Origin of the sequence: Amycolatopsis jejuensis, assembly GCF_000717335.1 — a bacterium.
Taxonomy (GTDB): domain Bacteria; phylum Actinomycetota; class Actinomycetes; order Mycobacteriales; family Pseudonocardiaceae; genus Amycolatopsis; species Amycolatopsis jejuensis.
In genome coordinates this window covers 1-57,050 of sequence record NZ_JNYZ01000042.1, presented here as the reverse complement: position 1 = coordinate 57,050, position 57,050 = coordinate 1, and the positions used below count along the sequence as shown (strand labels likewise).

The window sequence follows — 57,050 nt, the reverse complement described above, 5'->3', positions numbered from 1 at the left end:
GCCCCTCGCTTCTCGATCGGTCAAGCGAGTCTGAACCGTATCAGTCGGCGGCCGGGTGCACAGCCACCGTCGCGGCCTTGATCGAGAGCGTGACCGCCGACCCCGGCTCCAGCCCGAGGTCCGCAACAGCCGCCGGCGTGAGGTCCGCGGCCAGCCCACGCGCCCACGGCGGACCACCGGCCGCGCGCAGCCGGATCACCGGACCGTGCGGTTCGAGTGCGGCCACTGTGGTCTCGACCGTGTTGCGCGGACTGCCGTGATGCTCGCCGTCGTGCGGGTACACCGCGACCGCGTTGGGCTCGAACACCGCGACCGCCGCCTCGCCCACCACCGTGTCCGGCGTCAGCAATCCCGCGACGACCTCGCCCGAATGCGTGCGCAACCCGTCGGCGACCGCCACTCCCGACACCAGGTTCAGCCCGGCAATCCGAGCGGTGAACGCGGTGCGCGGCGCGGCAAGGACGTCCCGCGTCGGCCCGCGTTCCACGATCCGGCCCTCGGCCATCACGGCCACGTGGTCGGCCAATGCGAGCGCGTCGAGCGGATCGTGCGTGACCAGGACGGTGGTCGGCCCGTCTCGCAACACTCGGCGCAGCAGGCCGCGGATCGCCGGTGCCGAATCGACGTCCAGCGCGGCAAACGGTTCGTCCAGCAGCAAAAGCGACGGCTCCGACGCCAATGCCCTGGCAATCGCGACCCGTTGCTGCTGCCCACCCGACAGCTGGGTCGGCCGCCGGTCCGCGAACTCCGCAGCGTCCACTTCGGACAGCCAGCGCTCGGCGATTTCCCGCGCGGGCAAGCGTCCGGCGCCCTTCGACCGCGGGGCGAACGCGACATTGTCCACTGCGGACAGATGGGGGAACAGCAAGGCGTCCTGGGACAGCAAGCCGATCCGCCGTTCGTGTGGCGGAAGGTCGACGCCGTCCCCGGCCAATCGGCGTTCGGCGAGCACGATGTCGGCAGACGACACCGGCAGCAGACCGGCGAGCCCACCGAGCACAGTGGACTTTCCGGACCCGTTCGGCCCCAGCAACGCCAGCACGCTGCCGCCGGGCACGGTGAAATCGACGTCGAGCGAGAACTCGCCACGGGTGAGCGCCAGCCGCGCGGAAAGTGTCATCGCAGGTCGCCTTCCCACGACCGCGGCCGCGCGACCGCGATGACCAGGATCGCGACCACGATGAGCAATAACGCCAGCGCGACCGCACTGTCGATGTCCACCTCGGCCTGGGTGTAGACCTCGAGCGGCAACGTCCGCGTGACGCCCTCCAGGCTGCCCGCGAACGTGATCGTCGCACCGAATTCCCCCAGCGCACGGGCAAAACTGAGCACGACACCGGAACCGAGCGCCGGCAGCAGCAGGGGCACCGTGACGCGGCGGAACACCGTCCACGGGCGCGCGCCGAGCGTCGAGGCCACCTGCTCGTACCGGTCACCGGCTCCGCGCAGCGCCCCTTCCAGGCTGACGACGAGGAACGGCATCGCGACGAACGTCTGTGCAATCACCACCGCGGTGGTGGTGAACGGCACCTGCTCGCCGGACAGCCAGGTCACGAACATGCCGAGAAAACCCTTGCGTCCCAGCAGGTACAGCAACGCCAGTCCACCGACGACAGGCGGCAATACCAGCGGCAGCAGGACGATCGAGCGCAACAGCCGCGCCCCGCGTACCCGCGAACGGGCGAGCACGACCGCCAGTGGTACCCCGAGCAGTACACAGGCCACAGTGGACAGTGCCGCGGTGACCAGCGACAGCCGGAGCGCGTTCAACGACGACGACGTGACCAGCAGCGACGGCAGCCGCGTGAGGTCGGACCGGACGAGAAGGCCGACGACCGGCAGCACCACGAGCGCCAGCGCGGCGACGGCGGGGAACCAGAGGACGAGGGGCACCCGGGCGTGCGGCGGCCGGACCGCGGCCGCCGCCCCCGAGCGCGCCCTACTTGCCCGGGCCAAACCCGATCTTGGCCAGCTCGGCCTTGCCATCGGCACCGAGGATGAACTCGGTGAACTGCTTGGCCAGCGCAGCCTGCGGGGCGTTCTTCACCACCGCGATCGGGTACTGGTTGACCGCCCCCGAAGACTCCGGGAAGTCGACCTTGTCCACCTTGCCCGCCGCCGACGTCGCGTCGGTGACGTACACCAGCCCCGCGTCGGCGTCGCCCGACTGCACCTTCGCCAGCACCTGCTTGACGTTCGTCTCCTCGCTCACCGGCTTGAGCGTGGTACCCGTGCTCTTCTCCACCTTCTCGGTGGCCGACCCGCACGGCACCTGCTGCGCGCACACGACGACGTTCAACCCGGGCTTGACCAGGTCCGCGAAGGTCTTGATGCCCTTCGGATTGCCCTTGGCCACCGCGATCGCCAGCTTGTTGGTGGCGAACACGGCAGGCTGGCCGTCGATCACCCCGTCCTGCACTGCCTTGTCCATGTTCTTCTGGTCCGCCGAGGCGAACACGTCGGCCTTCGCGCCGTTGTCCAGCTTCTGCACGAGCGCGGAGGACCCCTCGTAGTCGAAGGTGACCTTGACGCCCGGGTGCGCGGCCTCGAACTGCTTGCCAAGCGCGTTGAAGGACTCGGTGAGCGACGCCGCGGCGAACACCGTGAGAGTGCCGCCTGCCGCAGCCGGGCTCGAACTGGCGGCGGTGCTTGGCTGGTCGCTGGAGCTGCAGGCACCGGCGAACATCGCGATCGCCGCGGTTCCGGCGACGAGGGCGAGCTTCTTCATCTGGATCCTTCCGGGGTTTCCACGACGACGGTGGTCGCCTTCACCACGGCCACCGCGAGCACGCCGGGGCGCAGCCCGAGCTCACGGACGGCTTCGGTGCTCATCAGTGACACCACTCGGTGCGCCCCGCACTGCAGCTCGACCTGCGCCATCACCTTGTCGGCGATGACCTCGGTGACCAGCCCGACGAAGCGGTTGCGGGCGGAGCGGCCGACCGCCGACGGATCGTCCTGCACCGCGGCCTGCGCACGTGCGAACCCGGCGAGCTGGGCACCGTCGACGACTTTCCGGCCGGCGGCGTCGTCCGTTGCGGTCAGCTGCCCCGCGCGGACCCACCGGCGAACTGTGTCGTCACTGACGCCGAGGAGCCGGGCGGCCTCGGACAACCGAAATTGCGGCATGGCCGAAACATTATCTCCGCAGATGCGGAAAAGCTATGCGGGGTGCGCATTTTCGCGTAACGCTTCGAGCATTGCGTTCTGATAACGCTCGAGCACATTCCGCTCGGCCGGAGAGAACTCCGCGAGCACGCGGGCGAGGTCCCCGGCGGCGCTGCGCGCAATCCCGGCAAGCCGCTCGCGACCCGCCTCGGTGACCGCCACGAGCACCTTCCGCCGGTCGATCCGGTCGCGTTCGCGGCGCACCAGACCGGCCTTCTCGAGCCGGTCCAGCACCCCGGTCACAGCTCCGGTGGACAGTCCGGTGAGCGCCCCGATCCGGCCTGGCGTAAGGGAATCCGCAGTTTGTCCGACGAGTTCGAGGGCTTGCCGCTCGGTCGCCGAGAGCCCTTCGCGAGCGGCGTCGCGGGCATGCCGCACCACGGTGTGCGTGCCGACCTCGGCAGCCAGCCGGGAAAAGTGAGCCAGCTCACCTTGGGACAAGGGATAGGTCGTCTCGCCGGTACTCACCGAGTGCCTCCAGTCGTGGACCGAGAGTTGTTTTCCCGCTCGCGCGCAAGTCTGCTTTTCCGGCCCGCTCCGGCTATCCTGACCCTAATGACGGCAGTACCTCTCGGGTTTCCTCGTGTCCCCGGCAATCGAGGTTCCTCAAGCACGCCCAGACCTGATCATCCCGGCCTGCTCGACACGTTCGGCCGCGTTGCCACCGACCTGCGGGTGTCGCTCACCGACCGGTGCAATCTGCGCTGTACGTACTGCATGCCTGCCGAAGGCCTCGACTGGATGCCGAGCGAGCAGGTGCTCACCGACGACGAGCTGATCCGGCTCATGCGCATCGCGGTGGAGATGCTCGGGGTCACCGACATCCGCCTCACCGGCGGGGAACCGCTGCTACGCCCCGGCCTGGAGCACATCATCGAGCGGGTCACCGCGCTCGAGCCGCGGCCGCGGGTGTCCATGACCACCAACGGGATCGGGCTCGCGAAACGCGCACCCGGCCTGGTCGCGGCGGGCCTCGACCGGATCAACGTGTCCCTCGACACCATCGACCGCGAGCGGTTCGCCGAGCTGACCCGCCGCGACCGCCTGCCGCACGTGCTGGCCGGGCTGGCCGCCGCGCGCGACGCCGGGCTGGCGCCGGTGAAGGTCAACTCCGTGCTGATGCGCGGGCACAACGAGCACGAGGCCGTGCCGCTGCTGCGGTTCTGCCTCGACGAGGGCTACCACCTGCGGTTCATCGAGCAGATGCCGCTGGACGCGCAGCACGGCTGGAACCGCCGCGACATGATCACCGCCGAGGGCATCCTGGCGATGCTCGGCGAGGCGTTCACGCTCACGCCGTTCCCGGCCCCGCGCGGCGGCGCGCCCGCGGAGCGCTGGCTGGTCGACGGCGGACCGGGCGACGTCGGCGTCATCGCGTCGGTCACCCGGCCGTTCTGCTCGGCGTGCGAGCGCACCCGGCTCACCGCCGACGGCGCCGTCCGCTCGTGCCTCTTCTCGAACGACGAGACGGACCTGCGTTCCCTCGTGCGCGCGGGCGCGCGCGATGAGGAGGTGGCGGACGCGTGGCGCACCACGATGTGGGGCAAGCTCGCGGGCCACGAGATCAACGAGGCCGGCTTCGCGCAGCCGATCCGGCCGATGAGCGCGATCGGCGGTTGACCATGACCTCTCCCGGCCTGCCACAGCTGACCGTCGTCGTCCGGTACTTCGCCTCGGCCCGCGCCGCGGCGGGTACCGACGAGGAGAAGGTGGAGCTGACGCCGGGCGCGACGGTGGCCGACGCGGTGCAGGCGCTGCGCGAGCTGCACCCGGGTCAGCTGTCCCGGGTTCTCGACGCGGCGAGCTTCCTGGTGAACGAGGTGGCCGTACGTGATCGCAGCCGTGCGCTCAGTGACGGCGCACACCTCGACGTTCTTCCGCCGTTCGCCGGCGGATGACCTCCCGGAAACCCTCCGTCCGCCCCGCTGAGTGCCACCCAGACCGCCGGAGCGCCCTTGCCGGGCATTTGGTCCGAACCACGATGAATGGCGCCGCCGGCGCGGTGAGCGGTCAATACTCTTTATCCCTACTCTCCGAAGTGTTTCGCTCACGGCGTATTCGGGTTCCCGAAAGAACACTCGACTTGCACTGGCGAGCTGCTCTGCCAGTGGTTTAGAGTGCGCCGCCTTATCCGCTACGAATGGCCCCTTGACGCCTTATCGACGTGACCCAAGCCTCACGATCTGTGAAATATCTCGGACAGAAAACGAGCAGATAACGACGCTCTGACCAGGGCAAACAATGGAATCGCAAGGGGTTGCGTGCTGTTACTGTGACGTAGGTCACACACTGAATAATTTCCGATCACGCCGCGGATTACGTACCGTCGCTTTTCGGTTGGCCCCGACCGACCATGCAACACCGGGAATCCGTAGCGCCCAGCCCTGTCCGACGGATACCCGGACCCATACCCCGAGCGAAAGCATTTCCGGACAGGGACGAGGGGACGAAGACGGCGCGTCGTGCGGCGTCCGCGTCTGCCGCCTGGCAACAGGCGGACGGGCTCCCAACCCGACCCACAGCAGCAAGCTCGCAGGCGCGGGAAAAGAGAAGTTTCAGATGTCTTACCGAGGCAAGCACCGCAAGATGTCCGCTGCCACCCGCACCATCGCCCGTGTCGCAGTCGCGGGTATCGCGGTCGGCGCCCCCTTTGCGATCGCCGCGACCCCCGCGTCGGCGACCAACTGGGACGCGATCGCGCAGTGCGAGAGCGGCGGCAACTGGAGCACCAGCACCGGAAACGGCTACTACGGTGGCCTCCAGTTCTCGCAGAGCACCTGGAAGGCCTACGGCGGCAGCGGCAGCGCTTCGGGCGCGTCGCGTGAGCAGCAGATCGCCGTCGCCGAGCGCGTTCTGCAGGGCCAGGGCATCGGCGCCTGGCCGGTGTGCGGCAAGAAGGGCGGCAGCTCCGCTTCCGCGCACAAGGCGACCCCCCAGAAGAGCACCAAGCCGGCCGCCAAGAAGCAGGTGACCACGCCGAAGAAGCAGGTCACCCCGCAGGTCACCAAGCCGGCCGCCGCGGTCGCGAGCTCGAACCCGAACGGTGACTACACCGTCGTGGCGGGCGACACGCTGTCGAAGATCGCCAAGGACCACAACGTCCAGGGCGGCTACCAGAAGCTGCAGGACCTGAACAAGCAGTACGTGCCGAACGCCGACTTCATCGTCGTCGGCCAGAAGCTCGCCACCAAGTGATCGAAGCCTCCTCGCGAGGCTGATCCCGGCGCAGCTGCTGCTGTGAGCTGAAAGCAAGGGCCCCACCGCAATCCCCTGGCGGTGGGGCCCTTTGCCGTGATCAGGGGGAATTGACCCACTCATCGGTGCCGTCGGTGAAATGCTGGTGCTTCCACACCGGAAGCCGCGCCTTCACCTCGTCCACCAACTCCGCACATGCGGCAAACGCCTGACCACGGTGCTCGGCCGCGACCGCACAAGCGAGCGCCACGTCACCGATCGCGAGCGCACCCACGCGATGGCTCACCGCCACCGCCCGCACGCCCTTCCAGCGCGCCGACAGGTCGGTGACCACCTCGGTCAGCACGTCACGGGCCGTCGGATGGCCCTCGTAGGTCAGATCGCGCACGCCCTTGCCGCCGTCGTGGTCGCGGACGACGCCGGAGAACGTGACGACGGCGCCTGCCGCCTCGTCCTCCACCAGCCGGGCGTGTTCCTCCACGGACAGCGGCTGGTCGCTCACGTCGGCCCGCAGAATGCGCACCGGCGGCCCGGACGGCGCGGCCTCGCGTAGATGGTCGCCACCGGCGAGCTGGTCGACCGCGTGGTCGAGGATGTCCGTCAGCACGCGCAAGCCGTCCTTCACGCCGCCGCTCGACCCCGGCAGATTCACCACCAGCGTCCGCCCGGCCACCCCGGCCACGCCGCGCGAGAGCACCGCCGTGGGTACCTTCGGCAGCCCGGCCGCGCGGATCGCGTCCGCGACGCCGGGCAGCTCGTAGTCGAGGACCGCGCGGGTGACGTCCGGGGTCCGGTCGGTCGGCGAGATGCCGGTACCGCCCGTGGTGAGCACCACCGCCACGCCGTCGGCCACCGCGGCCCGCAGCGCGCCGCCCACCGGGTCGCCGTCCTCGACCACCACCGGCGGCGGAACGGTGTACCCGCGCCCGGCGAGCCAGCCGACGAGCACCGGGCCGGTCTTGTCCTCGTACACGCCCCTGGCGGCCCGGTTGGAGGCCACGATGACGCGAGCCGCTTTCGAGGGGGTCGTCATGGCCGCTCCCAGGTCCCGGTCTTGCCGCCGTCCTTGCGGATGAGCCGGACGTTGTCGAGCGTCGCGGCGGGGTCGACGGCCTTGATCATGTCGTGCAACGTGAGCCCGGCGACCGCGACGGCGGTGAGGGCCTCCATCTCGACGCCGGTGACGTCGGTGGTCTTGGCGGTCGCGGAGATGTGCACCGCGGAGCCGTCCAGCTCGAACTCCACCTTGACCCCGGACAGCGCGATCTGATGGCACAACGGGATCAGCTCGGGTACCCGCTTGGCACCCATGATCCCGGCGATCCGCGCGGTCGCCAGCGCGTCGCCCTTCGGCAGCCCGTTGGCGGACAGCAGCCCGACCACCTCGGCGGTGGTGTGCACGGTCCCGCCGGCCAGCGCAGTGCGCCGGGACGCCGTCTTGCCGGAGACGTCGACCATCCGGGCAGCGCCGGATTCGTCGACGTGGCTGAGTTCACTCACCCCGCGAGGCTACTGCCCCCGCTCCGCCGTCGTCCGTGAAGGGAACCATCACGGAATCAGATTCCCTGATGGTTCCCTTCACGGACTTGGTCAGCCTGCGCGCTCGGCACGGACGGCGTTGCGCACTGCTTCCGCGACCGCGGGCGCCACCGCGCTGTCGAACACGCTCGGCACGATGAACGACGCGTTGAGCTTGCCGTTGTCCACCACGTTCGCGATGGCGTCGGCGGCGGCCAGCAGCATGTTGTCGTCGATGTTGTTCGCCGCGGCGTCCAGCAGGCCACGGAAGACGCCGGGGAACGCGAGGACGTTGTTGATCTGGTTGGGGAAATCGCTGCGGCCGGTGGCGACCACGGCGGCGTGCTTCTGCGCCTCCAGCGGGTCGATCTCCGGGTCCGGGTTGGCCAGCGCGAACACGACCGCGTCCGGGTTCATCGTGGCCACCTGCTCGGCCCCGAACAGGTTCGGGGCCGAGACGCCGATGAAGACGTCCGCGCCGACGAGCGCGTCGTGCAGGGTGCCGGACTGGCGGTTCTTGTTGGTGTGCCCGGCAATCCAGGCCAGGTTGTCGTCCAGGTTGCCGCGGTCGGGGTGCACGATGCCATCGATGTCGGCGGCCACGATGTCGCCCGGGCCGCGGCGGAGCAGCAGCCGGATGATGGCCGAACCGGCCGCGCCGACCCCGCTCACCACGATCTTGCAGTCCGCCAGGCTCTTGCCGACCACGCGCAATGCGTTGCGCAGCGCGGCGACCACCACGATCGCGGTGCCGTGCTGGTCGTCGTGGAACACCGGGATGTCCAGCTGCTCCCGCAGCCGCTTCTCGATCTCGAAGCAGCGCGGCGCGGCGATGTCCTCGAGGTTGATGCCCGCGTACACCGGCGCCAGCGCCTTCGCGATCATGATGATCTCTTCGGTGTCCTGGGTGTCCAAGCACACCGGCCATGCATCGACGCCGGCGAACTTCTTGAACAGCGCGGCCTTGCCCTCCATCACCGGCAGCGCGGCGGCCGGGCCGATGTTGCCGAGGCCGAGCACTGCGGACCCATCGGTGAGCACGGCCACCGTGTTGCGCTTGATGGTGAGCCGGCGGGCATCCTCGGGATTCGCCGCGATCGCCTGGCACACGCGGGCGACGCCGGGCGTGTACGCGCGGGAGAGGTCGTCACGGTTGCGGAGCGCGACCTTGGGGGTGACCTCGATCTTGCCGCCGAGGTGGATGAGGAACGTCCGGTCGGACACCTTGCGCACGCTGACGCCGGGCAGCGAGTCGAGCGTCTGCGTGATGTCCTGCGCGTGGTTCTCCGACAGCGCGTTGGCGCTGATGTCGACCACGATCGTGTCGGCGTGCGACTCGACGACGTCGAACGCCGTCAGCACGCCGCCGACGCGGCCGACCGCGGTGGTGAGGTCACCCGCGGCCGTTGACGAAGCCGGGGCCTCGACCCGGACGGTGATCGAATACCCGGGACCGGGAACCGGCATGACACGTACTCCCCGCTGGTGGAAAGGGTTCGGGACGGACCGAATCTAGTCCCGTGATCGCGGCCACCCTGCCTCAACCGGGTGACTGACCGGTAACTTCGACCGGTCCGTCCGGATCAGCGGTTGATCTCGGTCTCCGGGTGCACGTACGGCACCGTGTCGAGCGGGAACGTCACGTCACCGAACGGCGACAGGGCTCCCTGCCGGTCGGCGGACAGCTCGGTGACCGGGTGCTCACCCGGCTCGCCCGGCCACGTCGGGTCGATGCCCTTGTTCTGCTTGTCGCCCTTCGCCACTGCTTCCTCCGAGGCCCTCGTCCGGCAAACTCGCTCACAGTCTGCCCGAACACCGGTCAGGCGCGCGCACCCGCCCGGTATCCTGGTCGTCTATGCCCGCGACCTCTCTGGCGGACTGGCTGCGTGCGGAGTCCGACGACGCACTCGCCGCACTGCTGCGCACGCGTCGCGACCTGTCCACGCCACCACCGTCCGACACCACCGTGCTCGCCACCCGCGCCGGCACGCCGGGGTCGGTCGCGCGCGCCTGCGAAGACCTCGACACGTTCACCCTCGCGGTGCTCGACGCGCTGCTGGTCGCCGGTGCCGACGGCACGCCGATGCCGGTGTCCGCGGTAGCCGCGCTGGTCGGCCGCGAGGTCGCCGAACCGCTCGCTCGGCTGCGGGCGCGCGCGCTCGTGTGGGGTACGGACGACGAGCTGCGGGTGCCGCCCGCAGCCCGCGACGCGCTCGGACCGTTCCCGGCCGGGCTCGGCTCGCCGTCGCCCGCACTGGCCGCCACCGACGTCGCCGCCCGGCTCGCGGAGGTCAGCGAAGACGAGCGGGCCGTGCTTACTGCCCTCGCTGCCGGGCCGCCGATCGGGCGGACCCGAGATGCGAGCTTCGACGTCGCGCTGTCCGACGCGGCCACTCCGGTACAGAAGCTCCTCGCGCGCGGCCTGCTGCTCCGCCGGGACGACCAGACTGTGGAACTCCCCCGCGAACTCGGCCTGCTGCTGCGCGGCGGCGTCGCCTTCGACCCGGCGACGCTCGTCGAGCCGGAGCTGCCCGTCAATCCACATCGGACGGACACTGTGGACGAGACGGCAGCGGGCGAGGCAATGGAGTTGTTGCGGCAGATGGAATCCATGCTGCGGGCCTGGTCGGACGCGCCACCGCCGGTACTCAAGTCGGGCGGCCTCGGGGTGCGGGAGGTCAAGAAGCTGGCCAAAGACCTCGAAGCGGACGAGATCCGCGCGACCCTGCTGGCGGAGCTGGCCGTGGGCGCAGGTTTGGTGGGCGACAGCGAAAACAGTGCGCCGGAATGGGTACCCACCACGCTCACCGACAGCTGGCTGGCGTCGCCGTCGGTGCAACGCTGGATGACGCTCGCGCAGGCCTGGCTCGAACTGCCGCGGTTACCCGGGCTGGCAGGCGGCCGCGACGCCAAGGACAAACCGATCGCACCGCTGTCGGAAGAACTGCGGCGACCACTCGCCCCAGTCACCCGGCGGCGGGTACTCACCGCACTCGCCGCCCTGAATCCGGGCGCGGGCGTGAAAAGCCCCGACGAACTGGTAGCGGTGCTGGCTTGGCGCGCCCCACGACGAGGCGGTCGGCTGCGCGACGAAACCGTACGCTGGACCATGGCCGAGGCGACCGCACTGGGCCTGGTCGGACTAGGCGGTCTCACTTCGGCCACCAGGCTCCTGCTGGAAGACGACCGCCCAGGCGCAGTGGAGGCAATGCACGACGCCCTGCCCGCGCCGGTAGGACAGGTACTCCTGCAAGCCGACCTGACGGTGGTCGCGCCGGGCCCGCTGGAGCCGGAGCTGGCGGCGGATATGGCCGCGGTCGCCAACGTCGAATCTGCCGGACATGCAACGGTTTACCGGATCACCGAGGCGTCCGTCCGGCGCGCACTGGACACCGGCCGTACTGCCGACGAGCTGCACGCCTTGTTCCGCAACAAGTCGGCGACCCCGGTACCACAGGGTTTGACGTACCTGATCGACGACGTGGCCCGCCGCCACGGCCGCCTCCGCGGCGGAGTAGCCGGGTCGTTCCTGCGCTGCGACGACGAGGCGCTGCTCGCCGAGGTACTCGCGCATCCGGTGGCCGCCGAGTACGACTTACGCCTGATCGCCCCGACCGTGGTAATCAGCACGGCACCCTTGGCAGAAGTACTGGAAGCCTTACGCAGCGCAGGTTTCGCCCCCGCCGCCGAAGGCCCGGACGGCCGCGTAGTAGACCTACGCCCCACCGGCCGACGACTGCCCGCCCGCACGAGAGCAGCCCGCGCACGCCCGGGCGAACAAGCAATACTGACCGACGACCAGGCCGCCAAAATCGTGTCGAACCTACGCGCAGGCGACCAAGCCTCCGCAAGACGGCGAGGCTCGACAGTCCGCGCCCCAGGCGGCGGAGGCGCAGACACCACGGCCACCCTGGACCTGCTTTCCCGCGCCACACTGGAACAACGCGAGGTATGGATCGGCTTCGTAGACTCCCGCGGCACCGCAAGCCAGCGAGTAGTACGCCCCCGACGCGTAGGAGGCGGCGTCCTGGAAGGCGACAACCACGAGCGCTACCCACTACACCGCATCACCTCCGCCGCCTTGGTGGAAGACTGACCAACGGCCGTGAAGGGAACCTTCACGGAATCAGATTCCCTCATGGTTCCCTTCACAGCCCTGCACATTCCGTGAAGGTTCCCTTCACAGCCTTGAGACCACCACCCCAGCCGCATCCCGCGCACCCGCGCACCCGCGCACCCGCGCACCCGACGAAACCCCAGCAGCCACCCACCCCAACCGCAGCCGACGCACCCCACGAGACCCAGCAGCCCAGACCCGGCCCTGCACCCCGATCCGAAGCCCCCACACGGTCGGAGGGGCTTGTCAAGGCATCTTTCCCGCCTTGACAAGCCCCTCCGACCGTAGTGACACTCAAACTTCGGGGTGCCCCCACGCAACAGTTCCGGCCAACACAGAACCCCACCGCAACAGTCCCGGCCAACACCGCGCAGTTCAGAGGTTCCGCAACCCCCGCAACACCCGCTCCATGAACTCCCGCGAAGACCGATCCCCCAGCACCAGCTCGGTCTGGTGCAACAAAACCAACCCGATGTCAGCCATATCCCCGACCAGCACCTTCACCACCCCCAACGGCAGATGGAGATGCGCGGCGATCTCGGCAACAGACCGGGTGTCCAAGCAAAGATCGCAAATCCGCCGATGCTCGATCGACCGGACCCCGCGGTACCGGCGCCCCTCATCGCTGGTCGACACCAGCGCTTCCAGCGCCAGGTTGTGGTCCGACCGAGTCCGCCCCCGAGTCCGCGCATACGGACGCACCCGGGATTTCACCGGAGGCGCAGGCGAAACCGGCTGGGACGGCTCTCCGCCGGACCAGAACTGATCCAGCTCGGAAACACCGGAATCCGCAGCCGGAGCCGGATACCGATCCGTCGGATAATCCTCCGCCGGATACCGGGACCGAGGCGGCTCCACCAGCGCATGCCTGCTCCGAGCCCCTTCCTCCACCGGCTGCCGCTGATACGCCGACCCCTCCGGCACCACCCGGTCACCCATCCCGGGCGACCCGGCGTACTCGTCGAACGAAAACGGATCCGCTGCAGCAGGCTGGGGTTCCTCCCAATACCCGGACTCCCCGTCCTCGACCCACTCGTACCCGTCGTCCTCCCAAACCTCGTCCACCAGCTCAGGCTGCGAAGGGTGCGGAGGCTGCGGCGGCGCCGGAGGGGGAGGCGGCGGCGGGGAAGGACGAGGCTGCCGATGCGGCAACCGCATGCTCAACGTGCTCAGCTCGTAATGACTGGGCGAATCGAACGGCTCGCGCTCATTCCCCTTGTGCAACGCGTCCCAGGCACCCGTGTCCTGGTCACCGAAACCCGAGATCTTCATCGGCTACCCACGCACCCCGCCGCCCTGCAGCTGTGCGCGCAGTTCCGGGGTGATCTGCTCGCCGACCCGTTCGACCAGCAGGGTCATCTCGTATGCCACCGTCCCGATGTCGCACGTGGGCGCGGCCAGCACGGCCAGCGACGACCCGTCGGCGACCGACATCAGGAACAGGTACCCGAGCTCCATCTCGACCACGGTCTGGTTGACGCCGCCCGCCTCGAAGCAGCGGGCCGCCCCCTGGGTGAGGCTGATCAGCCCGGACGCGACCGCCGACAGCTGCTCGGCGCGGTCCTGCGGCAAGCCCTCCGACGGCGCGAGCAGCAGGCCGTCGGCCGACACCAGCACCGCGTGCGCAGCACCCGGCACCCGGCGCACGAAGTCCGAGATCAGCCAGTTGAACGTGCTGCCGGTGTCGGTCACTGCCCCTCCTAGCTGTCGGGCTAGCTGTCGAACTAGCTCTCGAACACTGCCGGACATCCAACACGGTGCCGGCGGTTCATGATCGTCCGGCCGTGGTGAAGTCGCCGTTCCAGCGTATTCACGCGCCCGGTTGTGTCGAGCGTGCGCCCGGGCACCGTACGTGCGCGCCCGGCACTGCGTCGCGCGAACGCATGCACAACCACGCATTCGCGGGTCACCCGGTGGTGGCGATGGCCACGCTGCGCAGCGGGGTATCCGCGCAGGTCACCACCGTTCCGGCGGCTCGATCGAGCCCGACCGGCCCCGGCCGCAGCAGTCAGGGACCACTCATCCTGCCCCGGTCGGAGGCACCACTCCCCGAAGCGGGTGAAGCCCGTGGAGTTCACTCCAACGGCCGCACCCGGACCGGGGGTGTGCGGGAAATCTGGGTCGGCGGGGTCCCTCCTTCTCCGGCGGCGGCGAGTACGACGGCAGAGATCTCGGACGGCGCTAACCCGCCCGCAACGCCGAATCGTGCGCGATCGCGTGCTGCACGACGGAGATCAGCACCTGCTTCGCCGACTCCCGCTCGCGTGCGTCGCAGGCCATGATCGGCACCGACGGCGAGATGGTGAGCGCGTGCCGCACGTCCTCGATCTGGTGGTGCAGCAGCCGGTCGAAGCAGTTGATCGCCACGACGTACGGCAGCTTCCGGTTCTCGAAGAAGTCGATCGACGGGAACGCGTCGGCCAGCCGCCGCGTGTCCACCAGCACGACCGCGCCGATCGCGCCGACCGCCAGGTCGTCCCACATGAACCAGAACCGGTGCTGGCCCGGCGTGCCGAACACGTACAGCACCAGGTCGGAGTCGAGCGAGATCCGGCCGAAGTCCATGGCGACCGTGGTGGTCGTCTTGTTCGGCGTGGCCGTGACGTCGTCGTGCCCGACACTCGCCTCGGTCATCATGGCCTCGGTGGTCAGTGGATCGATCTCGGAGATCGCCCCGACCAGAGTCGTCTTACCCGAACCGAACCCACCCGCGACCACGATCTTGGCCGACGAGGTCGGACCCGCAGGCGGCGTGTTCGCGTCGGAGTCAAATTCTCCGAAGCCCACTGAGCACCCTTTCCATGAACTCGATACTGGGGCGGTCACCCGCGTTCGTACTGCTGCTCGTGTGCACGAGCACCAGGCCGAGGCCCGCCACATCACCAATCAGCACCCGCACCACGCCGAGCGGCAGCCGCAGCAGCGCGGCGACCTCGGCGACCGACCGGGTGTCGAGGCACAGGTCGCAGATCGACCGGTGCTCCGGCACGCGGACGCGGTCGAGCACGCGGCCCTGCTCGCTGGTGGACACCAGCGCCTCGATCGCGAGGTCGTAGGTCGGCCTCGTGCGTCCGCGGGTGCGGAAGTAAGGCCGGACGAGCCCGGAGGTCTCGACCTCGGCCACCGGCGGCTCGTCCACGTACTCACCGGCTGCCTGTGCCGGCAGCGCCGCCGCCAGCTCGTCGGACGACGGTCCCGGCGACCGGTCGCGGTCCGCGCTGAAGGCGGCGAACTCGGCCGAGTCGTACAGCGGTCCGCTGGCTCCGCCGAAGAGCTCGGAACCGGGGCCGCCGAGCAGCCGCTCGCGGTACCCGGGCACGGCGGTGATGCCCGGCTGCTGTCCCGCGTTGGAGTCGGTGAGCCAGTTCGGTGGCTCCCGCACCGGTTCGGAGTCCGCGGTCTGGACGTCTCTCGAACGCCATTCACGGTCGACCCGTTCCCGGAAGGACTTCCAGTCCTCCCGATCAGCCCAGCCTCCGGTGAAGTCGTCACCCAGCCGGCCATCGCCCCGCAAGCGCCCGTCGTCCACGGTCTACTCCTGAAGTCCCTTGCCCGCCTAGCGGCGGACCGCAGCGCCCTGAAGTTGTGCCCGCATCTCCGGCGTGAGCTGCTGCCCGACCCGTTCGACGAGCAGTGTCATCTCGTACACCACCAAGCCGATGTCGCTCTCCGGCGAGCCGAGCACCGCGAGGCACGAGCCGTCGGACACCGACATCAGGAAGAGGAATCCGTTCGCCATCTCGACCACGGTCTGCGCGACCGGGCCGCCTTCGAACACCTTCGCCGCGCCGCGGGCAAGGCTGGTCAGCCCCGAGGCGACGGCCGCCAGCTGGTCCGCCCGGTCCTTCGGCAGCCCGCGCGAAGACGCGAGCAGCAGACCGTCGGCCGAGACGACCACCGCGTGCGCCGCACCGGGCACCCGGTGGACGAAGTCCGTGATCAGCCACGCGAAGCTGCCCGCCGCGCTGCCGCCGGCCGCCCGGCCGTTCGGCTGCACCGAGCCGCCTCCCGGCTGCACTCCCGCCCGTGTCACTCTCGCTCCTCACTGCTGTCGCTCACATACCCGGCCCCGGTGACGCGAACGCCGTCCTCGTCGAGCCGGGCATCCGGTGGCCGCTCCTTCAACGCGTGCCGACCGGAGGTGTACCCACGCTGGAAGCTTGCCATCCGGCTGCGGGCCGCGGACGCCGAGCGGGTGATCGCACCCGTTCCGGGCAGCCCGGCGGTCGCATCGGTGAACGAGTTCTGCTGCTGTGCCTGCTCACCCGCACCGCCGATCGAGCCGGGGACCAGATACGCGTTGGGAATGCGCTTCGGCAGCCCGGCGGACGTGATTTCCTCGTTCTTGGACTCGAGCAACGACTGCGCTGCCTGCCAGCCCTCGTCGGAGACACTGTGCCAGCTGTCGTCGTCCGGCCCGTCGGACCCGGGGTAGAGCGGCGTGGCTTCGATCGGCTCCTCCTTGACCTGGGGGGCCGCCGGGGGCACCGGGGCCGCCGAGGTAACAGAAACCGCAGGCGTCGCCGGGACCTCGGCGTGGTCCGGCTCCGGCACGACGCTCTCGCCGGGCTCCGGGAGGCCGAGATCGGGTTCCGAGTCCTCGCCGTCGCTGCCCTCGCTGAACCAGCGCGACAGCACCGACTGGTAGATCGGCAGCCGCCGGGTGGGCACGTCGTCCTCGAGCGCCGACGCGCCGTCGGTCTCCGCGGGCTCGGGCTTCTTCGGCTCCTCCGGGGCAACGTACTTCGGCTCGCGCTTCGGCAGCACCAGCGGCGGGAACTCGGTCTGCGCAAGGCTGGCGCCGTCGCCGTTGGAGTCGCGGGTCAGCGGGGCGAGGTCGTCGGCGGTCGGCCACGCGGGGGCTTCCACCGACGGCGCCTCGGGGCTCAGGAACGGACCCGCCGCGCGGTTGCCCGCGACCAGGTCGTCGAGGCTGATCGGCTGGTCGAGCGGGACGAGGCCGCCGTTGTCCGCGGCCGCAGGCGCCGCCGGGACCGCGGGCGGCGGGGTGACCGGCGGCATCGAGAACGGCTCCGGCTCGCGGTTGAGCGGCGGGAGGCTCGGGTGCGACACCTCGTTGCGGCCCGGCGGCGGGGTGAGCCGCGGCGCCGGTGCGGCCTGCCGGACCGCGGTGAGCAGCTCGGCGGGCACCACGACGCGGGCGATCACGCCGCCTTCGATGTCCTCGTTCTCGCGCAGCCGCACCTCGATGCCGTGGCGCTGGGCCAGCCGCGCGACCACGTACAGGCCCATCCGCCGGGTCACCGACACGTCAAGGTCCGGCGGGTCGGCGAGGCGTTCGTTGACCTCGGCGAGGCGTTCGTCGCTCATTCCCACGCCGTGGTCGGTGACCTGGATGGCGAGCGCCTTCTTGCGCGTGACCACCGCGCGGACGGTCACCTTGGTCTCCGGCTCGGAGAAGTACGTCGCGTTGTCGAGCAGTTCGGCGAGCACGTGCACGAGGTCGTGGATCGCGAGGCCCTGCACCGCGATGTCCGGCACGATGCCGACCTCGATGCGGGCGTACTGCTCGATCTCCGACACCGCCGCGCCGATCACGTCGGCCGCAGGCACCGGCTTCGGCACCGATTTCGCCAGCCCCGCACCGGAAAGCACCAGCAGCGACTCGCCGTTGCGGCGCAACCGGGTGGCCAGGTGGTCGAGCTCGAACAGGCTCGCGAGGTGGTCCGGGTCCTGCTCGTCGGCCTCGAGCCGGTCGATCACGCCGAGCTGGCGTTCCACCAGCCGTTGCGAGCGCCGGGAGAGGTTCACGAAGATGCCGTTGACGTTTTCGCGCAGCAGCGCCTGTTCGGCGGCCATCTTGACGGCCTGCTCGTGCACCACGTCGAACGAGCGGGCGACCTCGCCGATCTCGTCACGGGAGGAAACCGGGACCGGCTCGACCGCCTTCTTCGACGCGTTGACCGGATCCGGATCGTCCAAAATGGACTGCACGGTCTCCGGCAGCCGGGTGTAGGCGACGTCGAGCGCGGTCTTCCGCAGCACGCGCAGCGGGCGCAGCATGAGCCGCGCGATCACGAGCATCAGGATCAGCGCCGCGACGAGCGCCGCGAGCACGATGACCCCGCCGACCCACGCCGACCGCACGGCCGAGCCGGCCAGATCGTCGGCCTGCGCCCGCAGCCGGGTCAGCAGGTTGCCTTCCACCGCACGGAGCTTGTCCGCGGCGACGGTGGAGACCTGGCCGAGCCGGGTCGCGTCGACGTTGAGCGGCTGGCCCTGCTGGGCGAAGGAGAACGACGACGCCTCGATCCGGCGCCGGTCGTCGACCTCGGGTCCGGAGTAGGTGTCGTTGTAGAGCCGGACCTGGTCGTCGGTGGCGTTCGCGAGGAAGGCCGAGATCGACGCGTCCCCGCTCGCCTCGGCGGCGCGGGTCTCGTCGAGCAGGTTGCCGGGGAAGCCGTTGCGGAAAGCGGCGATCTGCAGTGCCGCGTCCCCGCGCAGGATGAACTCCTTGGCCTCGCTGATCGCCTGCGTGCTCGTGCCGAGCCGGAGCAGGTCGCGGTCGGTGGTCGCGGTGGCGACCTCGCGGCCGAGCTGGATCAGCGAGTCGAGGATCGAGGAGTAGGTGTCGAGCACCGCCGCGTCGGAGTAGGACGAGGCGTTGATCGCGGCCCGCAGCGGCCGCAGCGCGTCGAGGCGCTGGAGGCCGCGCGAGTACCGGTCGCTGGTCGCCTGGTCGTCGCTTTCGAGGTGGACCGCGGCGTTGCGCAGGTCGTCGACGTCCTTGTCGACCTTGGCCATCTGCGCGTCGAGGCCGGTCTGGCGCAGCGCATCGTTGGACGAGAGCCGGGCCACGGCCAGCGCGCGCTCGCGCTGCAGGTCGTGCACCACCGCGGTGACCTTCTCGGCGAACGCGACCTGGTCGGCGGTGTGGCCGAGCTGGACGGCCGAGCGGACGTCGTCGACCACGCGCAGGACACCGAGCACGAGCGCGGTGAGCGTGGGGATGATCAGGATCAGCGCGAGCTTGGACCGCAGCCGCCAGTTCCCGAGCGCGAGCGGCGAGCGCTGGAAGGAACCCCCGCCTCCCGCAGAGCTGTCAGTGCCGCCGGAGCCGCCGGAGCCGCCGGAGCCGCCGGAGCCGCCGGCAGAGGACCCGTCCGCCCCCGCAAGATCTTCGTTCGGCACCGCCGCATCACCCGCATTGCCATTGCCGCCCGGGCCGGTACGGCCCCGTGATTCCGAACCCGCCGCACTCGTGGCCACTACGCGCACGCTCCCGGCAGGTGGCCCCGCACCCGGATGGATGACGGGGACGGGTCCGCTGACCGAGCCATTACACCCTTCCGAGTGAAAAGATCGACTTTCCGGTGCGGTTGCCCGCCGCCTCGGGCGCGGAATCGGTTCAGGTCTGACATGACGTTCGGTCCCCGCACGTGGTCGATCGCTGGTCCGTTCGGCCGAGGCCACCCTGACCGGCCGTTAGCCGGTTGTGCGGAGCGTCTTGGGGAGACTTACTCTCACTACATCGGTGGTCCACACCTCACACTGCAGGAGCAGAGGGTAGCGAAAGCTTGGCCCATTTGTAACCCTCCAGAGGCCGTCCGGGAGCACCCAGGCAGCGGATTAAGGTCGATCGGGCACCCACGGGCCGTTCCGGTAACCCCGGACACCAGGCAGATCGATCACCTGATCGAGTGACGAGTACCACTTCTGAATCGTGCATGACCACCCATTGTGAGTAGCCGCGTTGGTTCTCTACAGTAGCCGCGTGACTCCGGACAATGAGCCACCTTCCTCCACGCCAGCGCAATCGGCGGGACCTCATTCGCTAGGAGCGACCTTGTTTGACGAAGCGGCGAGCAGCCGACGTACGTACGGCAGGCGCGGGTTCCTGTCTCTCGCCATGGCCAGCGGCGTCGCGGTGACCGCGAGCGGTTGCGGGCTGCTCGGCGGATCCGACGATTCGGGCAAGTCGAACGGCGGGTCCGGGGTCGAGAAGGCCAAGATCAAGGTCTCGATCATGCCGACGATCGACGTCGCTCCGTTCCACTTGGCGGTACAGAACGGCTACTTCAAGAACGAGGGCCTCGAGGTCGAAGCCGTCGACGCGGCCAGCGGTGACGCATCCCTCACCAAGCTGATCGCAGGCGAGGTCGACATCGCCTACGCGAGCTACACGCCGTTCTTCATCGCGAAGAGCAAGGGCAGCGCGGACATCAAGCTGGTCGCGGACGCGTCGTCGGCGGGTCCGAAGAGCACCGAGATCGTCGCCATGCCGAACAGCAACGTGAAGAACGTGCACGACCTGGCAGGCAAGAAAATCGCCATCACCGCCACCAACACGATTTGCGACACCCTCACCAAGTCCGTGATGCGCGACAACGGCGTGGACTACTCCGGCGTGAAGTGGGTGTCGGTCAGCTTCCCGCAGATCGGCGCGGCGGTGAAGCGGGGCGACGTCGACGCGGGCTTCCTCACCGAGCCGTTCATCACCGCGTCGGCGAAGACCAATGGCACGGTGGAGGTCATCGACACCGCGTCCGGCGGCACCAAGGACTTCCCGACCGCGGGGTACGGCTCGCTCGGCAAGTTCACCTCCGGGAACCCGAAGACCGTCGCCGCTTTCCAGCGCGCGATGTCGCGGGCCACCAAGGAATCGGCCGACCGTTCGAAGATCGAGCCGTTGATGATCCAGTTCTCGAAGGTCGACGAGGCGACCGCGAAGCTGACGAACCTGCTCACCTTCCAGTCTACTTTGGACGCCCGGCGCATCCAGCGGGTCCCCGACCTGCTGCAGCAGTTCGGGTCGATCCAGAGCCGGATCGACGTCGCCTCGATGATCGTCCCGCAGGCGAGCGCGACCTGACGTGCGGCTCGTCCGGAATCTGACCGGCCTGCTCGGTTTCCTCCTGCTGTGGGAGGTACTCGTGCGGGCCGGTCTGCTCGACCAGAACGACCTGCCGCCGCCGACCGTCGTGTTCGCGCGGATCGGTGAGCTGCTCGGGGACGTCGCATTCGTCCGTGACGTGGTGGCGTCGCTGCTCGCCTGGATGATCGCGCTCGCGATCTCGATCGCCATTGCGGTGCCTGCCGGGCTGGTGCTCGGCAGCGTGCGCTGGCTGCGGGACGCGACCAAGGCGATCGTCGAGTTCCTGCGGCCGATCCCGTCGGTCGCGCTGATTCCGCTGGTGCTGATCGTGATCGGCGGCGGTCCGGAAGCGAAGATCACGCTGGCCGTGTACGCGGCCGTGTGGCCCATTCTCTTCAACACGATCTACGCGCTCGCCGAGATCGACCCGCTGCTGCTGGAAACCGCGCGGTCGTACGGCACTCCGCGATCGCGGGTCCTCACTTCCGTTGCGCTGCCGCATGCCGCGCCGTTCGTGTTCACCGGGATCCGGCTGTCCGCGGCGATCTCGCTGATCCTCGTGATCAGCACGGAGTTCCTGGCCGGTGCGAAGCTCGGGATCGGGCAGTTCGTGCTGGAGGCGAGCTCCGGGTCGGGGCGGATGGACCTGGTGCTCGCGGGCACCGTCGTCGCCGGGGTGCTGGGCTACCTGGTCAACGAGGGCCTGGAACGGCTCGGGCACCGGCTCTTCGGCTGGAGCAGCGTCGCGCAGGGAGCCGCCGCGTGAGTGTGGTCGAAAAGCCGTCCACGGTGACCCGGCGGGTCGGCCGCGGGCTCGGCGGGTTTGCCCGCAAATGGCTGTTGTTCGTGATCCTCGTGCTGCTGTGGGAGCTCGCGACCCGGCTGAGCCAGAGCGTGTTCTTCCCGCCGCCGTCGAAAATTGCCGCGGCAGCAGCGAAACTGTGGTTCTCCGGACCGGCGTCGCAGCTGTTCCTCGGCGACGCGGTGTTCGAGCACGCGCTGCCGAGCATCGCCCGCGTGCTCGGCGGGTGGCTGCTGTCGGTGGTGCTCGGCGTTGCGCTCGGCACCGCGCTGGGCCGCTCGCGCACCGGAATGGACTACGTGGGACCGCTTTTCGCGTTCTTCCGCGCCATTCCGCCGCCCGCGCTGGTCCCGGTGTTCATCGTGTTGTTCCACATCGGACCGGGCATGCAGATCGCCACGATCATCTTCGGTTCACTGTGGCCGGTGCTGATGAACACAGTGGACGGAGTGCGTTCGGTCGACAAGGTGAAAGCCGAGACCGCGCGCGCCTTCCGCACGCCACGGCGGTACTGGATCGGGCTGGTCGTGCTGCCCGCGGCACTGCCGAAGATCTTCGCCGGGCTGCGGTTGTCGCTCTCGATCTCGCTGATCCTGATGGCGATCTCGGAACTCGTCGGTTCGCTCAACGGCATCGGGTACGCGCTGCTCGCCGCGCAGCGGGCGTACGACTTCGACCAGATGTGGGCGTGGATCGTGCTGCTGGGCATCCTCGGGTACGGGTTCAACGCGGCCCTGCTCGGCATCGAACGTCGCGTGCTCGGCTGGCAGCCCGGCCGGAACGAGGGAAGGTAACCCGCTTATGTCGACCATGCTCGAGGTCTCCGGCCTCACGCACCGCTACGGCAGCGGCGATGCCGCGGTCGATGACCTGTCGTTCACCGTGGAGTCCGGGCAGCTGGCGTGCATCGTGGGCCCGTCGGGGTGCGGGAAATCCACGCTGCTGCGGGCGATCGCGGGCCTGCTCCCGCCGACGTCGGGCACGGTGAGCCTGCACGGCGACCGGGTCACGACGGTGCCGGACGATCTCGCGGTCGTGTTCCAGGACTACAGCCGCTCGCTGTTCCCGTGGCTGACGGTCGCGAAGAACGTGGAATTCCCCTTGCGCTGGACCAAACTCGACAAGCCGGCCCGCCGTCGGCGAGCGACCGAGGCACTGACGGCGGTCGGACTGTCCGGAGTGGAGGGCAAATTCCCGTGGCAGCTGTCGGGCGGGATGCAGCAGCGGGTGTCGATCGCCCGCGCGCTGGCGAGCCGTCCGGTATTGCTGCTGATGGACGAACCGTTCGCCTCGGTGGACGCGCAGACCCGGTTCGACCTGGAGGATCTGCTGCGCCGCGTGCAATCGGAGCAGGGTACGACGGTCCTGCTGGTGACCCACGACATCGACGAGAGCGTGTACCTGGGCGACCGGGTGCTGGTGCTGTCGAAGTCCCCGGCGCGCATCGTGGCCGACCTGCCGGTGGACCTGCCCGCCCAGCGAGACCAGATCACGACCCGGGAATCGGCCCGGTTCGTTTCCCTGCGCGGGGAAGTGGCCCGCCTGCTGCATGGCCCGGCTTCGCAGGCGGCAGCGGACGCGGCGGAGTGGGACGCGGCGGCGGCTTCGGAAGCGCCTGCCGTGGAGAACGCGAAAAGCTGATCAGACTCGGGGAAACCACACCGAGACGTCGGCCAGCGCGTCGAGTTCGGCGTTACCGATGTGCCCGGTGAGGGTTTCCGTCTCGGCGACGACCATGGTGCGGCGGTCGATCCGGGAATGAAAATGGCGGCCGGAGAACTCGACTCTCGCGAGCCCCAGCGCGGCGGCACCCAGCGGCTTGATGTCGCCGCTGCCGTGCACTTTCTCGACTTTCTCGCATCCGGCGGCGTCGCTCTTCTTCGGAAAACCGACGCGCACGAGCGAAAGCACGGCGGCATTGCCGCGACCGTCGCCGACCGCGTACAGACTCCGGTCCAGTGAAGTGCACCGGTGGTGGGCCAGGTACTCCCGGACCTGGCCGGTCGAGTTCGCCAGGCAGGTGAGCTCGTGTTTCGCGGTCCGCTTCAGCTCCTTGAGCTTGAACCGGCCGAAGGTCTCCTGCTTGCGGCCCCGCTGGGCGGATTTCCGGCCCTCGGCCTTCCTGGTTACGAGGTCCCGGCCGGGCAGCGAGTCCGCGACCTCACCGGAGAGATTTCCCGGCAGTGCGCCCGATTCCACGCTCGCGCCGCCGATCCCGGCAGCGGTACCGCCTCCGACGGCGGCAACGACCGCCACTCCGGCCACGAGGATCTTGACCCCGCCCTTCTTGGGCGTGATCGGGTAAACCGATCCGTCCGGGCGCCTCGCATACTTCTGCTTCGCCACTCGCTGTCCCTCCCCTGGACACCAAGACCGAAGTGATCAAGGTAGTCCGGAAGGCAGCGAGAACTCATCCCCCTCGCGGCGGATTCACCCGTTCGCCGATCAAACCTTCGCGCGCGAGCCGGGTCCGGTCTCGTCCGGGCTGATCTCCGGTAACGTCTGCACGCCAAGCACGTTCGCGCCCACCAGCTTCCGCGTCGCCAGGTTGCCCATCGGCATGAAGGTGCTCGCCTGGACGTCTCGCCACATGCGTTCGAACGGCAGCGCCTTCGTGTACGACATCCCGCCGAGGACGTCGACCAAGCGCTGCATCACCTGGACCGCGTTGTTCGCCGCCGTGTACTTCACCACCGCGCAGCGGGCCACGCCGTCCTGGACGTCGCCGGTGAACAGGCGGCGGCTCATCACCTCGTCGGCGTGCCGGTAGATCAGTGCGCGCGAGCTTTCCAGCAGGATCTGGCATTCGCCGATCACGTCCTGCAGCACCGGGTCCGCCGTCTTGCCGCGCTTGACCAGCGACCGGACCGTCCAGTCCAGCGCGCCCGCCGCGACTCCCGTGTAGACGGCCGAAAACGCCGGCATTGCCCACGACCACACGGTTTCCAGCACTCGCGCGTCGAGGTGCTTCACCGGCAGTGAGTGCACCACTGCCGGGTCCTCGACGAACACCTTGTCCAGCTCCAGGTCATTGCTCTGGGTGCCGCGCATGCCCATCGTGTTCCACGTCTGGTGGATCGTGACACCAGGCTGGTCGAGCGCGATCTGGCACAGCAGCAGCCGCGGGCCGCCCTCGGCGTCCTCGTGGCGGGCGGTCGTGGAGCAATGCGTGGCGACCGACGAGTTCGTCGCGAAGCTCTTGCGGCCGGTGAGCTCGAACCCGCCCTCGACGCGTACGGCGCGCGTGTTCGCGTCCGTCATGTCGTTGCGCAGGCCCGTTTCACTCGTGATCGACGCCCAGATCAGCTCCCCGTCCACCGCCTTGCGCAGCAGTTCCGCCAGCCGCGGCGCTTTCGTGCGCCGCCACACGCTCGCCCATTGCCCCAGCGGCGACAGGTGCATGGTGAACGCCAGCGCGGTGGCGCCGTCGCCCATCGCGAGCCGTTCCAGCACCGGCAGGATTTCCGGCAGCCCGGCGCCGAGGCCACCCAGCTCCTCGGGTACCGACAGTCTCAGGAACCCGGCCTCGCGCAGGTCGTCGTAGTTCTCGTGCGGGAAGGTGTTCTCGCGATCGTGCTCGGCTGCCCGCTCGGCGAAAACGTCGGCGAGCTTGCCCGCGCGGTCGACCAGGTCCCGCTGGCCGGGAGTGAGTAGTGGCTGCACCCGGCCATCCAAACAGCGTCACTCATCCGGGTCAATGCGTGATCATCAGTACAGCGGCTGCGGATTCGGGTCCACCCGGACGTGCAGCAGGCTCGGCCCGTTCTCCTGCAACGCCGCAGCGAGCGCGGGCCGCAGGTCGGCGGCCTGTTCGACGGTGCGCGCCGGGCAGCCCATACTCTCCGCGAGCCGCGCGAAATCGATCCCGCCCAGGTCGGTACCCGGAACTTTCGTCCCGCCCGCGGACTCGCCGAGAATGCGGACGGCGGCGTACTGCGCGTTGTCCAGCACGACAAACGTGACCGGCGCATGCTCGCGCGCAGCGGTCCACAGCGCCTGCACGCAGTACATGCTCGACCCGTCGCCCAGCACCGCCACCACCTTGCGGTCCGGACGGCCCAGCGCCGCCCCCACCGCGGCAGGCAGGCCGTACCCGAGGGTTCCGCTCGCGACGGTGAGGAATCCGGTGTCGGTGGCGGTGATCGGCAGGTGGTCGTGCAGGCAGTTACGGTGGCTCGGCGTCTCCTCGACCACGATCGCGTTGTCCGGCAACAGATCTGCGACCACGGAGTACGCGAAGTCCGGCGAAATCGGGGTGGCCTCGACGGGTTTACCCGGTGCATCGGGCCGTGCGGGCACCTGCCGCGCACCCGGCACGACCTTCTCGACAAGCGCCCGGATCGCGAGCTTCGGCGTGGACCGGATCCCGATGCCGTTACCGGCACGCGCGAGCACCTGGTCGTCGTCGCTCACGAGGTACAGCGGCGGCAGCGGGATTTCCGGCTCGCCGCGGTACACGTGGTAGGTGAACGCGGGCGCGCCGAGGACCACGACGAGGTCGTGCTCGCGCAGCGCTTCCGCTACCGCTCGCCGTTCCGGCTGCAGGAAACCGAGGAACAGCGCGTGGTCTTCGGGGAACGAGCAGCGCGACGACATCGGCGCCGCCCACACTCCGGCGCCCAGTTTTTCCGCCAGCGCAACGACATCCGGTACCGCGCCGTCACCGTCCACACTGGCCCCGACGACCAGCGCGGGCCGCTGCGCCCCATCGAGCGCGGCGGCGAGGTCGGCCAGCGCGTCCGGGTCGGGAGCGAAGCCGGACACGCGGTGCCCGGTGGGCAACGGCATGGTCGCCTCGGCGTCCCAGTCGTCCACCGGCACCGAGACGAACACCGGACCCTGCGGCGCCTGGGTGGCCACGTGGTACGCGTGCGCGATGGCCGCGGGTACGTCCGCCGCCCGGGCCGGCTCGATGCTCCACTTGACGTACGGCTTGGGGAAGTTCGCCGCCTCCACCGCGCCGAGGAACGGCTCGTCCGGCATCAGCGAGCGGGTCTGCTGCCCGGCCAGCACGATCAGCGGCGCGCGGTTGCGGTAGGCGGTGAACACGTGTCCGAGCGAATGTCCGACGCCGCCTGCCGAATGCAGGTTCACGAGCACCGGCCGCCGGGTCGCCTGCGCGTACCCGTCGGCCATCGCGACGACCGCCGACTCCTGCAGGCCGAGCACGTAGGTGAAATCGTCGGGCCACTCGGTGAGGAAGGCGATCTCGGTGGTGCCGGGGTTGCCGAACACCGTGGTGAGGCCGAGGTTCCGGAGCAGCTCGCGCGTGGCGTCCCGGACAGTGCGAGTTCCCATGGCGCCCACCGTATCCCCGTGAGTGGCTCACCGGCACAGCCACTCACGGGGACGGGGTCAGCCGATCAGTCCGGAGAGCCCGGTGCCCTTGACCGAGCCCCAGCCGGTGACCTGGTCGTAGCCGGTCTTGGCGGAGAAGCCGGTGGTGCCGTTGAAGGTGTTGGTGCCGGTGGTGACGTCGTGGAAGCCGGTGCCGTACGACGAACCGTTGCCGATGCTGTAGAACTTCGGGTTCAGGTTGCCGAGGCCGCCGCCGTGCACCTGGTTCTGCAGCGTGGTGAATGCCGCCCACAGCGGGGCTGCGCCGGAGGTGCCCCACACGTTGCCGGCCTGGCCGCCCGAGATGATCGAGTACGCCGAACCTTGCGCGGCGTCCGCGGCGACGTCCGGGACCTTGCGCTTGGTCGTGCTCTGCTGCGACTGCCACGACGGTGCCGCGAAGATCGTCGAGATGCCGCCGCCGGTCGCGCCGCCCGAAGCGCCGTCGTTCCACGCCTTCTCGCTGCTGTAGGCGTTCGACGACGTCACCGACAGCTGGGTACCCCCGACGCCCGACACGTTCGGGCTCGATGCCGGGAAGTCCACGGCCTGGGCGTTGCTGCCGGTCTGGCGGGCGCAGTCGGTGGTGCCGTCGTCACCCGCGGCGGCGAAGTAGCTGATGCCCTCCGCGGTGCCGGTCGCGATCGCGTTGTTCACGCTGTTGGCCGCCGACGAGCCCTCGGCCGCCTCGCACGAGCCCCACGAGATCGAGACGACGCTGACCTTCTTGTCCGACGCGATCTTCTGGTACATCGCCAGCTCGCCCGCGTTGGAGTTCGGAGCTTCGTACACGTAGTCGTTCGCCGCCGCGGCCAGCGCGTGCACGACCTCGATGTCCAGGTCGACCTCGACCTCGCCGTCGCCGGGGCTCGCGTCGTAGTTCGCGCCGTTGACCGAGACCGTGGTGACCGAACCGGCGTGGAGGCCGTATTTCGTGTCGTACGCGGTGATGTCCGATTTGCGGTAACCGTCGAACTCGACGAAACCGACATTCACCCCGGCGCCGGTCGCGGAAAGGCCGCTGGTGCCATAAGCGGTACGGAGAATCGTGGGCGTGACCGGCTTGACCGTGCGCGGCGCTTGCGCGGCCCTGGCGTGGTGTTTCACCGCGTGGTTGTCGAGCCCGACCACCGAATCGACCACCGCGGACACCGAAGCGGGCAATTCGGGCGCGGCGTCGTTGGCGTAGAACTGCCGTCCGGTGACGGTGTCGGTGTAATTCCCGAGCCGGGTGTGGAAGGCCGATTCCAGTTGCCCCGCGGTGGCCGAGAAGGTGATTGCCTGCCGGTTTCCGGAAACCTCGATTCCGGACGCGCCGTTTTGTTTCAGGAATTCCACCGCATGGTCGGCCTCGGCTTGCGTTGGGCCGAATGCAGTAGTGAATTGCTCCGGAGTGAGGAAGTGACGATAGCTCGGCGACGCGGGATTCTGCACGTCGGCGAGGAAGCGCTCCAGCGCCTGCCGGTGGTGCAGCTTGAGCGACAGCGCGGCGGTGATCGGCTGCCCGGCGTCGACGTCGCCGGAACGAGCACTGGCCGCGAGCGGGGCAGCATTGCCGGACAGGGTGATCAATGGGTCGGCATTCGCGACGCCGGCCACCGAAAGGCACAGCAACGCCGGCAGCGGGACCGCAGCGGCGACAAGCTTGCGCAAGCGCATGGCAATTCCTCTCGAGAGGCGGGGACCGGACCGGAAAAACCGCGGTCCCGGCCCGTGCTGCCGAGCATAAGAAACGCCCCGGAACCTACTTTTGGCTGACCTTTTCGATGGTTGGTTTATGTTCCACTTCGATGGCTTTTGGTCGATTCGGCGGAGGTCGTCCCGCTTCATCCGGAAACCAACGGACGTCGGTATGCGGAAATCGTGGACAATCCGGTCCGTGCGGAGGAAACTCTGCTCCGGGGAGGCAGTATGTCCATTGACGAGAGCGCGCGCTTGGTGCGGTTCGACCCCGCACTGATCACGGCTGCGTCCACCGGCGAGCGAACCGCGGTGGACGAATTGCTCGCCGGGCTACGACCATTGGTGCTGCGTTATTGCCGCGCCCGGTTGGATCGGGTGGTCGCCGATCGCTGTGCGCAGGAAACGTTGCTGGCGGTGCTGGCCGATCTACCCCGGCGACCGGCGGGGGCGTTGTTGCCGTTCGTATTCGGGATTGCGTACGGAATGGTTGCGGAGGAACTACGCCGCCATCCACGGGTCAGCCCGGCCGACCCGCTGGATCGGCTCCCGGCAGATCAACGAGACCTGCTGACGTTCCGGGTAGTGCTCGGCTTCAGCGCCGAGCAAACCGCCGAGGCCCTAGGGCTCCCCAACGCCGCAGCGGTCCGCGTCGGACAACACCGAGCCCTGACCGCCCTGCGGGGTTTGCTCAGCAGCTGAGCAGCGCGCGAGCCGGCCTGGGCTGAAGGTCCGTGAAGGCCACCTTCACGGAATCTAAGTCCGTGAAGGGAACCATGAGGGAATCTAATTCCGTGAAGGTTCCCTTCACGGACCTTCAGCCCTTGATCAGCTCGGCCCACTCCCGGACGGCACCAACGGACACCGGCGCATCCCAGCCGCCCGGCCGGACCGCGCTGCCCACGTGGAACCCCCGCACCCCGCCGGCCCGCAGCAAATGCACCTGCTGCGCCCGCAACCCACCCCCGACCAGCAGCGCCGGACCATCCGCCCGCCGAGCCAGCCGCTGCAGCACCGGCAAGCCGCTCCCCACCCCGGCCGCGTGCCCCGCCGCCAGTACCGTGTCGCAGCCCAGCTCAGCCAGCACGTCGTAAGCACCCAACGGGTCCCGCGCCCGGTCGATGGCGCGGTGGAACGTCCAGGGCCGCCCGCCGATCTCCTTCAGCAGCGCCCGGCAAGCGTCGGCGTCGACCTCTCGCTCCTCGGTCAGGAACCCGAACACGAACTCCTGCGCCCCCGCCGTCACCAGCCGGTCCGCGGTGGCGCGCAGCTCGTCGACATCACCGGCGTGAAACGTGTTCTCCGCCCGCACCATCACCCGGACCGGCAGATCCGTGGCGCCCAGCACCGAGCGCACGGTCTCCTGGCTCGGCGTGAGTCCGTCGCTGGCCATGTCGGCGACCAGTTCCAGCCGGTCCGCCCCGCCCTCCTGCGCGCGCTCCGCGTCACGGGCGCCGAGCGCAATCACTTCCAGCAGGGCGGTGTTCGAGCTCATGCCTCATCCGTTCGATCCAGTGGTGGAGTGTCGTCCCCCCGTGCGTGCCTGCCGCGCCGGAAGCCGCCTTGCAGGCTCGTCATCCGCGCGCGCACCGCGTCGGGGGAAAGCGAGAGTATCGGCCGCTGCTCCGGCACCGCGGCGGGGCCGTCCTCCACGTCGGAAACCCGCAGGAACGGCCAGGTGTCCTCGGCGCCGTCCTCCTGCTCCAGCTGGTCGGGGGTCGGCCACTGCGGGGCCGCCTCGTCCGGATCGGTGGCGGGAAACTCGGGTAACTCCGGCTCGAACGCGGGTACCTCGGGCAGCACCGGCTCGGCCGCCACCACCCGCGGTTCCGGCGGCTCCTCCGTCGGCGCGGCCAGGTCGAACCACCGCGACAGGACATCCCGGTACGCAGGCATCCGGTCGGTCGGCGCGTCGATGTCCAGGTGCGATCGTTCCCGCTCGGCAGGCCACGCCGGCGCGTTCTCCACCACCGGCGCGCGCCGCGGCGGACCTGCCTCGATGGCAGGCGCGACGAGCTCGTCGGGGTCGGCCGGTTCCTCGGCCGGGGCAAGTGGCGCAAGCGGGGCAAGCAATTCCGGCTCCGGCGCGGGTTCGGGTTCCACCGGCGCCGGTGGTTGCGGCAGCGGTGGCGCCTCGGTGATCAGCCACGCGGGTACCACCACGATCGCGGTGAGACCCCGTCCGTCGGCCGGGCGCAGCGACACGGCGATGTCGTGCCGTCCGGCGAGCGTCGCGACCACGAAAAGCCCCATCCGGCGGGACACCTCGACGTCGACCTCCGGCGGGTCGGCCAGCCGCGCGTTCGTCCGGTCGATCTCCGCCTGCGGCATCCCGGCGCCGCGGTCGGTGATCTCGATCCGCCAGGCGCCCTGCGAGGTCCGCTCGCTCTCGACGGTGACCGGCGAATGGTCACCGGAGTAGCGCGTCGCGTTCTCCAGCAGCTCGGACACCACGTGCACCAGGTCGTTGACCACGTCGCCACGCACCGCGAGCGCAGGCGCCGGGGCGAGCTCGATCCGCTGGTAATCCTCCACTTCGGACAGTGCGGCGCCGATGATCTCGTCGGCCACCACCGGTCCACTGTCCTCGCGCACGAGGTCGGTACCGGACAGCACGAGCAGGTTCTCGCTGTTGCGCCGCATCCGCGTGGCGAGGTGGTCGAGCTCGAACAGCCCGGCGAGCGTGTCCGGATCCTGTTCGCCCGCCTCCATCCGGTCGAGCACCGACAGCTGCCGCTCGACCAGATCCTGGCTGCGCTGCGACAGGTTCACGAACATCGCGTTGACGTTCTCGCGCAGCATCGCCTGCTCGGCAGCCAGCCGTACCGCCTCGCCGTGCACCGCGTCGAACGCCCGCGCGACCTGACCCACTTCCTCGCGCGTGAACACCGGCACCGGCGCGACGGCCGCGCGGTGCCGCATGTTCTCCGGCGCCGGATCGGGTTCGGTGAGCAGCCGCTGTACCGCTTCGGGCAGCCGGTGATCCGCAACGTCCAGCGCCGTCCGCCGCAGAATCCGCAACGGCCGCAGCAGCGAACGCGCGATCACCACCGACAGCACCCCGGCGACCAGCAGCACACCGATGACGATGCCGCCGTCCCAGATCGTCGACGCGCGGGCGCGAGCGGCCAGCGCGTCGGTCTTCTCCTGCAGCTGGACGAGGAGCGCCTGCTGGACCTGATGCGCGAGATTGACCGTGTACGTCGCCGCGGTGTCCCATTTGTCCGCGTCGAGGCCGGACAGCGACTGGTTGTTCTCGGTGCGGGTGAGCGCCGATTCGACCATGTCGTTGCCGATGTCGACCACAAGGCCGATCACTGTGTCCGCGTACATCCGTTGCTCGTCGGCAGTGGCGAACGTGCGGTAGTCGTTGCGCGCGGCGGCCAGCTCGGCTTCCGCGCCCAGCAGCGCGCGCATCCGGTCGCGGTTCAGCGTGCCCTGCGCGAGCGCCTCGGCCATCACCGCACGCTTCACCGACATCTGGTCCTTGATCCGCGACAGTGCGTTCCCGGCGAGCCGCAGCCGCGCCAGCTCCGGGTCGGTGACGTCGGCGGCCGCGGTGTCACTGATGTCGAGCAGACCGGAGATCAGCTCGCTGTACGACCGAAGCACGGCGTCAGCGGGGTACGCCGAATGCTCGGCCGAGTAGCGGAGACCGCCCAGCACGCGCAACCGGTCGTCGCTCTGCTGCAGGCTGGCCGCCGCGGAGCCGTCGAGGCGGGACCGGCTGTCGGAGAGCGTCCGTTCAAAGGCGCCGATCGCCTGGTCGACCCGCGTGCGCTGGCCGTTGAGCACCGCGGTGGGCCCCTGCCGGTCGCCGGCCACGAACCGGACCGTGACGTCGCGTTCCCGCTGCAGCTGGTGCACCACCTCGGCGACCGTCGCGTCGACCCGGCAGCGGGCGGCGAACTCGGCGAGCTGACGGGCGTCGCGCAGGTCGCTGTTCACCCGCAGGCCGACGAGCACCACCACCGCGAGCGCGGGGATGAGCAGGACGGCGAAGAGCTTGGTCCGCAGCCGCCAGTTCCGCAGCCGCCATCGGCCACCGAACTTGCACGCGGCAGCCGGATCCGTCGCGTCGCCCGATCGGGGACGGTCGTCGCGACGGGTCACCTGTGCTTCCTTTTCCACCGCGGGGACCTCTACCCACGGACGTCATCGGGGTTCCGGCCCGGAACCTACCGAACGGTAGATCCCGGCGAGCGGATCGGGAAGCCACCCTGGCGGGGGCACGGCCCTGCGGGCGATCGTATGGGCAGTGGCCCATACGATCCAGCACGAGGCAGAGATTCTGCCGTCAGGGGAAAGGGTATGAAGGCGACCGGTCTGGCGTTTGCGCTGGTGGCGATCCTGTTCGCGATCAGCGGTTGCTCGCTGTTCCAGTCCGGTGACGCTGCGCAGCCCGAACCGCCGGAACGCAGCACGCTCCGCGTCGGCGTCGCAAGTCCGATCGACACCGCCCCGCTGCGCATCGCGGTCGGGGCGGGCAAGTTCCGCCAGGCCGGGCTCACCGTGCAGCTCGTGGAGCTGGGCAGCCAGAACGGCGTCGACAAGCTGAACTCCGGCCAGATCGACGTGACCTTCGGCAGCGACGTGTCACTGTTCCGCGCCGCCGCGGGCGGTACGGCACTGCAATTGCAAGGCGAGGCTTACACGTTCGGCCGCACCACTATCGCGCTCGTCACACTGCCGGGTTCGAACTACACCGAGCCGACCGGGAAGAAGTCCCCGAAGATCGCCGTCGACTCGCCCGACGACATCGGTGCGCTCACCGCCCGCGCGGTCCTCGGCACGGCAGGGGTCGACCCGGCGAAGATCCAGTTCGTGACCCGGCCGTTCGAGCAGATGCCGCAAGCGCTGCAGGCCGGTGACGCGGACGCGGCGCTGATGGTGGAGCCGTATCTCACGCGCGCGGAGAAAGAGCTGGGCGCTCAGGTCCTTGCCGACGGCTCGACCGGCGCGACCCTCGACTTCCCCGCCTCGGGGTACGCCGCAACCGGCGCCTTCGCCGCGGCGAACCCCCGTACGCTCGCGGCGTTCCGGCAGGTGCTCACCCAGGCACAGCTGGCGGCGTCCGACCCCGCGATGGTGCGCGACGCCCTGCCGTCGTTCTCCGACATCGACTGGACCACGGCGGCGTTGATCTCGCTGGGCAGCTACCCGACCACCTTGTCGGCGACCCGTTTGCAGCGCGTCGCGGATCTCATGCACAGCTCCGGACAGCTCGCCAACCGCCTCGACGTACAGGCGATGCTGCCTTAGATGTTCTCCCCGGTCGGCTGGAGGCAAATGGTCCGCACCGGCGGTCCGGCGTAAACGAGCGGGAGATCCTTGTCCCCGCAACTGGACGACGAGCGTTGACCGTCGTGCACCACCGCACGCGCTTCCGCCGCCGGGTCGTTGCACGCGACCTTGCTCACGGTCGCCTCGTCCGAAACGTTGCGCAAGCACTCGCCGGACTTCACGTTGAGCGCGAGGCACAGCGTCTGGCTCGGGGTGCCGGTGGTCCGCGTCGACTTGTACAGCTCGAAGCGCACGTAGTCCTTGCCACGACAGGTCGACCGGCCCTTGGCGACGTTGTCGATGCGGTAGGTGGCGCGCTGGTCGGCGCAGTCGGCACTGTGGTAACTCTGCGTGTCCGAGCCGACGGCGGAGAGGTAGACGCAGCCGCCTGCCACCGGCGGTCCCGACTGGCGCGCGATCGCGGCGACCCCGAACGCGGCAAGGCAACCCAGCCCGAGCCCTGCCACCACGAGTCCCGCAAGCAGGGCTTTCATCTTGTCCGACAACGCTTTCGGCCGATTCGGGCCCGCGCTGAACCGGGGCGGTTCGAACGGGTTCGCGGCCGGCGGCACGCCGAACGGTGGTGTGGTCACTGGGTCCCCTCCCGCGGCTTCGTCCCGCCATCTTGGCATCCCCGGGCCGCCCGCCGGGAGGGAACGTATAAAGGACAGGTGACCGATGGACCCCTGATCGTCCAGTCCGACAAGACGGTGCTGCTCGAAGTCGACAACCCGCGCGCCAACGACGCGCGGATCGCGATCGCGCCCTTCGCCGAGCTCGAACGGGCGCCCGAGCACGTGCACACGTACCGGATCACGCCGCTGGCGCTGTGGAACGCGCGCGCCGCCGGGCACGACGCCGAGCAGGTCGTGGACGCTCTCACCACGTACTCGCGGTTCCCGGTGCCGCAGCCGCTGCTGATCGACGTCGTGGACGTGATGGGCCGGTTCGGGCGGCTGCAGATCGCGAACGACCCGGCGCACGGGCTGGTCATGACCACCACCGACCGCGCGGTGCTGGAAGAGGTTTCGCGCAACAAGAAGATCAGCCCGATGCTGGGCGCGCGGATCGACGACGACACGGTGGTGGTGCACCCGTCCGAGCGCGGGCGGCTGAAGCAGTTGCTGCTGAAGGTCGGCTGGCCGGCCGAGGACCTCGCGGGGTACGTGGACGGCGAGGCGCATCCGATCGAACTCGACGAGGCCGACTGGCACCTGCGGGACTACCAGCGACAGGCCGCGGAAGCGTTCTGGGCAGGCGGTTCCGGCGTCGTCGTGCTGCCGTGCGGCGCGGGTAAGACGCTGGTCGGCGCGGCCGCGATGGCGCACGCCAAGGCGACCACGCTGATCCTGGTCACCAACACCGTCGCCGGGCGGCAGTGGAAGCGCGAACTGATCGCGCGCACGTCGCTCACCGAGGACGAGATCGGCGAGTACTCCGGGGAGAAGAAGGAGGTCCGGCCGGTCACCATCGCCACGTACCAGGTGATCACGCGCAAGCAGAAGGGCGAGTACAAGCACCTGGAACTGTTCGACACGCGCGACTGGGGCCTGGTCGTCTACGACGAGGTACACCTGCTGCCCGCACCGGTGTTCCGGATGACGGCCGACCTGCAGTCGCGCAGACGGCTCGGGCTCACCGCAACACTGGTCCGCGAAGACGGCCGCGAGGGCGACGTCTTCTCCCTGATCGGCCCGAAGCGGTACGACGTCCCGTGGCGCGACATCGAGGCACAGGGCTGGATCGCACCCGCGGAATGCACCGAGGTACGGGTCACCCTCACCGATTCCGAGCGCCTGCAATACGCCACCGCAGATGCCGACGAACGCTACAAGCTGGCCGCGACCGCGATGACGAAGACGCCGGTGATCAAGTCCATTGTGGAGCGTCACGCGGGCGAGCCGACGCTGGTGATCGGCGCGTATTTGGACCAGCTGGAAATGCTGGGCGCAGAGTTGGAGGCGCCGGTGATCCAGGGTTCCACACGCAACAAGGAACGCGAGGAACTGTTCGACAAGTTCCGCCGAGGCGAACTGCGCACGCTCGTGGTGTCGAAGGTGGCGAACTTCTCGATCGACCTGCCGGAAGCGTCGGTGGCAATCCAGATCTCGGGCACGTTCGGCTCACGCCAGGAGGAAGCGCAACGGCTCGGCCGGTTGCTGCGGCCAAAGGGCGATGGTCGGCAGGCGCACTTTTATTCGATCGTCTCACGGGACACGGTGGACACTGAGTACGCCGCACATCGGCAGCGTTTCCTTGCTGAGCAAGGATATGCGTACCACATCGTCGACGCGGAGGATTTGCGTCGGCCGCTGTAGGGCCTGGCTCGCTCCAATGCGCCGGGGACGTCAGCGACCTACGCGATGCGGCCCTTGAGCGCCTGCTTCCCAGGCGCGTGTGGTCGACAGGTGTCTCCCCGGCTGGCCGATCGTGCCTCCCGGACCCTCGCCTGGCCGACACCTGGCTGCCCACCCCGCCGGGCTCGCCTCCCGGCCCCACTTGGCCGACTCCTGCTTCCCCACCCCCGCCGACCCACCTCCCAGGCCCCACCTGGCCGACGCCTGCCTCCCTACCCCACCGGGCCTACCTCCCAGGCCCCACCTGGCCAACGCCTACCTCCCCACTCGCGGGCCCCCACCTGGCCGACACCTGCCTCCCCACCCCGCCGGGCTCACCTCCCGAGCCCCACCTGCCAGACCCGACCTCTCCACCCCGCCAATACCCCGCTCTCGGGCCCCACCTGGCCGACTCCTGCCTGCCCGGCCCCGTCCAGCCGACGTCCGCCGCCCTGCCCGGCCCGGCCCACGCTCTCCCACCCACACTCCCCTCACCACTGACCCGTTCAGCCCAACCGGACACCCCAGCAACCCCACTCTCCCCTTCAACCCCAACCGAGCCCCCGACCTGCACACTCTCCAGATTCACTCGAACGGATGAGCGACCAAACCCCTGGAAATTGTCGGTCCCTCGAACTACTGTTCGACCTACAGGCACCGAACACCAGTTCGAGGGGAAGCTCATGACGATCGCACCGTTCCGCCCCGGCACACCGTCCCGTCCCGGCCTCGGGGCACCGCCGGTACAGACCTTGCCGCCCGGGCGCTGGCACGGGCGGATCTGGGTGTCGCACGAGCCGCTCGCGCGGCCGCAGCGGTACCTGAGCTGTGTCGCGGAGTTCGAACGGTCCGGGCTGTGGCCCGTACTGATCCCGCCCGACCAGCGCTTCTCCACCCGAGGCGAAGACTGGCTGGACGACCGCGGCCGCCTCGCCCCGGCCGGCCACCGCATCGACGCGGCCGACCCGGCAGCCGTAATGGCCCGCTGGTGGGACGGCTCCTGCTGCGACGGCGCCTGCCTACGCCCGTTCAGCGCCGGTTTCCCCGGTCTGGCCCGGCGCTCGCACCGCCGGTCAGACCCGCTGGCCGAGGCAGGCAACACCGGGTCGCTACTGGCCGCCCGCACCCCACACCGCCTGGGCCTGGTCCAAGCCGACCGTCCCGCCGACGTCCCCGCCCTCATCGGCTGGACGGGCATGATCAAGTCCACGGACCAGGTCGCGGAGCTGTCCGCAGTCCTCCGCAGCTGGGAAGACCGCTTCGGCGCAACCCTGACAACACTGGGCTTCGACGCGATTGAACTGTCAGTGTCCGCCCCACCCCGCACGCACGCCCGAGCCCTCACCGTCGCCGCCGAACATCGCGCCTTCAGCCTGCCCACATACCTCGCCCAACCAGGAACACTGCGCGAATACGCGGCAACCTTGGTGCAGTCCCGACGGTGGCGCTTCTCATGGGCCTGACCGCGCCACCCCAACCCGGACTCCACCCCGCCGCCATCCGCGCGCGGGTCCCCTCACCGATCGCCGCCACCCACTTCCGGGAACCCACACCACTTCCCCAGACGACGACCACCATTCGCCCTCAGGAGACCACGCCACCTGTCGCGACACCCGTCCATCTCTCGCAAGTTGCGCCACCTCCGCCGACGACCGCCGCCATCCGCCTTCACCAGACCGCGCCACCTTCACCCACAACCACCAACGCACACCGTCGGCAGGCCGCACGGTCTCCCCTGCCGGTCGCCACCACGCACCCTCACCAGACCGCACCGTCACGGCTACCGGTCTCCAGCACCCAGTCCGCACCGGCTTCCCCGCCAGTCGCCACCACCCACCCTCACCAGACCGCACCATCACCCCCGCCAGTCGCCACCACCCAGTCCGCACCGGCTTCCCCGCCAGTCGCCACTACCCACCCTCACCAGACCGCACCGTCACCCCCGCCATTCGCCAGCACCCAGGCCGCACCGGCTTCCCTGCCGGTCGGCAGTGCTTGCCTTCGGCGGACCGTGCCCGGGCTCCAGACGACAGCCGCCACTCCCAGCCCGCGGACCGTGCAGTCGGGCCCGCCAGATCTCCCGGGCACGGCCACACCCATGCACGCCTCCCGACCGGCGCCGGGTAGCGACGATCGGACACCGGAGCCGGCGACATGAGACCACCGTCCCTCCGGTCAGGACATCTGTCCCGATTTTCGGTTCGGGTGTCCGGGAAGCGCCTTCGCGGGCGGGTTTACCGCAACCGTCCGCGGGGGAACACTCGGCGCGGGAAGGTGGTGAGCGGGATCGGCGAGATCAGGGTCGGCACGTCCGGGTGGCGATATCCACCGTGGCGCAAGGCGTTCTACCCCGAGGGCCTCGCGCAGCGCCGGGAGCTCGAGTACCTCTCGCGGCAGTTCAACGCGGTCGAAATCAACGGTTCGTTCTACTCGCTCCAACCCCCGGACCGCTACCGCGCCTGGCACGCCGAAGTCCCAGCCGGGTTCCTGTTCGCCGTCAAAGGCGGCCGGTTCATCACGCACCTCAAGCAGTTGCGCGACGTCGAAACCGCGCTCGCGAACTTCTATGCCTCCGGCGTCCTCGCGCTCGGCGACAAACTGGGTCCGTTCCTCTGGCAACTCCCCCCGAGGCTGACCTTCGACCCAGACCGCGTCTCCACCTTCCTTGACCAGCTCCCCCGTAACACCCGCGAGGCCGCCGCCTTGGGTGCAAAACACGACGGCAAACTGAAGTCCGCCCCTTTCCTCGACCCCGGCCCGGACCGGCCGGTCCGCCACGCCCTGGAAGTCCGGCACCCGAGCTTCGCCACTCGCGAAGCGCTGGACGTCCTCCGCGCACACAACATTGCACTGGTCACCGCCGACACGGCAGGCCGGTGGCCGTACCGGGAAGACCAGACCACGGACTTCAGCTACGTCCGCCTGCACGGCGCCGAAGAGCTCTACACCAGCGGTTACTCCGACGCAGCCCTCCGCGCCTTGGCAGCGAAAATCACCGACTGGCACGACGAAGGCCGTAGAGACGTACACGTCTACTTCGACAACGACGTCAAAGCCGAAGCCCCGCACAACGCCCGCGCCCTGGCCGATCTCCTCGGCCTGCCATCACCCACTCCCAGGGAAACGGACAACTCGGACACTCCACAGTGAGCGAACAGTGAGCGCAATGAGGTTGGCTGGCGGACACGGGCCGCCGGTGGTCCGCGTGCTGTCTCTGGGGGTCAGCACGCGGGCCGCCGAGCCTGCAGGCACTCCGCTCCGCAGCCATGCACAGCCAGACACCTGGCACCGCGCGGCCAGCACAAACGAGATAGCCAGCACTGCGCGGTTGGACCCGACCAGGTCCCGTCGCAACACATCAAGCTGCCATCCGCCCGGTACCCGCCCGGCGGTCTGCCACGGCCCCACATCCGCCGACCGCGACACCCGCCGCCGTTTACGTCGACCAGCTACGAACCACCCGAACCGCACCGCAGCGACCCGGCAACCCGGAAACCCGAAAATCCTGAGGCCCAGCGAACCAGCACGCCCCAGGCCCGACGACCCAAGCCGAGCACCGAGGAACCGACGCACCAAAACACCTGAGCCGAAGCCCGAACCGAGCCTCAGAACTGACGCACCGCAGCACCCCAGCCCGAAGCCCCAACCCAGTCCCAGAAGCCGACGCACCGCAGCACCCCAGCCCGAACCCAGCCTCAGAAACCGACGCATCAAAGCACCCGAGCCGAAGCCCGAACCGAGCCTCAAAAACCGACGCACCGCAGCACCCCAGCCCGAAGCCCCAACCCAGCCCCAGAAACCGACGCGCCGCAGCACCCAGCCCGAACACCCCCGGATACCCAGAAACCAACGCACCAAAGGCCACCGAACTCCAAGGCACCAAAGCACCCAGACCCAAAGGTCAAAACCGAACCCCAGGAACCGAACCACCCCGAGCCCAAGACCACCCCCGACCCCGAAGGCCCGCCCCAAATCCCAAAGAACCCCAAAAACTAAACCCGCACCAAGGTCGCCAGCTGGGCTCGTACCGTCTCCGCGTCCGGGTGATCCAGTGTGGTCAACAGCCGGATCGACCGGAGCCAGCAATCTCGGGCCGCTGCTGTCCGGCCCCGGCGTCGATGGGCTGCGCCCAGCTGCGCCAACGCATCCGCGGCCTCATACTCCTCATCCATCGCGAAGAACATGTCCACCGCTTCCGACAGGCATTCGATTCCCTCCGCGTGCCTGCCCAGGCCCAGCAAGGCCTTGGCCCGTGCCATCAACGAAAAACGGCCTGCCAGCGGGTCCTCGGATGGGGACAGGGCCAGTGCGTCCTCCGCGAGGGACAGGGCCTGTGGGTAATCGCCCATGGTGGTGCACAAATCGCCAAGGGCGCGCAGGACGTTGGCCTCGAAGGACGGCACCCCCAGCTCCCGTGCGATTGCCAAAGCGCGCAAGCCATGGCCGTGTGCGGCGGGGAAATCGTCGACGTCCTGGGCCGTCATCGCCAGGTTGTACCGCGCCCGCGCCTCGCCTGGCAGGGAACCCAGCTCCAGCTGTACCTCCAGCGCCTGTTGCAAATACTGCCGCGCCGACGAATACCTCCGCGCCACCCCCTCGATCACCCCGAGTCCATTGAGGACTGCCGCTTCCCCCATCCGTGAACCGGAATTCCGCGCCGCGCGCAAGGCGACCTCGTAAACCTGCCGCCATTCGTCGACCCGTCCGCGGCCGGCGAAATACGTGAACAGCGACCACGCCAGCCGCCAGCAGTGTTCGTGTCTGCCAAGACGGAACGACCACTGCACTGCCGCAATCAGGTTTCCGTGTTCCTCCGTGAACCACGCCAACGCCGGGTGGTAACCCGAAAACTCCAGGCCACGGCCCGAAGGCGCGGTGACATCCAACAGCTGATGCGGCCGCATCGCCCGCGCGGCATTCCACGCGGACACCACATACCAATCGAGCAACCGCATGCGAGCACGCTCGGCATCGTCGTCCGCCTGCTCCGCCGCGTACGCCCGGATCAGATCGTGGAACTGGTACCGACCCGGTTTCGGCTGGGTGAGCAGGTGCGCGGACACCAGCGTGTCGAGCGCGCCGCGCGTCTCCTCCTCCGGGCGGCCACCCAGCGCAACTGCCATCGCCAACGACAGATCCGGCCCCGTCGCCAATGCCAGCAGCCCTACCAGCCGCGCCGCCGCCGGGCACAGCACGCGGTACGAATACGAGAACACCGCGCGGATGTTGGTTTCGTCGCCGTCGCCGAGGTCGAAGGTGCTCAGCCGTTCGGCCGGTAACGCGGTCACGAACTCACCCAATGGCAACCGAGGGAATTGCGCCGCACGTACCGCCAGAATCCGGATCGCCAGCGGAAGACCACCACAGTATTGCACAAACCGTTCTGCCGCAACCGGATCCTGCTGCACCCGTTCGACCCCGATTGCCGACGCGAGCAGCTCCACCGCCTCCGCACTGTCCAATTCGGACAGTGCGATCCGCCGCGCACCGTGCGTCGCGACCAGCCCGCGCAGCTGCCACCGGCTCGTCACCACCACCAGACACCCCGGACCGGGCAGCAGCGACCGTACCTGCTCCGTGCTGTTTGCGTTGTCCAGCAAGACAAGCAGCCGCCGTCCGGTGGTGTGCGTGCGCCAGGTCGCCGCGCGTTCGTCGAGGCCCGGCGGGATCCGGTCACTCGGCACGCCGAGGGACACGAGCATCGTCTCCAGCGCGGCGAGCGGCGACACCGGCTCGCCCGGACCGTACCCGCGCAGGTCCAGAAACACCTGCCCGCCGGCGAACCGGTCCGCGACCTGGTGGGCAAAGTGGACGGACAGCGTCGTTTTCCCTTGTCCGCCCATGCCTTCCACCGAGGCGATCGGCGTGGACGTACCGTCGTCGAGCGCTTCGGGCAGCAGTGCATGCAACGCTTTGAGGTCAAAAGAACGTCCGGCGAACGCGCCGAGATCCGCCGGAAGCTGATGCGGTACCTGGGGTTCCACGGCCGTCCGATACCGCGCGACATGGTCGCCACCCAGGACGAGCCGGTGTACCCGCTGCAGCCCGGCGCCCGGGTCCAGGCCCAGCTCCTCGGCCAGCAATCCGCTGATCCGCTGGTACACGTCCAGCGCCTCGGCCTGCCGCCCGGCGTGGAACAGCGCGTGCATCAGCTGCTCGTGCGGCCGCTCCCGCAGCGGATATTCCCTGGTCAGCCGCTCCAGCTCGGGTACAACGGTGTCGTACTCGCCGACGGTCAGGAGCGTCTCCGCCCACCACTCCCGCACCCGCGTGCGCTCCTCGGTGAGCTGGCCGGCTTCGTCGCGGTGCAGCGCGTCCGATTCGACGTTCTGCAGCGCCGGACCCCGCCACTGCCCCAGCGCGTCCTCGAACAACGCCGCCGCCCGCCGGTGCTCCCCGCGCTCGGCCGCGCCGCGCCCGCGGGCCGCGAACTGCCGGAACCGGCCGAGGTCGACCGCGTTCTCATCGACTTCCAGCAGGTACCCGCCGCGCTCGGTGCGGATCGACGCGCCATCGCCAAGCGCCCGGCGCAACCGCAGCACGTACGTCTGCAACGCGCCTTTCGACCGCCGCTGGTCGTCGCCCCACAGCCACTGGCTCAGCACGTCCACCGACACGAGCCGGTTGGCCCGCAGCAACAGCCCGGAGAGCACGATCAGCGGGCGGCTGCCGCCCAGCGGCACCACCTGGTCCCCGTCAAGCACCTCGGCCGGGCCGAGCACCCGGAAGTCGAGGCCGTCCACACCTGTCATTGTGGTGGTGTGACGGCGCCCGCGGCACCTCGGTTCCACGTCCGCGGCAATGGCATGATCGGCGGTCATGCAGGTCTACGCGCTGCCGCTGCACACTCAGTTCCGGGGCATCACCGTCCGTGAGGGATTGCTGCTCCGCGGGCCAGCCGGATGGGGCGAGTTCTGCCCGTTCGGCGACTGCTCCGACACCGAGAGTGTGCCCTGGCTCGCCGCCGCGCTTGAAGCGAGTGAGCAGGGCTGGCCTGCCGCGGTCCGCGACCGGATCGAGGTCAACACGACGGTCCCCATCGTGCCGCCGGAACGCGCGTACGAGCTGGTCCGGACCTCCGGCTGCCGCACGGCGAAGGTCAAGGTTGCCGACAAACGCGCGACGCTCGCCGAGGACTGCGCGCGCGTCGAAGCGGTGCGCGACGCGCTGGGTCCCTCCGGCGCAATCCGCGTGGACGCCAACGCGGCCTGGGACGTCAATACCGCCGTCAAAGCCCTGCGCGAACTGGACCGCGCCGCCGGTGGCCTGGAGTACGCCGAACAACCGTGTCCGACGATCGACGACCTCGCCGCCGTCCGGCGCCGGGTTTCCGTGCGAATCGCCGCCGACGAGTCGATCCGCCGCGCCGAAGACCCGCTCAAGGTCGCCGTCGCCGGAGCCGCCGACATCGCCGTGCTCAAGGTCGCACCGCTGGGCGGAGTGCGGCGCGCGCTGGAGGTCGCGGAGGCGTGCGGGTTGCCGTGCGTGGTGTCGTCAGCCGTGGAGACGAGCGTCGGGCTGGCCGCCGGATTGGCGCTCGCCGGAGCCCTTCCCGAGCTGGACTTCGCCTGCGGTCTCGGCACGATGTCGTTGCTGCGCGGCGATGTCTGCACCACCACACTGTCCCCTGTGGACGGTTACCTGCCGGTGCTGCCGCAGGCCCCGGAACCCGACGCGTACCCGGAATTCGCGGCAGCTCCCGCCATCGCCGCCGCGTGGCTGGACCGCTTCGATCGGGTCCGCGCCATCAGCGGATAGGGGACAACTCAGGGTCACATCTCCGGGGCCTTCCCCGATGTGTGCGCGCCGCGCACAGCGGAGTATTCATGCCATGACCGAAAACGTGCAGACCCCGCAGGCCACTCAGACCACCCCGGCCAAGAAGATCTTCCGCAGCCGTACTGACCGCATGCTCACCGGCGTGTGCGGCGGCTGGGCCGAATACCTCAACGTCGACCCGTCGATGGTACGCATCGCCGTGGTTGCCGCCACCGTGTTTTCGGCCGGGGTGATGATCCCGGTTTACGTCGCGGCCGCCATCCTGACGCCCGAGGCGTGACGCGGAAACGGGCGAAGCCCGGCCCACCGCAAGGTGAACCGGGCTTCGCCGGGTAGTGCAGCCGGACTCAGAAGTCCATGCCACCCATGCCGCCGGACGGGTCGGCCGGAGCGGCAGCAGCCTTCTCCGGCTTGTCCGCCACGACCGCCTCGGTGGTCAGGAACAGCGCCGCGATGGAAGCGGCGTTCTGCAGCGCGGAGCGGGTGACCTTCGTCGGGTCCGGAACACCGGCCGCGAGCAGGTCCTCGTACACGCCGGTCGCGGCGTTCAGGCCGTGCCCCTGCGGCAGGCTCTTGACCTTCTCCGCCACAACGCCGCCCTCGAGGCCGGCGTTGATCGCGATCTGCTTGAGCGGCGCCTCGACGGCGACCTTGACGATGTTGGCGCCAGTGGCCTCGTCGCCCTCGAGCTTCAGGCCCGCGAACGCAGCCTCGGCAGCCTGGATCAGAGCCACGCCACCACCGGCGACGATGCCCTCTTCCACAGCGGCCTTGGCGTTGCGCACCGCGTCCTCGATGCGGTGCTTGCGCTCCTTGAGCTCGACCTCGGTCGCGGCACCGGCCTTGATGACGGCGACGCCGCCGGCCAGCTTCGCGAGCCGCTCCTGCAGCTTCTCGCGGTCGTAGTCGGAGTCCGAGTTCTCGATCTCCGCGCGGATCTGGTTGACGCGACCCTGGATCTGGTCGGCGTCGCCCGCACCCTCGACGATCGTGGTCTCGTCACGCGTGATGACCGCCTTGCGGGCGCGGCCCAGCAGCGACAGGTCCGCGTTCTCCAGCTTGAGGCCGACGTCCTCCGAGATGACCTGGCCACCGGTCAGGATCGCGATGTCCTGCAGGATGGCCTTGCGGCGGTCACCGAAGCCAGGGGCCTTGACGGCCACGGACTTGAAGGTGCCGCGGATCTTGTTGACGACCAGGGTGGCCAGGGCCTCGCCCTCGACGTCCTCGGCGATGATCAAGAGCGGCTTGCCGGACTGGATGACCTTCTCCAGCAGCGGCAGGACGTCCTTGACGTTCGAGATCTTGGAACCGAACAGCAGGACGTACGGGTCCTCCAGCTCGGCTTCCTGACGCTCGGGGTCGGTGACGAAGTAGCCGGACACGTAGCCCTTGTCGAAGCGCATGCCCTCGGTGAGCTCGAGCTCCAGGCCGAAGGTGTTCGACTCCTCGACGGTGACGACGCCTTCCTTGCCGACCTTGTCGAGCGCCTCGGCGATCAGCTCGCCGATCGTGCGGTCGGCAGCCGAGATCGAGGCGGTAGCAGCGATCTGCTCCTTGGTCTCGATCTGCACGGCGGCCTTGTGCAGCTGCTCGGTGATGGCCTCGACGGCCGCCTCGATGCCCCGCTTGAGGCTGATCGGGTCGGCACCCGCGGCGACGTTGCGCAGGCCCTCGCGCACGAGCGCCTGTGCCAGCACGGTGGCGGTGGTGGTGCCGTCACCCGCGACGTCGTCGGTCTTCTTGGCAACTTCCTTGACGAGCTCGGCCCCGATCTTCTCCCACGGGTCCTCGAGCTCGATCTCCTTGGCGATGGAGACACCGTCGTTGGTGATCGTCGGCGCGCCCCACTTCTTCTCGAGCACGACGTTCCGGCCCCGCGGGCCGAGGGTCACCTTGACGGCTTCGGCGAGGGTGTTCAAGCCGCGCTCAAGACCGCGGCGGGCGTCCTCGTCGAACGCAATCAGTTTGGCCATTGCGGTGTGGTCCTCCGGTATTGGGCGCTACCGCCGCGGCTTTGCAGACGGCGGCAGCAGGACACGTCCTCGGCCAGGCTCGGTGCCCGCGACGGACGACTGACCGCTGGCCAGCCTCACCGTCCCGACCTTGAGGCGGGCGGTCGGTGACCGCTCGCCTGGCACTCGACGGCGTCGAGTGCCAATGCCGTGTTTAGCACTCTCCGGGGTCGAGTGCAAGAAGCCCAGGTCAGCGTGAGCGGGTCAGCGGCTGGGCTGAATCGGGATCGACGAGGGCGGCGGCCGCAGCGATGACGCTCCCCCCGACGGCCCGCCCGGCCCGACCGGGATGTTCGGCGCTGAGGTGGTGGGCGTGGTCCCGCCGCTGTCGTTCCCGGAGAAGAGGAAGATCCCGCCGACGACGAGTCCCGCCAGCACGAGCACCCCCAGCACGATCCACAGCCACTTCAGGCCGCCGCCCTTCGGCTGCGCTTGAAACGCCCCGCCACCCCCGACCGGCGACGGAGGGCGGACCCGCATGGGGTCGGCGAAGGCCTGCTGGGTGGCGGGGTAGGCGGACTGGTTCGGGTAGCCGGAGTACCCGGGTGGGGGACCCTGAGGAGGTTGCTGGCCGGGGTGGGCTTGGGCTCCGGGGTGACCGGGCTGGGGTGGTTGAGGTGACTGGCCGGGCTGGAGTGACTGACCGGGGTGGCCGGGCTGGGGTGGTTGGCCGGGCTGGAGCGGCTGAGCGGGGTGGCCGGGCTGAGCCGGTTGGCCGGGGTGGCCCTGCGCGCCGGGTTGCCCGGGCGGCGCCGGGTAGCCATAGCCGGGTGGCGGGCCGCCGGGCGCCTGGCCCGGGTAGCCGGGATAGCTCTGCTGACCGGGCTGGCCGGGCTGTGCTGCATAACCGAGCGTGGGCTGGTTCCCGAATCCGGCGGGGTTGCCGTAACCACCCTGGACGCCGTATCCGCCTTGGCTGCCGGGCTGCGGCCCGGCACCGCCGGGCTGTCCGGACGGCGGCCCGCCCCACCCTCCGGGAGCGCCTTGCCCGTTGGCCCCAGTGCCATTGGCCGCACCGACCGCACCCAACGCAACAGTGCCGTCAGAGCCACCCTCCGCAGCACCGGCCGCCCCAGGCGGAGTGTCCGAAGTTGCCATCGCTCCCAACGCCACCCGCGCCGCCGCGATCATCGCCACGCAGCTGCCATACCGGTCAGCCGGAGCCTTCGCCATCCCCTTGCGGATCACCTCATCCACCGCGGACGGCAGGGCGACCACCTTCGACACCGACGGCGGCTCGCCGCCGAGGTGGCCCTTGATCACCGCGGGAACGTCACCGCGGAAGGGCGGGTTTCCGGTCAGGCAGGCGAAAAGCACGCACGTGAGCGCGTATTGATCAGTACGGCCGTCGAGGGGTTCGCCGCGCAGATGCTCGGGTGCGGCGTACGTGGGTGAGCCCAGGAAATCGCCGCCGCGGGTGCGGTGGCCGGTTGCGCCGCGGCGGGTGAGGCCGAAGTCGGCGACATAAACGTGCTCGCGGGACGTTTCGCGGCTCGTGACGAGCACGTTCGCCGGTTTGACGTCCAGGTGCACGAGGCCGTGGTTGTGCAGGGTGTCGAGAGCGTCCGCGACCTGGTCCAGCAGAGTGAGTGCCCGCGCGGGGCTCATCGGGCCCGACGAGATCAGGCCGGCCAGGTCGCCGCCGTCGACCATGCGCATGGCGATGTACAGCATGCCGTCGAGTTCGCCGAAGTCGTACAGCGGCACGACGTTGGCGTGGTCGATCGCGGAGGTGTTGCGGGCCTCGTCGACGAAGCGCTCGCGGAACTCGGCGTCCGCGCCGAGGTGGTCACCGATGACCTTCAGTGCCACCTTCCGGCCGAGCCGCACGTCCGTGGCCTGGTAGGTCACGCTCATGCCGCCCTTGCCGAGCACCGAGTCGATGCGGTAATTGCCCAGCCGGCGACCGGTGAGGTCCCCCGACACGTCGCCTGTCACGCAGCGCAGCTTAACGCGCCGGTATCCGCTCCCACTGGCGGTTCGCCCAACCGGTCGGCGGGGCTGCCTCAGGAGACCTTGCGGACGTCCGCGGCCTGGCTTCGGCCGTCGCGGCCGGACTGGACCTCGAACTCCACGCGGTCGCCTTCGTCGAGCGTGCGGAATCCGTCGGCCTGTATTGCCGAATAATGGACGAAAACGTCCGGACCTTCGGTGGATTCGATGAACCCGTAGCCCTTTTCCGAGTTGAACCACTTGACGGTGCCGACTGCCACGGCGCCTCCCTGGGGACAAGGATCCGCTGTCCTTCAGCGTGCGGAAGTGCAGTTCACGCTACCGGAATCAGCGCTCCCGGCAATGGGGGAATCGGCGGATTCTCACCCCCGGGAAACCCGCCGGTTGCGCGTCTGTACGAGCACCGTGCCCGGTCCGGCGAAATCGAGGACCAGACCTTCGCCGGTGCGCAACGACTGCGGGCCGCTCGGATCCACTGCACGCAGCCGGCATTGCAAGGTGTCCGGATAAGCCAATACGTAGTCCGGCCGCACGGTCACCAGCTCGCCGCGGGAAAGTTCGAACGAATCGACCGGACCGGGGGCGGCCAGCACGAGCGGGCCGGTCCCGCTGTAGTGCTCGAGAAATCCGGAGTCGGCGCCGAAGAGTTGCTGCAGTGGCGCCCAGGTCTGGTCGAGCCGCACCGTGGTCGGCCGGGCAAGTACTGCCTCGCGGTGCACCGACCAGCCGGTGGACCCGGTGAGCTCGAGCGGGTACACGTCGCCGGGCCCGAGCGGGGCCAGGTCCACCCAGCCGCCCTCGGCTGGCGCGGTGAAGACTGCCCGGCCGTTCTTGCGCGGGTTCGATTCGGCGACGCCGAAGCTGCTCGCCAGTAACGTCTCCGCGGCGGATTGCACGGCCTCACCCGGCGCCAGCATGACGCGGGCGACGCCGAATCCGGGCGTGTGCCTCGTGTGGACGCGCATGTCAGCGGGGGTACCCGGGCACGGCGCGCCCGGCATGGTGGCGGACCGGAAACTGCATCAGATCTCTCCCCGTGCTCCCGACAGTGCCGGGAGAGTGTTGCACGACCGCGCCGACGGGGGAGGATGGTCCGCGTGATCTCCGTCGACGCCTACCGCGAGACCGTGACCGAACTGCTCGGCCGCGCACCCGTGACCACTGTCCCCCTCGCCGATGCCGCGGGGCTTGTCCTGGCCCGCGACGTGCTCGCCGACGTCGCGCTGCCGCCGTTCGACAACTCCGCGATGGACGGGTACGCCGTGCGCGCCGAGGACGTCGCCGAGGTTCCGGTGGTCCTGCCGGTGGCCGACGACATCCCGGCCGGGCGCGTCGACGTCGAGCCGCTGAAACCGGGTACCGCTCAGCGGATCATGACCGGCGCGCCGCTCCCGCCGGGCGCGAACGCGATCGTGATGGTGGAGGACACCGACCGCGGCACCACCGAGGTCCGCATCTCGCGTGCGGCGTCCTCCGGCAACCACATCCGGCGTACCGGCGAGGACGTCACGAAGGGGACTATCGCGCTGCGCGCAGGCACCGTGCTGGGCCATTCGCACTTGGGTCTCGCGGCGGCGGTCGGGCTGGCCGAGCTCGAGGTGTACCGGCCGCTTTCGGTGCTCGTGGTGTCGACCGGAACCGAGCTCGTCGAAGCGCCGAACCCGTTGCGGCACGGGCAGATCTACGAATCGAACAGCGTGATGTTGGCGGCTGCGCTGCGCGGTCTCGGCTGCCGGGTGGACGTGATCCGCAGCGTCGTCGATGACGTCGAGGAGTTCCGCAAGATCATCGAACCCCGGCTGGCGAATGCCGACCTGTTGCTCACGTCCGGCGGAGTTTCGGCGGGCGCGTACGAGGTGGTCAAGGACGCGCTGACCGGGCAGGGCGTGGAATTCCGGAAAATCGCCATGCAACCGGGCGGACCGCAGGGCTGCGGCCGCTGGAACGGGGTACCGGTCGTGACGCTGCCGGGAAACCCGGTGAGCGTGCTGGTGTCGTTCGAGGCGTTCCTGCGCCCGGCACTGCTGTCGGCAATGGGGCACACGGCGATCGACCGCCGCCGGGTGCGCGCCCGGCTCACCGAGGACATGCCGACGCCACTGGGCCGCCGCCAGTACCGCCGCGGTTTCTACACCCAGGCCGAAGGCGAGGTGACCGGTGAGGTCGGCCCGCGCGGCGGCCCCGGCTCGCACCTGCTGGCGGCCTTCACCCAGGCGAACTGCCTGATCGTGCTCCCAGAAGAGACCGGAGATGCACAGCGCGGCGACGAGGTCGACGTACTGCTGCTTTAGCTTGCCCGGCAAGAGATCGGCATCGTCCACAACGGACGCCGACCGGCAGTTTCGCCGCCGCCCGGCAAAACCCCGGTATCCTCGGATGACATGGGCATCATCCTGTGGATCGTCTTCGGGGCACTGGTCGGGTGGCTCGCGAACCTGGTCGTCGGCGGGTCCGAGCGGCGGCGGCAGGGGTGTCTGGTCAGCGTGCTCGTCGGAGTGCTCGGAGCGGCACTCGGCGGCTTCGTCTACCGGCTCGCAACCGGCCAGGAACGGCACTTCGAGTTCGATTTCCCGAGCTTCGGGGTCGCGATTCTCGGAGCGATTGCGCTGCTGCTGGTACTGCGGCTGGTCAGCGCCATCGGCAACCGGAACCGTGACCGTTTGTAACGGTTTCCCGACGATCTGTCAGAACGGCCCGGCCGCGGACTAGACTGAACCGTTCCGCGCCCGGGTGCGTGCATCGTCGGGGGACGCACGCACCCGGGCGGCTTCGCGTACCAGCCGGGCACCGGATGCGGGGTCCACCAGCTGCGGCAGGGGCACCGACGCGATGTCCCGGCGCCAGGCGCACAGCAACCGCGCGAGCAGATCGGGGATGGCCATCGTCTCCCTCGCCAGGTCGGCCCGGGAACCGGTCCCGAGCGGCGTCGACTACCCGGTGTTATCGGATTGTTCGACGCGTCGTTACCGCTTTGTGGTCGCCCCCACCCGCTCCGGGGCAACCCTTACGACCAGGGGCCACCGGGCCTGCCCGCGGCAGAGCGGTAGCGTGGGGAGGCCCGAATCGGACCCTTTCCGACCGAAAACGAACAGCGGGGAACTCGACCCATGAGCGGCCAGCCCACCGGTAACCCCCTCGCGCACGCTGTCCGGCTCGCCCGCGAGACGTTCCCGCCGATGCACCCGGCAGGACGGCCGTTCCTGTTCGGCGGCCTGGCCGCGACGCTCGTCCTGCGCCGGTTCTCGAAACGGCTCGGCCTGGTCTCCGGGCTCGCCACCGCAGCCGCCACGGCGTTCTTCCGCGAGCCGAAGCGCGTGCCGCCGGAGCGGGACAACGTCGCCATCGCCGCGGCAGACGGCATCGTCTCGCTCATCGAGGAGGCCGTCCCGCCCGCCGAGCTGGGGCTGCCCGCCGAGCCGCGGATGCGGGTGAGCGTGTTCCTTTCGGTCTACGACGTGCACGTCCAGCGCACGCCGGCCACCGGCGTCGTGTCGAAGGTCGCGTACAAACCGGGCAAGTTCCTTTCCGCGGACCTCGACAAGGCGAGCGAGGTCAACGAACGCAACTCCGTGGTGCTGCACACGGCCGACGGCCACGAGCTCGTCGTCGTGCAGATCGCCGGTCTGGTCGCGCGCCGCATCCGGTGCGACGTCCGGGAGGGCGACAAGGTGGCCGCGGGCGAGACGTACGGCATCATCCGCTTCGGCTCGCGCGTCGACCTGTATCTGCCGCCGGGCAGCCGGGTGCTGGTCGCGAAGGGCCAGCGCACCGTCGGCGGCGAGACGGTGCTCGCCGAACTGCCCCCGCTGGGAGAAGGCTGACCATGGTCCGCGTGACCACCCCCGGTATCCGGCTGCTGCCGAACGCCATCACCGTGCTCGCGCTGTGCGCCGGGCTTTCCGCCGTGCAGTTCGCGCTCACCGGCAACTACGCCATGGCGATCGCGTCCATCGGCATCGCCGCGGTGCTCGACAGCCTCGACGGCCGCATCGCCCGCCTGCTCGACGCGACGTCCAAAATGGGCGCCGAACTCGACTCGCTGTCCGACGGCATTTCGTTCGGCGTCGCGCCGGCGCTGGTGCTGTACGTGTGGCAGTCGCACGGCGATCGCATCGGCTGGGTCGCGTCGCTGATCTTCGCGGTCTGCATGATCCTGCGGCTCGCACGGTTCAACACCTTCCTCGACGACACCGAACAGCCGCCGTACGCCGCGGAGTTCTTCGTGGGCGTACCTGCTCCGGCGGGTGGGCTGGTCGCAATGCTGCCGTTGATCGCGACGCTGCAGTGGGGCGAGGGGTGGTGGTCGCAGCAGTATGTCGTGCTTGCTTGGACCATCGCGGTTGCGGTGCTGTTGATCAGCCGGATTCCCACGTTGTCGCTCAAGACCGTGAAGGCGCCCGCGAAGGCCATTGCGCCGTTGCTGGTCGGGGTCGGGTTGCTGGCGGCGGCGATCATCCAGTTCCCGCTGGTGGCGCTGGGTGCGGCGCTGGTGCTGTATTTGCTGCATATTCCGTACTCGGTTTACCGGCATCGGTGGCTGGCGGCGCATCCGGAGGCCTGGGAGGTACCGCCACGGGAGCGGCGGGCGATCCGGCGGGCGCGGAGTCATCGGCGATTGCGGCTGCGGCCTGCGTCGGGGCGGGTTGCCGGGGCGGCTCGGCGAGCGGTGCGGTTGCCGCGGAACAGCGGGGATTTCGTTCGGCTACGTGCGGAGGGTGGTTGTCAAGGCGGGAAAGATGCCTTGACAACCACCCTCCGCACGTGTTTTGGCTTCGTATCGGGGTGCAGGGCCGGGTCTGGGCTGCCGGGTCGCGTTGGGTGCGCGGGTGCGGCTGGGTGGGTGGTGAAGGGCTGTGAAGGGAACCATGAGGGAATCTGATTCCGTGAAGGTGGCCTTCACGGACGTTGGGGCCGCGCGGCATTAGGGTTGGTGGGGTGAGCGATCCGCAGATCACCCTTACTGTCCGGCATACTCCGTCTGCGCTCGATGCTCGGCGTGGCGTCGTGCGGTTGCATCCGGAGGTGCTCGACGCGCTTGGGTTGCGTGCCTGGGATGCTGTGCACCTCACTGGGGCGCGGCGTAGTGCTGCGCTGGCTGCGCCTGCCGAAGAGGGCAGTACGCCGGGTGTTGTGCTCACCGATGACGTCACCATGTCCAACCTCGGGGTTGCCGAGGGTGGGGAGATCGTGGTTGCGCCTGCGGAGGTTGCCGCGGCGCGTACGGTCACCGTGTCGGGGTCGCGGCTGGCGGCTGTTTCCGTGCCACCGCATACGTTGCGGCTTGCGCTCACCGGGAAGGTACTTACCCGCGGCGATGCTGTCTCCCTGCTACCACAGGATCTTGCGCCTGCGCCGGGTTCGGACGTCGCCGCTGTGCGTGGGCAGCTTTCCCGCGTGATCGGGGCTACCTGGACCAACGAGTTGCTCACCGTCACGGCTACCGAGCCTGCCGGTGCGGTGGTCGTCGGACCGTCCACTGTGGTCAGTTGGCGGGACGGGGCGCGGACTGGCGAACCAGCGGGTGAGGCACCCGCGCGCAATGCGACTGCGCTGGTCCGCAGCACTGCGGTTACTGCGGCCGAGGATTATCTCGATGCGGAGATCGTCGAAGAGGTGATCACCGAGGCGCGCGTCGAGGAGCAGGACGAGGCCGTGCCGGTCGCGGATCTGGTCGGGGCCGAGGGGGCCGCACGCAAGCTTGCCGAGTGGTTTGACCTGGCTTTCCGCCGTCCGGAGCTACTGGCGCGGCTGGGTACGTCGGCGCATCTCGGCGTTCTGCTTTCCGGGCCGGAAGGTGTCGGGAAGGCCACGCTGGTGCGGTCGGTTGCTGCGGCGGAGAAGGTTCGCGTCGTGTCGCTGACCGCGCCCAACATCGCCGTGCTGGAGCCGAATGCGGCGCACCGCTCGCTGCGTGAAGCCATCGGCCGGGCCACCTCGGGTGATGGCCCCGGGGTGCTGTTGATCAACGACGTCGACGCGCTGCTCCCGGCCACGCAACCGCCTCCGGTCGCGACCGTCGTGCTGGAAGAGCTGCGCAGTGCGCTCCGCCGGGACGGGCTTGCGGTGGTGGCCACGACCGCGCGGGCCGAGTCGGTGGACCCGCGGCTGCGTGCTGCCGACCTGCTCGACCGCGAGCTGGGCCTGCCGCTGCCGGACGCCAAAACCCGTGTCGAGCTGCTGCGGATTCTGCTGCGTGACGTACCCGTCGAACCGAGTGCGGACCTGGGTGTCCTCGCCGAGCGAACGCCCGGGTTCGTGGCCGCCGACCTGCTCGCCCTGCGCCGGGACGCGGCGTTGCGGGCCGCGCTGCGTCAGCGGGACGTCGAGGAGCCGCGCATCTCGCAGGAAGACCTCCTCGACGCGCTGACCACCGTCCGGCCGATCTCACTGTCCACTTCGGACAATCTGGCCACCGGCGGGCTGACTCTCGACGACGTCGGCAACATGACGGCGGTCAAGGAGTCGCTCACCGAAACCGTGCTGTGGCCGCTGCGGTACCCGGATTCGTTCGCCCGCCTCGGCATCGAACCGCCGCGTGGGGTGCTGCTGTACGGCCCGCCCGGCGGCGGCAAGACGTTCCTGGTCCGCGCGCTCGCGGGGACCGGCGCGCTGAACGTGTTCGCGATCAAGGGCGCGGAGCTGCTGGACAAGTGGGTCGGCGAGTCGGAGCGGGCGGTGCGTGACCTGTTCCGCCGGGCCGCCGACGCCGCGCCCGCGCTGATCTTCCTCGACGAGATCGACGCGCTCGCGCCGCGCCGCGGTCAGTCGTCGGACTCCGGAGTGGCCGACCGGGTGGTCGCGGCGCTGCTCACCGAGCTCGACGGCGTGGAGCCGATGCGCGAGGTCGTGGTGCTCGGGGCGACGAACCGGCCGGAGCTGGTCGACCCGGCGCTGCTGCGGCCCGGTCGGCTGGAGCGCCGGATCTACGTGCCGCCGCCGGACGCCGAATCCCGCACGGCCATCCTCACCGCGACGGCCAAGCACACCCCGCTGGCCGCCGACGTCGACCTCGCGGCTGTCGCGGCCACGCTGGAGGGCTACTCGGCCGCCGACTGCGCCGCGCTGATCAGGGAGGCCGCGCTCACGGCGATGCGCGAGTCGCTGGAGGCACACGAGGTGACCGCGGCGCATCTGGCGAAGGCCCGCGAGGTGGTCCGGCCGTCGCTGGACGCCGCCCAGCTGGCAACGCTGGAGGCGTACGCGGAGGCCCAGAACCGCTCGTAAGTGGGTCAGCTGCCCTTGCGGCCAGCCTGGTAGTCCTTCGTGATGATCACTATCACACCCGGGCTGGAGTTCTGGATGCCCTCGAAGCGCGGCTGGGCCTGGAAGCCGAACTCGGCGGCCAGCTGCTTCGCGGCGGCCTCCTCGTCGGTGCCAGGGCGGAAGTACGCCGTGGTCCGCTGGATGACGCCCTGGGCGTAGTTGCCGATCTCGGCGACGTTCCATCCGGAGCGGCGGAAATCGTCCGCGGCCTGCTCGGCGAGGTGCTGGATCAGCGAGTTGTTGTAAACCCGCAGGGTGACCCACTTGTTCGAGGCCTTCTGGTCGGGGCCCTGCTGCCCTCCCGGCTGGCCCGGCTGACCTGCCGGAGAAGACGGAGGCGCGGAGGACGGCGGGGCCGACGACGAAGTGGTCGAGGGCGCTGTCGACGGTGCTGACGATGGGGCCGACGACGGAGCCGGGCTGGACGGCGCCCCGCCACCCGGGCCGGACGGCTCGCCGGAGCTGGTAGGCCCGGCGTTGTTGTCGCTGCTGCTGCCGGTGTTGAGCACGGTGACGCCCCCGATGACGGCGGCGACCACAGCGACCCCGATCAGCGCGACGCCCGCGGCCCGCAGGGGCCGGGACAGTCCCGAGAAGAAGCTCATGACAGTTCGATCCCCAGCCGCCGGGCTCCGCGTTTGCGCTGTCGGGCCGCGCGGGTCTTGCGCAGCCGCTTGACCAGCATCGGATCGGCCGCGACCGCCTCCGGCTTGGCCAGCAGCGTGTTGAGCAGCTGGTAGTAGCGGGTGGAGGACAGCGAGAAGCGCTCCCGGATGGCGTTCTCCTTCGCCCCGGCGTGGCGCCACCACTGCCGTTCGAACGCGAGAATGTCCAGCTCGCGCTCGGTCAGGCCACCGACAGTCTCCGGCGGCGACGGCTGGTTCTCAGCCATCGACTCCGCGGCGTCCATGCGGTCCTCGCAATCGGTGTCGGCAGTACCCTTCCGCGGGCGCCATTGAACCACGGAACCCCCGCTCGACATGGGCATCCGGCACGGCGCGTCACGGTCCGATCCAGGTGTACCAGAAGGGTCCGACTAAACTCGGCGTCCGTGACCGTCCACCGCATCTGCATTGCCGGCGACCCCGTGCTGCACCAGCCCACGCGCGAGATCACCGAGTACGACGACAAGCTACGCACGCTGGTCGACGACATGTTCGAGACGATGTATGCGGCCGAGGGCGTCGGCCTTGCCGCCAACCAGATCGGCCTCGACCTGCGCCTGTTCGTCTACGACTGCCCGGACGACGAGGGCACGCAGCACCGCGGCGCGGTGGTCAACCCGAAACTGGAGACCTCGGAAATCCCGGAAACAATGCCCGACCCGGACGACGACTGGGAAGGCTGCCTGTCCGCCCCCGGCGAGTCGTACCCGACCGGCCGAGCAACGTGGGCCAAGGTGACCGGCTTCGACCCCGAGGGCACCCCGATCGAGGTCGAAGGCACCGGCTACTTCGCCCGCTGCCTGCAACACGAGACCGACCACCTGGACGGTTACCTCTACCTGGACCGCCTGGTAGGCAGGCACGCCCGCGCCGCAAAGAAGATGCTGAAGAAAAACGGCTGGGGCACCCCAGGCCAGAGCTGGCTACCCCCGAAAACCCCAGCAGACGCCTGACCCCCCGCCCCACCTCGCTTCACTTCCGTGAAGGCCACCTTCACGGACCCAGACCTGGATCCACCGGGTTGAGTTTTGTTGATCTTGGTGGTGGGTGTGGGGGTGTTTTCTGTTGGGTGGGTGTGGTGGTGTGGCTGGCGTTGCACCAGC

Annotated in this window: 51 protein-coding genes; 21 read left to right on the top strand and 30 right to left on the bottom strand. The window is 69.6% G+C overall.

Translation table 11 applies throughout. From position 1 onward, the window contains the following. Positions 1-40: 40 nt before the first annotated feature. The 5 genes from OO71_RS40460 to OO71_RS40440 are packed head-to-tail and all read right to left on the bottom strand — an operon-like array spanning position 41 to position 3,636. Entirely contained in the window at positions 41-1,120 is a 1,080-nt protein-coding gene (locus OO71_RS40460) for a sulfate/molybdate ABC transporter ATP-binding protein (protein ID WP_033295354.1), read from the bottom strand. Further along, complete coding sequence (locus tag OO71_RS40455) at positions 1,117-1,893, bottom strand: ABC transporter permease (RefSeq protein ID WP_033295353.1); 777 nt, start codon at positions 1,891-1,893, stop codon at positions 1,117-1,119. Before OO71_RS40455 ends, OO71_RS40460 begins: the two co-directional genes overlap by 4 nt. A gap of 46 nt (positions 1,894-1,939) precedes the next feature. Continuing rightward, positions 1,940-2,728: a molybdate ABC transporter substrate-binding protein gene (gene modA, locus OO71_RS40450; protein WP_033295352.1), complete on the bottom strand. Its 789-nt coding sequence runs from the start codon at positions 2,726-2,728 to the stop codon at positions 1,940-1,942. Then, positions 2,725-3,129 (bottom strand): TOBE domain-containing protein, encoded by a 405-nt coding sequence (locus OO71_RS40445; protein ID WP_033295351.1) that lies wholly within the window; start codon positions 3,127-3,129, stop codon positions 2,725-2,727. Before OO71_RS40445 ends, modA begins: the two co-directional genes overlap by 4 nt. A gap of 33 nt (positions 3,130-3,162) precedes the next feature. Next, positions 3,163-3,636, bottom strand: coding sequence for a MarR family winged helix-turn-helix transcriptional regulator (locus OO71_RS40440; protein WP_033295350.1), 474 nt, complete (start codon positions 3,634-3,636; stop codon positions 3,163-3,165). 87 nt (positions 3,637-3,723) lie between these two features. Here OO71_RS40440 and moaA point away from each other — a divergent pair, with 87 nt between their 5' ends. The 3 genes from moaA (at position 3,724) to OO71_RS40425 (ending at position 6,363) form a co-directional block, all read left to right on the top strand. After that, complete coding sequence (gene moaA, locus OO71_RS40435) at positions 3,724-4,788, top strand: GTP 3',8-cyclase MoaA (protein ID WP_033295349.1); 1,065 nt, start codon at positions 3,724-3,726, stop codon at positions 4,786-4,788. A gap of 2 nt (positions 4,789-4,790) precedes the next feature. Continuing rightward, positions 4,791-5,066: a MoaD/ThiS family protein gene (locus OO71_RS40430; RefSeq protein ID WP_156096800.1), complete on the top strand. Its 276-nt coding sequence runs from the start codon at positions 4,791-4,793 to the stop codon at positions 5,064-5,066. 661 nt (positions 5,067-5,727) lie between these two features. Beyond that, positions 5,728-6,363: a transglycosylase family protein gene (locus tag OO71_RS40425; protein ID WP_033295348.1), complete on the top strand. Its 636-nt coding sequence runs from the start codon at positions 5,728-5,730 to the stop codon at positions 6,361-6,363. A gap of 100 nt (positions 6,364-6,463) precedes the next feature. Here the strand turns inward: OO71_RS40425 and OO71_RS40420 are convergent, their stop codons facing one another. The 4 genes from OO71_RS40420 to OO71_RS40405 form a co-directional block, all read right to left on the bottom strand. Continuing rightward, positions 6,464-7,396: a molybdenum cofactor biosynthesis protein MoaE gene (locus OO71_RS40420; protein ID WP_033295347.1), complete on the bottom strand. Its 933-nt coding sequence runs from the start codon at positions 7,394-7,396 to the stop codon at positions 6,464-6,466. Beyond that, on the bottom strand, positions 7,393-7,863 hold the full coding sequence (gene moaC / locus OO71_RS40415; RefSeq protein ID WP_033295346.1) for a cyclic pyranopterin monophosphate synthase MoaC: 471 nt from the start codon (positions 7,861-7,863) through the stop codon (positions 7,393-7,395). Before moaC ends, OO71_RS40420 begins: the two co-directional genes overlap by 4 nt. A 90-nt stretch (positions 7,864-7,953) precedes the next feature. Further along, positions 7,954-9,348, bottom strand: coding sequence for an NAD-dependent malic enzyme (locus OO71_RS40410; protein ID WP_033295345.1), 1,395 nt, complete (start codon positions 9,346-9,348; stop codon positions 7,954-7,956). Between the two features lie 116 nt (positions 9,349-9,464). After that, positions 9,465-9,644, bottom strand: coding sequence for a hypothetical protein (locus tag OO71_RS40405; protein WP_033295344.1), 180 nt, complete (start codon positions 9,642-9,644; stop codon positions 9,465-9,467). Positions 9,645-9,736: 92 nt separating this feature from the next. On the opposite strand from OO71_RS40405, the gene OO71_RS40400 reads away from it, so the two are divergent. Continuing rightward, positions 9,737-11,977: a helicase-associated domain-containing protein gene (locus OO71_RS40400; protein ID WP_033295343.1), complete on the top strand. Its 2,241-nt coding sequence runs from the start codon at positions 9,737-9,739 to the stop codon at positions 11,975-11,977. Positions 11,978-12,373: 396 nt separating this feature from the next. Here the strand turns inward: OO71_RS40400 and OO71_RS40395 are convergent, their stop codons facing one another. From OO71_RS40395 to OO71_RS40370, 6 genes are all read right to left on the bottom strand, one after another. Continuing rightward, the gene (locus OO71_RS40395) at positions 12,374-13,063 is read right to left on the bottom strand and encodes a DUF742 domain-containing protein (RefSeq protein ID WP_245633938.1); all 690 of its coding nucleotides are present in this window, start codon (positions 13,061-13,063) and stop codon (positions 12,374-12,376) included. 210 nt (positions 13,064-13,273) lie between these two features. After that, entirely contained in the window at positions 13,274-13,690 is a 417-nt protein-coding gene (locus tag OO71_RS40390; protein ID WP_033295341.1) for a roadblock/LC7 domain-containing protein, read from the bottom strand. 489 nt (positions 13,691-14,179) lie between these two features. Then, on the bottom strand, positions 14,180-14,785 hold the full coding sequence (locus tag OO71_RS40385; protein WP_033295340.1) for a GTP-binding protein: 606 nt from the start codon (positions 14,783-14,785) through the stop codon (positions 14,180-14,182). After that, entirely contained in the window at positions 14,766-15,527 is a 762-nt protein-coding gene (locus tag OO71_RS40380) for a DUF742 domain-containing protein (RefSeq protein WP_033295339.1), read from the bottom strand. The genes OO71_RS40385 and OO71_RS40380 overlap by 20 nt, the downstream gene beginning before the upstream one ends. A 27-nt stretch (positions 15,528-15,554) precedes the next feature. After that, positions 15,555-16,016, bottom strand: coding sequence for a roadblock/LC7 domain-containing protein (locus OO71_RS40375; RefSeq protein ID WP_033295338.1), 462 nt, complete (start codon positions 16,014-16,016; stop codon positions 15,555-15,557). An 11-nt stretch (positions 16,017-16,027) separates the two neighbouring features. Continuing rightward, positions 16,028-19,150 (bottom strand): sensor histidine kinase, encoded by a 3,123-nt coding sequence (locus OO71_RS40370; RefSeq protein ID WP_211260816.1) that lies wholly within the window; start codon positions 19,148-19,150, stop codon positions 16,028-16,030. 718 nt (positions 19,151-19,868) lie between these two features. Between OO71_RS40370 and OO71_RS40365 the strand changes: the two genes are divergently transcribed. From OO71_RS40365 to OO71_RS40350, 4 genes are read left to right on the top strand one after another with little or no spacing between them, the layout of a single operon-like run. Then, complete coding sequence (locus OO71_RS40365; protein WP_033295336.1) at positions 19,869-20,831, top strand: ABC transporter substrate-binding protein; 963 nt, start codon at positions 19,869-19,871, stop codon at positions 20,829-20,831. A 1-nt stretch (position 20,832) separates the two neighbouring features. Beyond that, positions 20,833-21,600: an ABC transporter permease gene (locus OO71_RS40360; protein ID WP_033295335.1), complete on the top strand. Its 768-nt coding sequence runs from the start codon at positions 20,833-20,835 to the stop codon at positions 21,598-21,600. Beyond that, positions 21,597-22,430 carry an ABC transporter permease gene (locus OO71_RS40355; protein WP_033295334.1) on the top strand — a complete coding sequence of 278 codons (834 nt, stop codon included), beginning with the start codon at positions 21,597-21,599 and terminating at the stop codon, positions 22,428-22,430. The genes OO71_RS40360 and OO71_RS40355 overlap by 4 nt, the downstream gene beginning before the upstream one ends. Positions 22,431-22,437: 7 nt before the next feature. Next, complete coding sequence (locus tag OO71_RS40350) at positions 22,438-23,277, top strand: ABC transporter ATP-binding protein (RefSeq protein ID WP_033295333.1); 840 nt, start codon at positions 22,438-22,440, stop codon at positions 23,275-23,277. On the opposite strand, the gene OO71_RS40345 is transcribed toward OO71_RS40350, so the two are convergent. From OO71_RS40345 to OO71_RS40330, 4 genes are all read right to left on the bottom strand, one after another. Continuing rightward, positions 23,278-23,982 carry a hypothetical protein gene (locus OO71_RS40345; RefSeq protein WP_245633937.1) on the bottom strand — a complete coding sequence of 235 codons (705 nt, stop codon included), beginning with the start codon at positions 23,980-23,982 and terminating at the stop codon, positions 23,278-23,280. Between the two features lie 99 nt (positions 23,983-24,081). Then, complete coding sequence (locus OO71_RS40340; protein WP_033295332.1) at positions 24,082-25,299, bottom strand: acyl-CoA dehydrogenase family protein; 1,218 nt, start codon at positions 25,297-25,299, stop codon at positions 24,082-24,084. 45 nt (positions 25,300-25,344) lie between these two features. Next, positions 25,345-26,934: a benzoylformate decarboxylase gene (mdlC, locus tag OO71_RS40335; RefSeq protein ID WP_033295331.1), complete on the bottom strand. Its 1,590-nt coding sequence runs from the start codon at positions 26,932-26,934 to the stop codon at positions 25,345-25,347. Positions 26,935-26,991: 57 nt separating this feature from the next. Continuing rightward, positions 26,992-28,632, bottom strand: coding sequence for a S53 family peptidase (locus OO71_RS40330; RefSeq protein ID WP_033295330.1), 1,641 nt, complete (start codon positions 28,630-28,632; stop codon positions 26,992-26,994). Between the two features lie 252 nt (positions 28,633-28,884). Between OO71_RS40330 and OO71_RS40325 the strand changes: the two genes are divergently transcribed. Further along, positions 28,885-29,355 (top strand): sigma factor-like helix-turn-helix DNA-binding protein, encoded by a 471-nt coding sequence (locus OO71_RS40325; protein WP_063740175.1) that lies wholly within the window; start codon positions 28,885-28,887, stop codon positions 29,353-29,355. A gap of 115 nt (positions 29,356-29,470) precedes the next feature. On the opposite strand, the gene OO71_RS40320 is transcribed toward OO71_RS40325, so the two are convergent. Both OO71_RS40320 and OO71_RS40315 read right to left on the bottom strand, forming a co-directional pair. After that, entirely contained in the window at positions 29,471-30,148 is a 678-nt protein-coding gene (locus OO71_RS40320) for a copper homeostasis protein CutC (protein ID WP_033295329.1), read from the bottom strand. Beyond that, positions 30,145-32,766, bottom strand: coding sequence for a sensor histidine kinase (locus tag OO71_RS40315; protein ID WP_033295380.1), 2,622 nt, complete (start codon positions 32,764-32,766; stop codon positions 30,145-30,147). The genes OO71_RS40320 and OO71_RS40315 overlap by 4 nt, the downstream gene beginning before the upstream one ends. A 198-nt stretch (positions 32,767-32,964) precedes the next feature. Between OO71_RS40315 and OO71_RS40310 the strand changes: the two genes are divergently transcribed. Further along, positions 32,965-33,915, top strand: a complete 951-nt coding sequence (locus OO71_RS40310) for an ABC transporter substrate-binding protein (RefSeq protein ID WP_033295328.1) — start codon at positions 32,965-32,967, stop codon at positions 33,913-33,915. On the opposite strand, the gene OO71_RS40305 is transcribed toward OO71_RS40310, so the two are convergent. Then, on the bottom strand, positions 33,912-34,529 hold the full coding sequence (locus OO71_RS40305; protein ID WP_033295327.1) for an LppU/SCO3897 family protein: 618 nt from the start codon (positions 34,527-34,529) through the stop codon (positions 33,912-33,914). The genes OO71_RS40310 and OO71_RS40305 overlap by 4 nt on opposite strands. A 78-nt stretch (positions 34,530-34,607) precedes the next feature. Between OO71_RS40305 and OO71_RS40300 the strand changes: the two genes are divergently transcribed. The 3 genes from OO71_RS40300 (at position 34,608) to OO71_RS40290 (ending at position 39,422) form a co-directional block, all read left to right on the top strand. Then, complete coding sequence (locus OO71_RS40300; protein WP_033295326.1) at positions 34,608-36,254, top strand: DNA repair helicase XPB; 1,647 nt, start codon at positions 34,608-34,610, stop codon at positions 36,252-36,254. A gap of 701 nt (positions 36,255-36,955) precedes the next feature. Beyond that, complete coding sequence (locus OO71_RS40295; RefSeq protein ID WP_033295325.1) at positions 36,956-37,735, top strand: DUF4253 domain-containing protein; 780 nt, start codon at positions 36,956-36,958, stop codon at positions 37,733-37,735. Between the two features lie 814 nt (positions 37,736-38,549). Continuing rightward, entirely contained in the window at positions 38,550-39,422 is an 873-nt protein-coding gene (locus OO71_RS40290) for a DUF72 domain-containing protein (RefSeq protein WP_033295324.1), read from the top strand. Between the two features lie 842 nt (positions 39,423-40,264). Here OO71_RS40290 and OO71_RS40285 read toward each other — a convergent pair. Then, complete coding sequence (locus tag OO71_RS40285) at positions 40,265-43,024, bottom strand: AfsR/SARP family transcriptional regulator (protein WP_033295379.1); 2,760 nt, start codon at positions 43,022-43,024, stop codon at positions 40,265-40,267. Positions 43,025-43,091: 67 nt separating this feature from the next. Between OO71_RS40285 and OO71_RS40280 the strand changes: the two genes are divergently transcribed. Together OO71_RS40280 and OO71_RS40275 are read left to right on the top strand one after the other, a co-directional pair. Beyond that, positions 43,092-44,030: an o-succinylbenzoate synthase gene (locus tag OO71_RS40280; protein WP_033295323.1), complete on the top strand. Its 939-nt coding sequence runs from the start codon at positions 43,092-43,094 to the stop codon at positions 44,028-44,030. A gap of 73 nt (positions 44,031-44,103) precedes the next feature. Next, positions 44,104-44,331: a PspC domain-containing protein gene (locus OO71_RS40275; RefSeq protein ID WP_033295322.1), complete on the top strand. Its 228-nt coding sequence runs from the start codon at positions 44,104-44,106 to the stop codon at positions 44,329-44,331. 67 nt (positions 44,332-44,398) lie between these two features. On the opposite strand, the gene groL is transcribed toward OO71_RS40275, so the two are convergent. From groL to OO71_RS40255, 4 genes are all read right to left on the bottom strand, one after another. Further along, positions 44,399-46,027: a chaperonin GroEL gene (groL, locus tag OO71_RS40270; RefSeq protein ID WP_033295321.1), complete on the bottom strand. Its 1,629-nt coding sequence runs from the start codon at positions 46,025-46,027 to the stop codon at positions 44,399-44,401. 243 nt (positions 46,028-46,270) lie between these two features. Next, positions 46,271-48,004 carry a serine/threonine-protein kinase gene (locus OO71_RS40265; protein WP_245633936.1) on the bottom strand — a complete coding sequence of 578 codons (1,734 nt, stop codon included), beginning with the start codon at positions 48,002-48,004 and terminating at the stop codon, positions 46,271-46,273. Positions 48,005-48,072: 68 nt separating this feature from the next. Next, positions 48,073-48,279: a cold-shock protein gene (locus OO71_RS40260; RefSeq protein ID WP_005164266.1), complete on the bottom strand. Its 207-nt coding sequence runs from the start codon at positions 48,277-48,279 to the stop codon at positions 48,073-48,075. Between the two features lie 102 nt (positions 48,280-48,381). Further along, positions 48,382-48,984 carry an AIM24 family protein gene (locus tag OO71_RS40255; protein ID WP_033295320.1) on the bottom strand — a complete coding sequence of 201 codons (603 nt, stop codon included), beginning with the start codon at positions 48,982-48,984 and terminating at the stop codon, positions 48,382-48,384. Positions 48,985-49,116: 132 nt separating this feature from the next. Here OO71_RS40255 and moeA point away from each other — a divergent pair, with 132 nt between their 5' ends. Together moeA and OO71_RS40245 are read left to right on the top strand one after the other, a co-directional pair. After that, positions 49,117-50,310, top strand: a complete 1,194-nt coding sequence (moeA, locus tag OO71_RS40250) for a molybdopterin molybdotransferase MoeA (RefSeq protein WP_156096799.1) — start codon at positions 49,117-49,119, stop codon at positions 50,308-50,310. Between the two features lie 90 nt (positions 50,311-50,400). Further along, on the top strand, positions 50,401-50,685 hold the full coding sequence (locus OO71_RS40245) for a GlsB/YeaQ/YmgE family stress response membrane protein (RefSeq protein ID WP_033295318.1): 285 nt from the start codon (positions 50,401-50,403) through the stop codon (positions 50,683-50,685). Positions 50,686-50,724: 39 nt separating this feature from the next. On the opposite strand, the gene OO71_RS51385 is transcribed toward OO71_RS40245, so the two are convergent. Beyond that, positions 50,725-50,901, bottom strand: coding sequence for a hypothetical protein (locus OO71_RS51385; RefSeq protein WP_169776623.1), 177 nt, complete (start codon positions 50,899-50,901; stop codon positions 50,725-50,727). Between the two features lie 225 nt (positions 50,902-51,126). On the opposite strand from OO71_RS51385, the gene OO71_RS40235 reads away from it, so the two are divergent. From OO71_RS40235 to OO71_RS40225, 3 genes are read left to right on the top strand one after another with little or no spacing between them, the layout of a single operon-like run. Next, a complete protein-coding gene (locus tag OO71_RS40235) occupies positions 51,127-51,840 on the top strand; it encodes a phosphatidylserine decarboxylase (protein ID WP_033295316.1) in 714 nt (237 codons plus the stop codon). 2 nt (positions 51,841-51,842) lie between these two features. Next, positions 51,843-52,898, top strand: a complete 1,056-nt coding sequence (gene pssA, locus OO71_RS40230) for a CDP-diacylglycerol--serine O-phosphatidyltransferase (protein ID WP_245633935.1) — start codon at positions 51,843-51,845, stop codon at positions 52,896-52,898. 56 nt (positions 52,899-52,954) lie between these two features. Further along, positions 52,955-55,243, top strand: a complete 2,289-nt coding sequence (locus OO71_RS40225; protein ID WP_033295315.1) for an AAA family ATPase — start codon at positions 52,955-52,957, stop codon at positions 55,241-55,243. Positions 55,244-55,248: 5 nt separating this feature from the next. Here the strand turns inward: OO71_RS40225 and OO71_RS40220 are convergent, their stop codons facing one another. Together OO71_RS40220 and OO71_RS40215 are read right to left on the bottom strand one after the other, a co-directional pair. Then, entirely contained in the window at positions 55,249-55,887 is a 639-nt protein-coding gene (locus OO71_RS40220) for a LytR C-terminal domain-containing protein (RefSeq protein WP_156096798.1), read from the bottom strand. Continuing rightward, positions 55,884-56,192 carry a DUF3263 domain-containing protein gene (locus OO71_RS40215; RefSeq protein ID WP_033295375.1) on the bottom strand — a complete coding sequence of 103 codons (309 nt, stop codon included), beginning with the start codon at positions 56,190-56,192 and terminating at the stop codon, positions 55,884-55,886. Before OO71_RS40215 ends, OO71_RS40220 begins: the two co-directional genes overlap by 4 nt. A gap of 141 nt (positions 56,193-56,333) precedes the next feature. Here OO71_RS40215 and OO71_RS40210 point away from each other — a divergent pair, with 141 nt between their 5' ends. Next, positions 56,334-56,900, top strand: coding sequence for a peptide deformylase (locus tag OO71_RS40210; RefSeq protein WP_033295314.1), 567 nt, complete (start codon positions 56,334-56,336; stop codon positions 56,898-56,900). The last annotated feature ends 150 nt before the right edge of the window (positions 56,901-57,050 follow it).

What these genes read in the sequence shown, in the direction of transcription:
- OO71_RS40460 (WP_033295354.1), bottom strand. Translation starts at nt 1,120, where the DNA reads ATGACACTTTCCGCGCGGCTGGCGCTCACCCGTGGCGAGTTCTCGCTC.
- OO71_RS40320 (WP_033295329.1), bottom strand. Translation starts at nt 30,148, where the DNA reads ATGAGCTCGAACACCGCCCTGCTGGAAGTGATTGCGCTCGGCGCCCGT.
- moaA (WP_033295349.1), top strand. Translation starts at nt 3,724, where the DNA reads ATGACGGCAGTACCTCTCGGGTTTCCTCGTGTCCCCGGCAATCGAGGT.
- OO71_RS40220 (WP_156096798.1), bottom strand. Translation starts at nt 55,887, where the DNA reads ATGAGCTTCTTCTCGGGACTGTCCCGGCCCCTGCGGGCCGCGGGCGTC.
- OO71_RS40420 (WP_033295347.1), bottom strand. Translation starts at nt 7,396, where the DNA reads ATGACGACCCCCTCGAAAGCGGCTCGCGTCATCGTGGCCTCCAACCGG.
- OO71_RS40425 (WP_033295348.1), top strand. Translation starts at nt 5,728, where the DNA reads ATGTCTTACCGAGGCAAGCACCGCAAGATGTCCGCTGCCACCCGCACC.
- OO71_RS40255 (WP_033295320.1), bottom strand. Translation starts at nt 48,984, where the DNA reads ATGCGCGTCCACACGAGGCACACGCCCGGATTCGGCGTCGCCCGCGTC.
- OO71_RS40410 (WP_033295345.1), bottom strand. Translation starts at nt 9,348, where the DNA reads ATGCCGGTTCCCGGTCCCGGGTATTCGATCACCGTCCGGGTCGAGGCC.
- OO71_RS40275 (WP_033295322.1), top strand. Translation starts at nt 44,104, where the DNA reads ATGACCGAAAACGTGCAGACCCCGCAGGCCACTCAGACCACCCCGGCC.
- groL (WP_033295321.1), bottom strand. Translation starts at nt 46,027, where the DNA reads ATGGCCAAACTGATTGCGTTCGACGAGGACGCCCGCCGCGGTCTTGAG.
- OO71_RS40365 (WP_033295336.1), top strand. Translation starts at nt 19,869, where the DNA reads ATGGCCAGCGGCGTCGCGGTGACCGCGAGCGGTTGCGGGCTGCTCGGC.
- modA (WP_033295352.1), bottom strand. Translation starts at nt 2,728, where the DNA reads ATGAAGAAGCTCGCCCTCGTCGCCGGAACCGCGGCGATCGCGATGTTC.
- OO71_RS40295 (WP_033295325.1), top strand. Translation starts at nt 36,956, where the DNA reads ATGACGATCGCACCGTTCCGCCCCGGCACACCGTCCCGTCCCGGCCTC.
- OO71_RS40280 (WP_033295323.1), top strand. Translation starts at nt 43,092, where the DNA reads ATGCAGGTCTACGCGCTGCCGCTGCACACTCAGTTCCGGGGCATCACC.
- OO71_RS40310 (WP_033295328.1), top strand. Translation starts at nt 32,965, where the DNA reads ATGAAGGCGACCGGTCTGGCGTTTGCGCTGGTGGCGATCCTGTTCGCG.
- OO71_RS40245 (WP_033295318.1), top strand. Translation starts at nt 50,401, where the DNA reads ATGGGCATCATCCTGTGGATCGTCTTCGGGGCACTGGTCGGGTGGCTC.
- OO71_RS51385 (WP_169776623.1), bottom strand. Translation starts at nt 50,901, where the DNA reads ATGGCCATCCCCGATCTGCTCGCGCGGTTGCTGTGCGCCTGGCGCCGG.
- OO71_RS40445 (WP_033295351.1), bottom strand. Translation starts at nt 3,129, where the DNA reads ATGCCGCAATTTCGGTTGTCCGAGGCCGCCCGGCTCCTCGGCGTCAGT.
- OO71_RS40215 (WP_033295375.1), bottom strand. Translation starts at nt 56,192, where the DNA reads ATGGACGCCGCGGAGTCGATGGCTGAGAACCAGCCGTCGCCGCCGGAG.
- OO71_RS40430 (WP_156096800.1), top strand. Translation starts at nt 4,791, where the DNA reads ATGACCTCTCCCGGCCTGCCACAGCTGACCGTCGTCGTCCGGTACTTC.
- OO71_RS40350 (WP_033295333.1), top strand. Translation starts at nt 22,438, where the DNA reads ATGTCGACCATGCTCGAGGTCTCCGGCCTCACGCACCGCTACGGCAGC.
- pssA (WP_245633935.1), top strand. Translation starts at nt 51,843, where the DNA reads ATGGTCCGCGTGACCACCCCCGGTATCCGGCTGCTGCCGAACGCCATC.
- OO71_RS40325 (WP_063740175.1), top strand. Translation starts at nt 28,885, where the DNA reads ATGTCCATTGACGAGAGCGCGCGCTTGGTGCGGTTCGACCCCGCACTG.
- OO71_RS40285 (WP_033295379.1), bottom strand. Translation starts at nt 43,024, where the DNA reads ATGACAGGTGTGGACGGCCTCGACTTCCGGGTGCTCGGCCCGGCCGAG.
- OO71_RS40330 (WP_033295330.1), bottom strand. Translation starts at nt 28,632, where the DNA reads ATGCGCTTGCGCAAGCTTGTCGCCGCTGCGGTCCCGCTGCCGGCGTTG.
- OO71_RS40235 (WP_033295316.1), top strand. Translation starts at nt 51,127, where the DNA reads ATGAGCGGCCAGCCCACCGGTAACCCCCTCGCGCACGCTGTCCGGCTC.
- mdlC (WP_033295331.1), bottom strand. Translation starts at nt 26,934, where the DNA reads ATGGGAACTCGCACTGTCCGGGACGCCACGCGCGAGCTGCTCCGGAAC.
- OO71_RS40400 (WP_033295343.1), top strand. Translation starts at nt 9,737, where the DNA reads ATGCCCGCGACCTCTCTGGCGGACTGGCTGCGTGCGGAGTCCGACGAC.